The sequence below is a fragment of the Streptomyces sp. NPDC050743 genome (assembly GCF_044456925.1).
Lineage (GTDB): Bacteria > Actinomycetota > Actinomycetes > Streptomycetales > Streptomycetaceae > Streptomyces.
On record NZ_JBITGJ010000002.1, the window covers coordinates 1 to 54,164 of the forward strand.

Sequence of the window (54,164 nt, forward strand, 5' to 3'; positions counted from 1 at the left end):
TGACTTTTGGCACGCTGTTGAGTTCTCAAGGAACGGTCGCTTCCTTTGTACTCACCCTCTCGGGCTTTCCTCCGGGCGCTTCCCTTCGGTGTTTCCGACTCTATCAGATCTTCTCTCGATCCGATTCCCTGTCGGCGGGATGTCTCCGGGGTTTTCGGCTTTCGCCGTCCGCCCTTTCGACATTCACTACGTTAGCTCATTCTCTCGGCGACTCATAATCGAGTCTCCCGAGTTCGAATTCGGACGCGCGGGCGCACCAAAATCGACCCCGGCGAGGGGTTGTAGCTGAGTAGTGGGTTGGCCGCTCCGGCTGCAGGCGATCGCCGTACCCGGTTCAGCGGCTCGGGATACATTACGCACCTTCGCGGGGCGCGTCAACTTCGGCGCCGCCTCGGTACGTGTGCCCGATAGGGGCTCACCGTCGGGTCGCCCGTCACCCAGTAGCGCCAGGGGTGGATGTCGCCATCCCCGCCTTCGCCGGCGACTCCGGTGCGCGGGCCGCTTCGTACCTGGTCAGCGGCTACCGGCGCACCCGTGAGCATCCGCAGCGGGGTCTCGCCGGAGGCGCACGCGTCCGTGCCGTCCAGGGCGCGGTCGACTTCCAGGGCCGTCGCCAGGCGGGCCGGGCCCTTGGCCAGTTCCTTGTCGTTCCGGGCCGAAACCCGCCGTTTGCGGGCCAGTTCCACTCCGTCGACGACCTCGCCGGCGCGGAGCAGGACGGCGCTCGCCCGGCCCTCGGGACCGCAGACGAGGTTCATGCAGTGCCACATGCCGTAGGTGAAGTAGACGTATACGTGTCCGGGGGGACCGAACATCACCGCATTGCGGGAGGTGGGGCCACGGTAGGCGTGTGAGCCGGGGTCGTTCGGGCCGTCGTACGCCTCGACCTCGGTGAGGCGGACCGCGATCGGGCCGTCGGGTGTCGTACGCACCAGGACGCGGCCGAGGAGGTCCGGTGCCACCTCCAGGACCGGGCGGTCGAAGAACTCTCGGGGCAGTGGCGTACGGTCCGGGGGCGCGATCATGCCGTCCGAGGGTAATGCAGACGGGACACCGCGTCGGCGGAACCGGTCGGCGGCGGATCGCGTTTGTAGGGGTCGAGGGTCCTTCGTAAAGGGAGAGTCAATGGCGTTCAAGAAGCTGCTCGCGAGCCTCGGGGCCGGCGGGGCGTCGGTCGAGACGGTGCTGACCGAGGTCAATGTCGTGCCGGGCGGTGTCGTCCAGGGTGAGGTGCGGATCCAGGGCGGGTCCGTGAACCAGGACATCGAGGGGTTGTCGGTCGGTCTCCAGGCCAGGGTCGAGGTGGAGAGCGGCGACGAGGAGTACAAGCAGAACATCGAGTTCACCAAGGTGCGGCTCGGCGGCGCCTTCGAGCTGCAGGCGGGCGCCGTGCACGCGGTGCCGTTCGGTCTGGAGATCCCCTGGGAGACGCCGGTCACGATGATCGACGGTCAGGCGCTGCGCGGGATGCACATCGGGGTGACGACCGAGCTGGCGATCGCGCGGGCCGTGGACTCCGGCGACCTGGACCCGATCAACGTCCACCCGCTGCCGGCGCAGAAGGCCATCCTGGACGCCTTCATCCAGCTGGGCTTCCGCTTCAAGAACGCGGACATGGAGCGCGGCCACATCCGTGGCACGCGGCAGCGGCTGCCCTTCTACCAGGAGATCGAGTTCCACCCGCCGTCGCAGTACCGGGGCCTGAACCAGGTCGAGCTGAGCTTCGTGGCCGACGAGCGCGCGATGGACGTCGTGCTGGAGATGGACAAGAAGCCGGGTCTGTTCAGCGAGGGTTCGGACACCTACCGGTCGTTCCAGGTGGGCCTGAACGACTGGATGGGGACCGACTGGGCGGCTTATCTGAACCAGTGGCTGTCCGAGGTCGGCAGCAAGCGCAACTGGTTCTAGGCTCGGGGACTGCTGGTTCCAGATCATCGATCAGGAGGTACCGAGGTGACCGAGCTCAAGCGGCGGCCGCTCCCCCATGACTTCCATCCGCCCGTGCCGTCGTTCACGGTGACGAGCGCGGACATCGAGGAGGGTGCGACGCTGAAGAGCGCCCAGGTCCACGCGGAGGGCAACACCTCGCCGCACCTGCGGTGGGAGGGCTTCCCGCCGGAGACCAAGAGCTTCGCCGTCACGTGCTACGACCCCGACGCACCGACCGGCAGCGGCTTCTGGCACTGGGTGCTGTTCGACATCCCCGCCTCCGTGACGGAGCTGCCGGCGGGTGCGGGCGGCGGCAAGTTCGAGGGCCTGCCCGAGGGCGCGGTGCATGTGCGCAACGACTACGGGACGAAGGACTTCGGTGGCGCCGCGCCGCCGCCCGGGGACGGGCCGCACCGGTACGTCTTCACGGTGTACGCGGTGGACCAGGAGAAGCTCGGTCCGGACTCCGACGTATCTCCGGCCGTCGTCGGCTTCAATCTGCGGTTCCACACGATCGCGCGCGCCCAGCTCATCGGTGAGTACGAGAACCCCGCGCAGGGCTGAGCGCGGCGCCGTGATTCAGCCGAGCGTTCATTGAACGTTTGCCCGCCTCCGGTCTTGGAAGTGATCGGAGGCGGGCATTTTTTATTGCGTTGTCCATCTCGGCGCGCCCGTCCAGAGTTGATCCAAGCCCGCCGGGGGGTGGGCAGATGCGCACGGGAGGTGGGCTGGATGCGGGACACGCTGGTACTGAACGCGAGCTTCGAGCCGCTGTCGACGGTGACGTTGAATCGAGCCGTCGTTCTGGTGCTCCAGGACAAGGCCGTGGTCGAGCAGGCCCACCCCGAACTGCGCATGCGCGGTGCCGAGGTGGACATACCCGCGCCCCGGGTGATCAGGCTGTGCAGGTATGTACGGGTGCCGTTCCGAAGACAAGCCCCGTGGTCGAGGCGGGGCGTGCTGGTCCGGGACCGGCACCGGTGCGCGTACTGCGGGCGCAGGGCCACGACGGTGGACCATGTGGTGCCGCGGGCGCAGGGTGGGCAGGACACGTGGCTGAACACGGTTGCCGCGTGTGCGGAGGACAACCACCGGAAGGCCAACCGGACTCCCGCGGAGGCGGGTATGGCTTTGCTGAGGGAGCCGTTCGAGCCCACTCCGGCGGACGCGATGCTTTTGGCTTTGGGTGCCGAGGACTTCGAGGCTCTGCCGGACTGGTTGGCTCGGGACGCTGCCTGAGCGGTCGCCGGGTTCCTCCGGGCCCCTGAAGGGCGCGGAGGAACCCGGCGTTTCCCGGTAACCCCTAGTCGATGTTCGGCTTCTCGCGGCGCTCCGTGCCCGGGCCATTGTTCTGTGCGGGGACGTTGGCTCCGCCGTTGCCCTGGCCGCCGCCGCCCAGGGGGCCGAAGTTGCCCATGGCGCCGGAGAGGCCCTTGAGGGCGTCGCCGATTTCGCTGGGCACGATCCAGAGCTTGTTGGCGTCGCCCTCGGCGATCTTCGGGAGCATCTGCAGGTACTGGTAGGACAGGAGCTTCTGGTCCGGGTCGCCGGCATGGATGGCCTCGAAGACCGTACGCACCGCCTGGGCCTCGCCCTCGGCGCGCAGGGCGGCGGCCTTGGCCTCACCCTCGGCGCGCAGGATCTGGGACTGCTTCTCGCCCTCGGCGGTGAGGATGGCGGCCTGTCGCGTACCTTCGGCGGTGAGGATCGCGGCGCGCTTGTCACGGTCGGCGCGCATCTGCTTCTCCATCGAGTCCTGGATGGAGGTGGGCGGTTCGATGGCCTTCAGTTCGACGCGGTTGACGCGGATGCCCCATTTGCCCGTCGCCTCGTCGAGGACGCCGCGCAGTGCGGCGTTGATCTCCTCGCGGGAGGTCAGGGTGCGTTCGAGGTCCATGCCGCCGATGATGTTGCGGAGTGTGGTGACCGTCAGCTGCTCGATGGCCTGGATGTAGCTGGCGACCTCGTAGGTGGCCGCGCGGGCGTCCGTCACCTGGTAGTAGATGACCGTGTCGATGTTGACGACCAGGTTGTCCTGGGTGATCACCGGCTGCGGCGGGAAGGGTACGACCTGTTCGCGCAGGTCGATGCGGTTGCGGATGGTGTCGATGAACGGGACCACGATGTTCAGGCCCGCGTTCAGGGTGCGTGTGTAGCGGCCGAAGCGCTCGACGATGGCGGCGCTGGCCTGCGGGATGACCTGGATGGTCTTGATCAGGGCGATGAAGACCAACACCACCAGAATGACCAGGACGATGATGACCGGTTCCATCGTGTTCCCCGTACCCCTCTCCGCCTCGGCGCCTTCGGCAGATCTCGTGGTTGTAGAAGATCTTGCTGGTCGAGTCTGACAGACCATTGCCCAACTCGTGGGCATGATGCCTCAGATGACGATGGCGGTGGCCCCCTCGATGTCCACGACGTCCACCTCTTGGCCCACTTCGTAGGCGCGGCCGGTGTCGAGGGCGCGGGCCGACCAGACCTCCCCGGCGAGCTTGATGCGTCCGCCGGAGCCGTCGACGCGCTCCAGGACGACCGCTTGTTTGCCCTTCAGGGCGTCGACGCCGGTGGCGAGTCCGGGGAGTTGTCTGCTGTGCCGGGCCGCGATGGGGCGGACGACGGCGATGAGTGCGACGGAGACGACGACGAAGGCGAGGACCTGGATCACGGTGTCGAAGCCGAGTCCGGCGACGACCGCGGCCGCCACGGCTCCCACCGCGAGCATGCCGAACTCCGGCATGGCGGTGACCACGAGCGGGATTCCGAGCGCCGCCGCGCCGACGAGCCACCACACCCATGCGCCGATGTCGTTCACACGGTCATGGTAGGGCCAGGGTCGGGCGGCGGACAGGGCGCAAAAGGAGGCGGGACGGGCCCGGGAAGACCTGACGGAAGGTCACGGGCGAAGGGTCAGGACAGGGGCAGGCCCTGGGCCGTCCAGCGGTCGCCGACCTGCTCGACGACGAGCGGCAGACCGAAGCAGAGGGAGAGGTTGCGGGAGGTCAGTTCCAGCTCGATCGGGCCGGCGGCGAGGACCTTGCCCTGGCGGATCATCAGGACGTGGGTGAAGCCGGGGGCGATCTCCTCGACGTGGTGCGTCACCATGATCATCGAGGGGGCGACGGGGTCGCGGGCGAGCCGGCCGAGGCGGCGGACCAGGTCCTCGCGGCCACCGAGGTCGAGGCCGGCGGCGGGCTCGTCCAGCAGGAGCAGCTCGGGGTCGGTCATCAGGGCGCGGGCGATCAGGGTGCGCTTGCGCTCGCCCTCGGAGAGGGTGCCGAAGCGGCGGTCGAGGTAGTCGCTCATGCCGAGGCGGTCGAGGAAGGCGCGGGCGCGCTGCTCGTCGACCTCGTCGTACTCCTCCTGCCAGTGGGCGGTCATGCCGTAGGCGGCCGTGAGCACCGTCTCCAGGACCGTCTGGCGCTTGGGGAGCTTCTCGGCCATGGCGATGCCGGCCACGCCGATGCGGGGGCGCAGCTCGAAGACGTCGACCTTGCCGAGGGTGTCGCCGAGGATGGTGGCGGTGCCCTTGCTGGGGAAGAGGTAGCTGGAGGCGACGTTCAGGAGGGTGGTCTTGCCGGCGCCGTTGGGTCCGAGGATGACCCAGCGCTCGCCCTCCTTCACCGACCAGGAGACCTGGTCCACCAGAGCCCGGCCCTCGCGGACCACGGATACGTCCTGAAGCTCCAGAACATCGCTCATGAGCGCGTTGTCTCCCCTTGCAGTGTGGCCGGTCGCGGCTGTCGCGTACGCCTGTGGCTCGGTCCGCCGCGCCTGTGGGCGCAGCCCTTATGAAATCTACGCCACGAGTGCCCCGCTCCATTCCATCGGTCCGGTCCTTAGGGTGGGGGCATGCTCACGGAACCGCGTTCAGGACGCCTTGCCGCTTGGGGAAATGCCCTTTTGGCCGGACTTGTCTCTCCGGATGACGCCGCGCTCGCCATTGTGGGCGAAGACACCGTGCACCGGGTGGAGGGGCTGCCCGGGGAGTCCGCGCAGGTCGGGCTCACGCTCGCGCTGGGGCGGCTGCGGACGCTGGGGGCGACCGGGCTGCGGGTCGCGCTGCCGGCGCCGGGGCATCCGCTGGGGCTGAGCGGTCCGCCCGAGTTCAATGCGCGGGCGCTGGAGGCCGAGGAGGCGGTGGTCTGCCACGGCGCCGCGTTCGGGCTGGTCCCGGACGTCTACGAGGCCGGGCCGGAGGGTGATGTGCATGCCGAGGTGGTCTGGCATGTGCTGCCCGTGCGGGAGGCGCCGCCCGCCGACGTGCCGTCGCTGGGCGAGGCCGAGCGGGAGCTGGCGGAGGCGCTGCGGGAGGCGACCGAGGTGCTGTCGAAGCTGGACGTCGCCGGGTCGGGTCCGGTGGCCGAGGCGGCGATCGACGCGTACCGGGCGCGGGCCGAGCGGGGGCGGGAGGTGCTGGCGCCGGGGTATCCGCCGCGTGCGGTACGGGTGCTGGAGCTGGCGCAGCGGGTCGCGCTGCTGGTGTCGCTGGCGTACGGCGACGGACACGGGGGTGCGGTCAGTTCCAGCGAGATGGCGGCGCGCGCTGAGGCGTTGCGGCCGGTGGAGCGGACGGCGCGGCGGGCGCAGGTGGCGGCGTACAACTCGATCGTGGAGGAGCGGGAGCGGGGAGTCCGGTAACCGGATGGTGGGGGCCGATCGCACCGGCTCGGGGCGCGAGGCCGTATCGGTACCGCCCGCGTGGATGCGGTTCCGCTCGCGTGGATGCGCCTCCCGAGTGGACGGCAAACGACATGAGGCCTCCCGGTGGGCACCGGGAGGCCTGTGGTCGGTGTCGGCCGGAGCTCAGTGGTTGAGGCCGAGGTTGCCGAAGGCCGGGTTCAGCACGCCGATGACGCTCACGCTGTTGCCGACCGCGTTCACCGGGACGTGCACCGGGACCTGGACGACGTTGCCCGAACCGACGCCCGGGGAGCCGTGGGCCTCGCCGCCGGCCCAGCTGCCGGTCGTGGCGGAGGCCATGCCCGCACCGGCGGCCACGAGGCCACCGGCCACCATCGTCACGGCGGCTACCTTCTTCAGGTTCTTCACTTTCCAACCCCTCCTAGGCGGTCACCGCGGCGGTTCGCCGCGGCACGCACTGGAGAACGGCGGAGATCGCCGGAGGATGCGCCATCCGGGTGACATTCCCACGACGGTATGAATCTCAGTCCGGAGCGGAGCCCTCCGTATTGCCGGGGCGCCCCGGCGCGCACGGCGCGTTTCAGCCGGTCACTCCGTGCCGTACGGCCCACAGCGCGGCCTGGGTGCGGTCCGCGAGGTCGAGCTTCATCAGGATGTTGGAGACATGCGTCTTGACGGTCTTCTCGGACAGGACGAGGGCGCGGGCGATCTCCCGGTTGGAGCGGCCGTCCGCGATCAGGCCGAGCACCTCGCGCTCCCGGTCCGTGAGAGAACCGCCTCTGCTCTGGCCGGAGTTAGCCTCCTCCTGGGAGAGCAGGGCGACGGCGACCTCCGGCTGGAGCAGGATGTGGCCGGCGTGCACGGAGCGGATGGCGCCGGCCAGGGCGTCGGGGTCCACGTCCTTGTAGACGTAACCGGCGGCGCCCGCACGCAGGGCCGGTACGACCGTGCGCTGCTCGGTGAAGCTGGTGACGATGAGCACGCGCGCGGGGTTGTCGAGTTCGCGCAGCCGGCGCAGGGCCTCGACGCCGTCCATGCCCGGCATCTTGACGTCCATCAGGACGACGTCCGGACGCAGTTCCTCGGCGCGGGCGACTCCCTCGGCGCCGTCGGCGGCCTCGCCGACGACCTCGATGTCGTCCTGCACCTCCAGGAAGGTGCGCAGGCCCCGGCGGACGACCTGGTGGTCGTCGACGAGCAGCACCCTGATCGCGTCAGCCACCGGGGACCTCCATCTCGATCGTGGTGCCCTTGCCGGACACCGACTCCACGGTCAGCGTGCCGCCGACCCCGCTCGCGCGGTCCCGCATCGAGACCAGGCCCAGATGCCGTCCGGCGCGCCGGACCGCCTTCGGGTCGAAGCCGCTGCCGTCGTCGGTGACGCGCAGCACTGCTCCGCAGCCGCGCCGCTGGACGCTGACGTCGACGTGTGCGGCGCCGGAGTGGCGCAGGGCGTTGTGCAGGGCTTCCTGGGCGACCCTGAGCAGGGCTTCCTCCTGGGCGGCGGGCAGGGCGCGGAAGCCGTTGCTGGTGAAGGTCACGCGCGCGGTGTGGGCGCGGTCGAGGACCTGGGTCTGGGTGCGCAGGGTGGCGATCAGGCCGTCCTCGTCCAGGGCGGCGGGGCGCAACTCCACGACGGCGGCGCGCAGTTCGTCGGCGGCCTCGGCGGCGAGCGCGGCGACCTGGTGGAGTTCGCCCTTGGCGCGGGCGGGGTCGCGGTCGACGAGGGCCGCCGCGGCCTGGGCGGTCAGGCGCAGGGAGAAGAGCTTCTGGCTGACCGCGTCGTGCAGTTCGTGGGCGAGGCGGGAGCGTTCCTCGGCGATGGTGAGTTCGCGGCTGCGCTCGTAGAGCCGGGCGTTGGTGAGGGCGATGGCGGCGTGCTGGGCGAGGATGGCGAGCAGTTCCTCGTCCTCCTCGGTGAAGCCGCAGGTCCCGTCCCGCCTGGGACAGTTCTTGTTCGCCAGGAAGAGGGCTCCGATGACCTCGTCGCCGTCGCGGATGGGCAGGCCGAGGAAGTCGGCCAGGTCCGGGTGCGCGGCCGGCCAGCCCTCGAAGCGGGGGTCCTTGCGCACGTCGGCGAGGCGCTCGGCCTTCGCCTCGCGCAGCATCGAGGCGAGGATGCCGTGCTGGCGGGGGAGCGGGCCGATGGCGCGCCACTGCTCGTCGCTGACGCCGTCGACGACGAACTGGGCGAAGCCGCCGTGGTCGTCGGGTACGCCGAGGGCGGCGTACTGGGCGTCGAGAAGCTCGCGGGCGGAGGCGACGATCGTCTTGAGCACGTCGCGCACCTCCAGATGCCTGCTCATGGCCAGCAGCGCGGAACTGACCGCTGTGAGGCCGGACCGGGGGCGGTGACTCATGTCCTCACGGTACCGGCGGGGTGTGACAAGCGGATCGGACCTGGGGCGGCGGGGCCCGGTCCGCTGGTCCTAGGGCGGCCGGTGTAGGTCCCGGGGCCCCGGACGCGCGGTGTACGCCGAAGGGCCCCCGCGGTTTGCGGCCCGCGTCCGACGCGGCCGGGCCGGTGCCGTTCCTAGGTTGTGGGTCACCGCCTGGTGGAGGCGGTGATGACGAGGGGACGGTAGTCATGCCGGTGGCGATCATCACGGGGGCCTCGAAGGGCCTGGGACGGGCGCTCGCAGCGGCGCTGGCCGCGCGGGGCTGGGATCTGGTGCTGGACGCCCGGGGCGCCGAGGTTCTCAAGGAGGCCGCGGAGAGCGTCGCCGGGCACGGCACGCGCGTGGAGGCGCTGGCGGGGGACGTGACGGATGCCGGGCACCGGGCCGCGCTGGTGGCGGCCGCGCGCCGGCTGGGCGGGGTCGACCTGCTGGTCGGCAATGCGAGCGCGCTGGGTGCCGAGCCGCTGGTGCGGCTGGCCGAGCTGCCCTTGGAGGGACTGCGGCGGGCACTGGAGGTGAACGTGGTGGCCGCGCTGGGCCTGGTCCAGGAGGCACTGCCACTGCTGCGCAAGTCGCCGGCCGGGACGGTGGTCGCGGTCAGCTCGGACGCGGCGGCCGAGGCGTACGAGACCTGGGGCGGCTACGGCGCCTCGAAGGCGGCCCTGGACCAGCTGGCGGCGGTGCTGAGTGTGGAGGAACCCGGCCTGCGGGTGTGGGCGGTGGATCCCGGGGACATGGCGACGGACCTGTACGCGGCGGCCGTACCGGGCGACGACGATCCGCGTCCGGCGCCGGACACGGTCGTACCGGCCTTCCTGCGGCTGCTGGACGAGCGGCCGGCCAGCGGGCGGTACGCGGCGCCGGCGCTGCTGGAGCGGCGATGAGCACCGGCATGGGGGTCCCCCCGCTCGAGCGAAGTCGAGAGTGGGAGAGGGTACCGGAGGGGCTGTCCGCGCGCGTGCCCGCCGAGCAGCGCGGTCCGGGGCTGGGCCGGGACGCCGTACGGCTGCTGGTGTCGCGCGGTACCAAGGTGACGCATCACGCCTTCGCGGAGCTGCCGCTGCTGCTGCGGGCGGGGGACCTGCTGGTGGTGAACACCTCGCCGACGCTGGCCGCGGCGGTGGACGGGCGGATCGGGGACGCGCGCGTGGTGGTGCATTTCTCCACGCGCGGGGACGACGGCCGGTGGGCGGTCGAGCTGCGGGAACCGGACGGGCGGGGTACCACGCGCGCGCGTACGGGCACGCGCGCGTATATGGAGGTGATGCTGCCGGGGGCGGGGCGGCTGGTGCTGCAGGAGCCGCTCAGCCCGCGCGGGGAGCGGCTGTGGTGGGCCCGGGCGGACGGGGACGTCCTCGGGCTGCTGGGCACGCACGGGCGGCCCATTCGCTACTCCTATACAGAGCGGGACCAGCCGCTGTCCGCGTACCAGACGGTGTTCGCGCTGCCGTCGCAGGACGGGGCGGGCAGCGCGGAAATGCCGAGTGCGGCGCGCCCCTTCACCGCGGCCCTGGTGGCGGAGCTGGTGAGCCGGGGTGTGCAGTTCGCGCCGATCACGCTGCACACGGGGGTGGCGTCCGCAGAGGCGCACGAGCCGCCGTATCCGGAGCGGTTCGCGGTGGCGGAGGCGTCGGCGCGGTTGATCAACGACGCGAGGACGGGCGGTCGACGGGTGATCGCCGTCGGTACGACCGCCGTGCGGGCCGTGGAGTCGGCGGCCGGGCCGGACGGGGTGGTGCGGGCGGCGGAGGGGTGGACGGACCTGGTCGTGACGCCCGAGCGCGGGGTGCGGGTGGTGGACGGGCTGCTGACCGGGCTGCACGAGCCGGAGGCCTCGCACCTGCGGATGCTGGAGGCGGTCGGGGGGCGGGCCGCGGTCGACCGGGCCTACGAGGAGGCGCTCAGCGGGCTCTACCTGTGGCACGAGTTCGGCGACGTGCATCTCATCCTCCCGGTGGAGCACCCTCACACAATGCGTTGCGACGGCAACTCTTGGTGAAACGGCCACCTCTCCGATGTGAGCCCGCGCATAGGGCCCAGATCACGTACGACCGGGCATAGGAGATAAACCATCCCTACATGAACGGGACAGACGGCGCCGTCTGTCCCGTTTTGGCCTTCCGTGATCCACTAAGGCGCATCGTACGTCACACCTTTGCCTGGGAATTTTGCGCCAGCTAAGAATTGCTTCCGTCGCTCAGCGCCGTGGGTCACCGGCCCGCGGCGTTCGTGTGGGAGGAGCAGATTCCCCCGGCGGACGCAGGAGCGACCTCCGCGCTATCGAAGAGGTCCATCAGCCATGCCCAAGAACATCCTCAACCGTGCTCATAGTGCCCTGACCAAGCAGCACAAGCTCGCCATCGCCGGTGTCGCCGCTCTCGGCACCGCCGCCATCGCCGCCTCGGCCGTCCCGAGCAGCGCCGACACCGTCACCACCGGCGCCCCGGCCACGACCGCCCAGGTCGCCGCGGGCACGACGCTGAAGAACGTCAAGGGCACGGTCACCGACCAGCTCGCCCCCGAGACGGTCAAGCTCGACACGCTCGCCGCGAAGAAGAAGGCCGCCGACGAGGCCGCCGCCGCCAAGCAGCGCGCCGAGGCCGCGAAGAAGGCCGCCGCGCAGAAGGCCGCCGCCGACGCCGCCAAGAAGGCCGCGCAGGCCCGCGCCGAAAAGGAGGCCGCGAGCCGCTCCACCCAGCGGGTCGACCTCCAGCCGGTCGCCGCGAAGACGTACGCCAACAACCTCGACGGCTGGATCCGTCAGGCCCTGGACATCATGAAGCAGCGCGGCATCCCCGGCTCCTACAGCGGTGTGCACCGCAACATCATGCGTGAGTCCTCGGGCAACCCGATGGCCATCAACAACTGGGACATCAACGCCATCAACGGCATCCCGTCCAAGGGTCTGCTCCAGGTCATCGACCCGACCTTCCGCGCGTACCACGTGCCCGGCACGTCGTGGAACATCTACGACCCGGTCGCCAACATCACGGCCGCCTGCAACTACGCGGCCCACCGGTACGGCTCGATGGACAACGTCAACAGCGCGTACTGAGGGCCGGCGCGGACCTCGTACACGTGACGCCGAAGGGCGGCACCCCATCGCGGGGTGCCGCCCTTCGGCGTCGTACGGGCACGGTTACTTGCGCATGACCTCCGGTTCGTGGCGGCGCAGGAAGCGTGCCACGAAGAAGCCGCAGACCACGCCGAGCACGATCAGCGCGACCATGGCCAGCGTCCAGGCCCCGGCCGTGTGGTTCCACAGCGGGTCCGTGCTGGTCGGGTCGTCGGTGTTCGGGGCGATGTTGTTGAAGTCCAGCGTGGCGCCTGCCGCGGCCACCGCCCAGCGCGACGGCATCAGGTACGAGAACTCGTTCACGCCGAGCGTGCCGTGCAGGGTGAAGAGGCAGCCGGTGAAGACGACCTGGATGATCGCGAACATCACGAGCAGCGGCATGGTCTTCTCGGCGGTCTTCACCAGCGAGGAGATCACCAGGCCGACCATCATCGAGGTGAAGCCGAGCGCCATGATCGGCACGCACAGCTCGAACAGCGTGGAGCCGCCGAGCACGACACCCTGGTCCGGGATCTCACGGCTGGAGAAGCCGATCACACCGACCATCAGGCCCTGCAGCACCGTGACGGCGCCGAGGACGACCACCTTCGACATCAGGTACGCCGACCGGGACAGGCCGGTCGCGCGCTCCCGCTCGTAGATCACCCGTTCCTTGATCAGCTCACGGACGGAGTTCGCGGCGCCCGCGAAGCACGCGCCGACGGCGAGGATCAGCAGCACGGTGGTGGCCGTGCCGTTGGGGATGTGCGTGCCGGTCCTCGGGTTGACCGCCGCGTTGACCAGCAGGCCCCGCTTGTGGTCGATCAGCAGGCTGACCGCGCCGAGCACCGCCGGCAGGATCACCGTCAGCGCCAGGAAACCCTTGTCGGACACGATGACCGACGCATAGCGCCGGATCAGGGTCATCAGCTGCGAGCCCCAGCTCTGCGGCTTGGGCGGCTTCATGGCCTGCGGCGGAGGCATGTGTACGGCCTGCGGGGCGACCGAGTCCACGTCCGCGGCGTACATCTGGTAGTGCTGCGAGCCCTTCCAGCGGCCCGCCCAGTCGTAGTCGCGGTAGTTCTCGAAGGCGGAGAAGACGTCGGCCCAGCTGTCGTAGCCGAAGAAGTTCAGCGCCTCCTCCGGCGGGCCGAAGTAGGCGACCGCACCGCCCGGCGCCATCACCAGCAGCTTGTCGCACAGCGCCAGCTCGGCCACCGAGTGGGTCACCACGAGGACCGTACGGCCGTCGTCGGCGAGGCCGCGCAGCAGTTGCATGACGTCGCGGTCCATGCCCGGGTCGAGACCCGAGGTCGGCTCGTCCAGGAAGATCAGCGACGGCTTGGTGAGCAGCTCCAGGGCCACCGAGACACGCTTGCGCTGGCCGCCGGAGAGGGAGGTGACCTTCTTGTCCTTGTGGATGTCGAGCTTGAGCTCGCGCAGCACCTCGTCGATGCGGGCGTCGCGCTCCTGGGCCGTGGTGTCGGCCGGGAAGCGCAGCTTGGCCGCGTACTTCAGGGCCTTCCTGACGCTCAGCTCCTTGTGCAGGATGTCGTCCTGCGGGACCAGGCCGATGCGCTGCCGCAGCTCGGCGAACTGCTTGTACAGGTTGCGGTTGTCGTACAGGACCTCGCCCTGGTTGGCGGGCCGGTAGCCGGTGAGCGCCTTGAGCAGGGTCGACTTGCCGGAGCCGGACGGGCCGATGACCGCGATCAGGGACTTCTCCGGGACGCCGAAGGAGACGTCCTTCAGGATCTGCTTGCCGCCGTCGACCGTGACGGTCAGATGGCGCGCGGAGAAGGAGACCTCACCGGTGTCGACGAACTCCTCGAGCCGGTCGCCGACGATCCGGAAGGTGGAGTGGCCGACGCCGACGATGTCGGCCGGGCCCAGCTGCACCGAGCCGCCCTTGGGGATCGGCTGGCCGTTGACGTAGGTGCCGTTGTGCGAGCCGAGGTCGCGGATCTCCAGCCGGCCGTCGGGCGTGGCGTGGAACTCGGCGTGGTGCCGGGAGACCTGCAGGTCGGAGACGACCAGGTCGTTCTCCAGGGCACGGCCGATGCGCATCACCCGGCCGACGGCGAACTGGTGGAACGTGGTCGGGCTGCGGTCGCCGTAGACCGGCGGCGCCCCCGCGGCACCACCGGGCGTCTTCTGCGCGTACTGCTCCGCGGGCCCCGCCTGCTGCTGCGGGAACGCGGGCGCCTGCTGCGGCCAGCCCTGCTGCGGCTGCTGCGCGGGCGCCTGGTGCGGTACGGCCTGCTGCGGGGCCGGTGCCTGCTGGGCCTGCGGCTGTGCGGCCTGCGGAGAGGCGGGTGCCTGCTGGGCCCAGCCCGGCGCCCCGGCGCCCTGCGCCGCGTACGGCGCCGGCTGCTGCCGGCCGACCGCGGCGCCCGACAGGTTCAGCCGCGGTCCGTCCGTCGCGTTGCCGAGGTGCAGCGACGCGCCCGGCCCGATCTCCATCTGCTGGATCCGCCGGCCCTGCACGAACGTGCCGTTGGTGCTGCCATGGTCCTCGATGACCCAACTGCGGCCGTTGAAGCTGACCGTGGCGTGCCGCCAGGACACCCTGGCGTCGTCGAAGACGATGTCACCCTGCGGATCGCGGCCGAGGGTATAGGGCCTGGACGGGTCCAGCGTCCAGGTCCGTCCGTTTGATTCCAGTACGAGTTCCGGCACTCCATGCCCCACTGAGTTGTCCCCCGAATTACCCCCATCACAGGGAGTCTAGGGATGTCGAACATCGGGGGGAACTATTTCAGGCTCGGCCCGCTGACCGAAACCCGGGCCTTGTCGACGGGCGCCCGCGCACGCTTCAACTCGCCCCGTTGACGGGGTTGAATCCGGGCCGGAGAGTGGTAATCCCGGCGTGGGGGGACAAGCGCGGCTCCAGTGCCGCGCCGCGGATCGGGGGGTCTGCCATGAGGTCTGCCACAAACGCCGAGACCGCGCCGCGCGCCACGACGGTGCCCTGGACGGACGTCCTGCTGTCCGCGATCGCCGCGGTGAGCTGGGCGTTGATCGGGATGGCGGGGACGGCCGCGCTCGGCCTGCACCTTCTGCGAGCGGACACGGCAGGCTCACTTGGCCCCATGACAGCGGCCGTTGTGGCCCTCGGGGCGGGTGGGTCGGTCACGCCGTCGGGCGATGTGTCCGCGTTCGGTCTGAAGGGCGCCGAGGCCCACACCGCCATCGAGATCACGCCACTCGGGGTGAGCCTGGCCGGTGCCCTGCTGCTGTCGTGGTTCTTCCTGCGGTCCTTGCGCACGGCCGGAGTTGTGGTCGCGCCCGCCGAACTCCTCGCCCGCGCGGGCACGGTGGTCGCTCTCTTCGTCGCACTGCTGGGCGGTCTCGCCTGGGCGGGGCACGACGTGGTCACCATCGACGGCGGCTCGCTCGGGCTGGACCGGCTGCCGGGCACGGGCGGCAAGGGAGGCGGCGGGCTGAGCATCCCCGGCCTCGGCGACGTGAGCGGACTGCTGCCGAACCGGATCGGCGACCTCGTCCACGCCAAGGCCGCGGTCGGCTTCACCGTGGACACGTCGGCCACGCTGCTCGGCGGCGCACTCTGGTGTGCCGGCGTCCTGCTGATCGCCCTGCTCGCTTCCCGGCGCGCTCCCCTGCCACCGGGCTGGTCCGTCGTGCACCGGGCGGTACGGCCGGCGGTCTCGGCGCTCGTCACCGTGCTGCTGGTGGCCGTGGCGGCGGGGCTCGCGGCGGCGGCGTACGCGGCGATCGGCGACGACCACCCCGGGCGCATCGCCGGCGCGGCCCTGCTCGGCGCGCCGAACGGGATCTGGCTCGGCCTGCCCCTCGGTCTCCTGGTCCCCTGGGACGGCCACGCCACCGGTGTCCTCGGCAGGTCCCTGCCCCACCCGCTGGACCGGCTGCTGTCCGCGCACACCGAGCAGCCGGTGACGCTGGGCCGACTGGCCGACCTGGACCACCGGGTGTGGCTGCTGGCCCTGGCCGCGGCACTGGCGATGCTGCTGGCCGGCGTCCTGACGGCGGTCCGCACACCGGTGGTGCGGCAGGCCGACAGCGCTCTCGGTTTCGCCGCCCGGTGCGGACTGCGCCTCGCCATCACGACCGCGCTCGCCCTCCCCCTGCTCGCCTGGCTGACGTCCGTGTCGCTGACCGCCTCCCTGTCCGTACTCGGCCTCGACGCCTTCGGCGCGGGCCTCGACCTGCACGGCCACCTCGGCCTCGCCCTGCTGCTCGGCGCGGCGTGGGGCGCGGGCGCCGGGGTGATCGGCTCCCTGACGGCTTGGGCGACCGGGGCGGCGGGGGGACGGGCGGCTCGGGCGGCTTCGGGGGTGCGGGGGAACGGGGGGAGCTCGGGGTACGACGGGGACGGAGGTGCCGGAGGTGCCGGAGGTCTCGGGCCGTACGCGCCGAGCACGCCGTTCCGGCCGCCGAACCCGGACACGAATCCCTATCTGCGGGTGCCGCGGGACCTCCAGGTGCCACAGGACCTGCGCGAGGAGCCGCGGGACGCCGGGCCCGCCGCCGGGGACGACGTGTACGGCGCCCCGACCATCGCCCGGCCGCTCGACGCCGCTCCCCCGCCGCCCCGGCGCCGTCCCCCGGCGCGGCGAGGTGACCGTCCTCAGGGGTCGGACGGCACCGAATGGCCACCGCCGCCCCCTCCGCCGCCGCCCCCGGCACCGCCCGGGAAGCCCAAGCGCCGCGGGTGAGTCGGCGGGGGACTGTGCACCACGCGCGTTCGGTGCGACTCTCCCGCCCATGCCCGTCGGGGCATCTCATGGCACAGTCGTGGTGGGACCGGGGGCCGCCGTGTGCGGGCGGGCGGTGACTCCCGGTGGCAAGATCCCTGACACCGGCGCGACATCCATTGTTCCGTGTCCGTCAGTCGGACCTCGACGGCGGACGGCACTGGGTGCCGGATACGGTGGTGACACCATGAGCGCTTCGCAGACCTCCGCTGAACAGACCCCCGAGGTCCCCACCCTCCTCGTCAAGATCTTCGGCAAGGACCGGCCCGGCATCACGGCGGGCCTCTTCGACACCCTCGCCGCCTACGTCGTCGACGTGGTCGACATCGAGCAGGTCGTCACCCGGGGCCGCCTGGTGCTGTGCGCGCTGGTGACGCAGCCGCCGGCCGGCCTGGAGGGCGACCTCAGGGCCACCGTGCACAGCTGGGCCGAGTCGATGAAGATGCAGGCGGAGATCATCTCCGGGCACGGGGACAACCGGCCGCGCGGCCTCGGACGTTCGCTGGTGACCGTGCTCGGCCATCCGCTGACCGCCGAGTCGACGGCCGCCATCGCCGACCGGATCGCGAAGGCCGGCGGCAACATCGACCGTATCTTCCGGCTCGCCAAGTATCCGGTGACGGCAGTGGAGTTCGCGGTCTCCGGCGTGGAGACCGAGCCGCTGCGCACGGCCCTGGTCACGGACGCGGCGGCACTGGGTGTCGACGTCGCGGTCGTCGCGGCGGGCCTGCACCGGCGTGCTCAGCGCCTGGTGGTCATGGACGTGGACTCCACGCTGATCCAGGACGAGGTCATCGAGCTGTTCGCGGCGCACGCCGGCTGCGAGGACAAGGTCGCCGAGGTCACGGCCGCGGCGATGCGCGGGGAACTGGACTTCGAGCAGTCGCTGCACGCGCGCGTGGCGCTGCTGAAGGGGCTGGACGCCTCCGTGGTGGAGAAGGTCCGCAACGAGGTCCGGCTGACGCCGGGCGCCCGCACCCTGATCCGTACGCTGAAGCGGCTCGGCTACCAGGTCGGGGTCGTCTCTGGTGGCTTCACCCAGGTCACGGACGATCTGAAGGAACGGCTGGGCCTGGACTTCGCGCAGGCCAACACGCTGGAGATCGTCGACGGCAAGCTCACCGGCCGGGTCACCGGCGAGATCGTGGACCGCGCGGGCAAGGCGCGGCTGCTGCGCCGGTTCGCCGCGGAGGCGGGGGTGCCGCTGTCGCAGACGGTGGCGATCGGCGACGGCGCGAACGACCTGGACATGCTGAACGCGGCCGGTCTGGGCGTCGCCTTCAACGCCAAACCGGTGGTCCGCCAGGCGGCGCACACGGCGGTGAACTTCCCCTTCCTCGACACGGTCCTGTATCTGCTGGGCGTCACCCGCGAAGAGGTCGAGGCGGCCGACACGCACGACGAGGGCTGAACCGGCCCGATGCGCAGGGGCCCGGCACCGCGGAGGTACCGGGCCCCTGCGCACGGGTGGGATCACTCGGCGGGCGCCCAGTAGTCCCTGAGGGTGGCCACGCCCGGCTCCAGGCTCTTCCAGGGGCCGTCGAAGGACAGCAGCGCGAAACCGGCGGCCGGGAAACCGCGGCGGTCCATCCGGTCGCGGGCGTCGCCCTCGGCCGTGCCGGACAGGATCTCGGCCAGGCCGTGGACGCCTGGGTTGTGGCCGATCAGGATCAGGTTCCGCACGTCGTCCGGAGTCTCGTTCAGCACGGCGATCAGTTCGCCGGGCGAGGCCTCGTAGACCCGCTCCTCGTAGACGGTCTTCGGCCGGTGCGCCAGCTCGTGGACGGCGAGCTTCCAGGTCTCGCGGGTCCGGTTGGCGGTGGAGCACAGGGCCAGGTCGAAGGTGATACCGGTGTCGGCCAGTTTGCGTCCGGCCACCGCGGCGTCCTTGCGGCCCCGCTCGGCGAGCGGGCGCTCATGATCGGACACCTGGGGCCAGTCGGCTTTCGCATGCCGGAGGAGGACGATACTGCGAGGTTCTGCGGCGCTCATGGGACCCAGCTTCGCATGAAACAGGCCATGCGGCGCAGGGAGTTGACATGCGGATTCACCGCGTACGAAGGCCGCTGGTCAGCGCATGAGGAGTTGGTGGGCGCGCTCGAAGAGGTGAGTGATCGCCGGGTCGCCGCTCGCGGCGTGCGCGTCCGACGGGTTCAGTATCAGCGTCAGCAGCGCGATGAAGGCGAGTGCGGGGAGGGCGAGGGCCCACCAGGGCAGCCGGATGTCGACGCCGCCCGTGGTCGCCGGGTGGGGCCGGGAGTGGGTGCGGGCCGACATGATCGCCTCCGTGGGTCTTCGAGCGGGTCCGTGACCGTGCCGTGCGGTCACATCTCGAAGCTACGGAATCCGGGGCGGCCAACCCATCCGGACTTCCACCCAGTTGACCCTGACCCTTTCCCCCTAGGGGATGGTGGAGCTAGCCCCACCATCCGCCGTGGGACGCGGGCCGGGACGCCGTCGTCACGGGGAGGCGAGGGTCGCGATGACGGCGATGATCAGGAAGATGGCGAAGAACGAGCCGAAGACGATCAGCATCTTCTTCTGGCCGTTCTTCGGGTTCGGGTCGAGCACAGGCTGCATGCGCCCAGTCTCGCACCCTCCGCTCCGCGGGGGTCGATCGGGGGCGGCCAGTGGCCTCGCGGGGACCACCGGGCGCGGGCCATCTCGCACGTACGCCCGCGCCGGGAGCGAGCCGACCGATCGCGCGTTCGCCGGCTCGGACCCGCCACGAGCGGGCACCGCCTCCCTCACCGACCCGCCGGTGCGGGCCGGACCGTCCCACCCCGGTCCACGGACGACCGACGGAGCCATCCACACGGGCACGCCCCGGCCACCCTCCGCGGGGCTCGGCGCGTCGCCCGCCTGGTCTTGGCCGAGGGCGGGCAGCGCGTGGCCTCTCCGGTCATGGCCGGGGCCAGCGCAATCGCCCCACCGATCGCGGCCGGGGGCCAGCGCATCTCCCCACCGATCATGGCCGGGGCCAGCGCATCGCCCCTCCGATCGCGGGGCGCCGGTGCACAGTCGGCGGGCAGTACCTCGCGCCCTCCAGCCCAAGCCGACACGCTCGGCGCGTCACCCGCCCGGTCCTGGCCGGGGGCAGGCAGCGCATCGCCCCTCCGATCATGGCCGGGGCCAGCGCATCGCCCCTCCGATCGCGGGGCGCCGGTGCACAGTCGGCGGGCAATGCCTCGCGCCCTCCAGCCCAAGCCGACACGCTCGGCGCGTCACCCCCCTGGCCTTGGCCGGGGCCAGTGCGACACACCCTCCAGCCCAAGCCGACGCGCTCGGCGCGTCACCCCCGGCGCAGCCCCCGAGCAGCGCCGACCAGCACATCGCCCCCTCCGGCCCAGCGGGAAAGGCAGCGCCGATCGACGCCTCGCGCCCTCCCACGCCAGCGGACAAGCCGGCGCCACGAGCCCCCACCCCAGCGACACGCTCAGCGCATCACGCCCTCCGGCCCCAGACCAGTCCGATCGGTGCATCGCGCTCCAGCCCCAGCGGTCAAGCCGGCGCCACGAGCCCTCCGCCCCCCACCCACCACGCCCAGCACTTCACCCCCGCCGGCCGAGACCGGGCCGCTCAGCGCATCGCGCCCCCGCGTCCCGGTGTCCCGTCCCCCGGGTCAGCGTGCCGTCGCCTCGTCCTCCACCGTGCGGTCGCGGCCCGCCAGGAAGCCCACCGCCATCTGCGGCAGCATCAGGCCCGTCATGAGGGCGATCGGCAGGCCCCAGCCGCCGCTGTGCTGGTAGAGCACGCCGACCAGCAGCGGGCCGGGGATGGAGATCAGATAGCCGGTGCTCTGCGCGAACGCGGACAGCTGGACCACGCCCGGACCGCTCCGGGCCCGCATGCCGACCATCGTCAGGGCCAGCGGGAAGGCGCAGTTGGAGACGCCGAGCAGCAGCGCCCAGGCCCAGGCGCCCGCGGCCGGCGCGAAGTACAGGCCCGCGTATCCGGCGAGCCCGCACACGCCCAGGACCAGCGCGATCGGCCCCTGGTGGGGCAGCCGGGTGGCGACCCGCGGGATGACGAAGGCCAACGGCACGCCCATCACCATGGTGACGGCGAGCAGCACGCCCGCGGTGCCGGCCGGCACGCCGGCGTCGCGGAAGATCTGCGGCATCCAGCCCATCGTGATGTAGGCGGCGGTGGCCTGGAGGCCGAAGAAGACGGCGAGCGCCCAGGCGGTACGGCTGCGGGTGATGCGCAGCGGCGCCTGCTGTGCGGCCGCCGCCCCCACCTGCTGTGCCTCCGCGCGCTCGTGCTGCCCACCCCGCGCGGTCCCGGCGTCGCCGCCGCGGTCCCGGAGGAGCGGCAGCCAGGGCAGCACGGCGGCGCCCGCCAGGGCGGCCCACACGGCGAGGCCGGACTGCCAGCTGCCGCCGAGGGCGTCGGTCAGGGGCACGGTCACCGCGGCGGCGAGGGACGTGCCGAGGGCGAGGGCCATCGAGTAGAGGCCGGTCATGGAGCCGACCCGGTCGGGGAACCAGCGCTTGACGATGACCGGCATGAGCACGTTGCTGAGGGCGATGCCCATCAGGGCGAGGGCGCTCGCGGCCAGGAATCCGGCCGTGCTGCCGAGATACGGCCGGATCAGCAGGCCGGCGGTGATGGCGGCCATGCCGGCGCACACCACGGCGGCCGGACCGAAGCGGCGGGCCAGTCGCGGTGCGGTGATACCGAAGACCGCGAAGCAGAGCGGGGGCACGGAGGTGAGCACGCCAGCCACGCTGCCGCTCATGCCGAGCCCGTCGCGGACCTCTTCCAGGAGCGCGCCGAGGCTCGTGATGGCCGGGCGGAGGTTCAGCGCGGACAGGACGATGCCGACGACGACCAGGCGGGTCGCCCACGCGCGCGTGCGGTCGGCGCCAGGGGTCGTCTCGGGGGTGTTCGTCGTGGCGGCCGTACCGCGTTCGGTCGGTGACATCACCGTACGGGTCTCCACTGTCCGGGTTTCCTCACGTGCCATGAGGCTCATCATAGAATCATGGGATGATTGGTTGTCCATCCCCGCGGCGCTCCCGCCCGGGCCTCGCGTGCGAAGGTGTGCCATGCCCCTGAGCCACCCGCGCCGTTCCGCGCTGTCCGAGCAGGTCATCGCCGAACTGCGCAACCAGATCACCTCCGGCGAGTGGCCGGTCGGCTCGCGCATCCCGACGGAGCCGGAGCTGGTCGAGCAACTCGGCGTCGCCCGCAACACCGTCCGCGAGGCGGTCCGCGCGCTCGCCCACAACGGTCTGCTGGACATCCGGCAGGGCTCGGGCACGTATGTGGTGGCGACGAGCGAGCTGGCCGGTGTGATGCACCGCCGGTTCTCCGACGCCGATCCCCGGCACATCGCCGAACTGCGCGCCGCGCTGGAGTCGGCCGCGGCGAAGCTGGCCGCCGAGCGGCGCACCGAGAAGGACCTCAAGCAGCTGGACGCGCTGCTGGGCCGGCGCGAGGTGGCCTGGGAGACCGGCGAGGCGGAGGCCTTCGTGTCCGCCGACGCCACCTTCCACCTGGCCGTCGTGGCCGCCTCGCACAACGACGTGATCACCGCGATGTACGCCGATCTGGGCGAGGTGCTGCGGGACTGGCTGCGCGCGGACGTGGGCGCGGAGCTGACTCCGGAGACGTACATGGATCACGCGCGCCTGGTGGACGCGATCCGCGCCGGGGACGCGGAGGCGGCGGCCGCCGAGGCCGCGAGCTATCCGTTCCTGTGTCGGCCGGGCCGGTTCGGCGCTCCTGCCGGCGACTGATCCAGCCGTTCAGTGCACGTTCTGGTGGCTTATCCAGACCGTGCGGACTTCCTTCCAGCACCGGCCGGTCAGCCGAACGGTCATCGCGGGTCCGGTGTCCACCGGTGCGCTGTCGGTGTCGATGTCCCACCAGGGGGCGCACTCGATGTGCAGACGCACGCGATCGGTGTCGACATAGGGATTGTGGCAGTAGGCCACCACGTGGGAGCCGTGGACGGTCGTACGGCAGGAGGCCCCGAAGAAGCTCGGCGCGGGAGGCTTTCCGTCGTCCACGCGCGCGTAGGGCATCGCGTCGTACGGCAGTGAGAGCACGAGGGCCACGGCCACGGTCAGCGGGGCCAGGCTTCGGGACAGGCGCACAACGGGACCTCCTCGGCCGGGCTGGGGAGGGACGCGCGAGGTGAACGCTCAATCCAGGGTGAGCCGTCCGGGCCATGGGGCGCCCGGCAGGTGGGCCGAACGGGTGACGCCCCGCTCCCCGCGCGCTGCGGGGAACGGGGCGTCGGGTACGAGGATCAGGCGCCGATGGCGTGCAGACCGCCGTCGACGTGGATGATCTCGCCGGTGGTCTTCGGGAACCAGTCGCTCAGCAGGGCGACGATGCCCTTGCCGGCCGGCTCCGGGTCCTTCAGGTCCCACTCCAGCGGGGCACGGGTGTCCCACACGGAGGCCAGCTCGCTGAAGCCCGGGATGGACTTGGCGGCCATGGAGCCGATCGGGCCCGCGGAGATGAGGTTGCAGCGGATGTTCTGCTTGCCCAGGTCGCGGGCGATGTAGCGGCTGGTGGCCTCCAGCGCGGCCTTGGCCGGGCCCATCCAGTCGTACTGCGGCCAGGCGTACTGCGCGTCGAAGGTCAGGCCGACGACCGAGCCGCCGTTCTGCATCAGCGGCAGGCAGGCCATGGTGAGCGACTTCAGGGAGTACGCCGAGACGTGCATGGCGGTGGCCACGGACTCGAAGGGCGTGTTGAGGAAGTTGCCGCCGAGCGCGTCCTGCGGCGCGAAGCCGATGGAGTGCACGACGCCGTCGAGGCCGCCCAGCTCCTCGCCGACGACGTCGGCCAGCCGGCCCATGTGCTCGTCGTTGGTGACGTCCAGCTCGATGACCTTGGTGGGCTTCGGCAGCTTCTTGGCGATGCGCTCGGTCAGCGTGGGCCGCGGGAACGCCGTCAGGATGATCTCCGCGCCCTGCTCCTGGGCCAGCTTGGCCGCGTGGAAGGCGATGGAGGACTCCATCAGCACGCCGGTGATCAGGACGCGCTTGCCCTCGAGGATTCCGCTCATGGTGATCAGTGACCCATTCCCAGTCCGCCGTCAACGGGGATGACGGCTCCAGTGATGTACGAGGCGTCGTCCGAGGCGAGGAACCGCACCGTCGCGGCGATCTCCTCCGGCTGCGCGTAACGGCCGAGCGGCACCTGCGACACGATGTTCTGGCGCTGCTCGTCGGTGAGCACCTTGGTCATGTCGGTGTCGACGAAACCGGGCGCGACGACGTTGAAGGTGATGTTGCGCGAGCCCAGCTCACGGGCGAGGGAGCGCGCGAAGCCGACCAGGGCGGCCTTGGAGGCGGCGTAGTTCGCCTGGCCCGCGGAGCCGAGCAGGCCGACCACGGACGAGATCAGGATGACGCGGCCCTTCTTGGCGCGCAGCATGCCGCGGTTCGCGCGCTTGACGACGCGGAAGGTGCCGGTGAGGTTGGTGTCGATGACCGAGGTGAAGTCCTCCTCGGACATGCGCATCAGGAGCTGGTCCTTGGTCACGCCGGCGTTGGCGATCAGTATCTCGACGGGACCGTGCTGGTCCTCGATCTCCTTGTAGGCCTGCTCCACCTGCTCCTGGTCGGTGATGTCGCACTTGACGGCCAGGCAGCCCAAGTCCGTCAGGGCGGCCGGCGGCTCACCCGAGCGGTATGTGATCGCGACCTTGTCGCCGGCGTCGGCGAACGCGCGGGCGATGGCGAGGCCGATGCCCCGGTTTCCTCCGGTGACGAGAACCGAGCGGCTCAACGGATCACCCTTTCGATAGCGGTCTGCAGATGTCGGACAACCCGCCCGGACACCTGGTGACAGGCGGCTTCATCGGAAACCTATCGGTACGGCCGGGTCCGCGGGCAATCGGGCACCGACAGTGGCGGGCGGGAGTCACTGTCGGATCCCTACAGAACCGCCGCCGTCCAGGCGCGAAACGTGTGGTCCGCCGGGCCGCTCCCACGACATGATCGGATCCGACAGGCCACGACAGCAGGGAGACCTCCGTGCCTCATTCCATCGACGAAGCCTTCACGGCGCTTCCGCTAAGGTCCCTCGCCGACGCCGCTCTGGCTCGCGCGCGTGCGCTCGGGGCCGAGCACGCGGACTTCCGGTTCGAGCGGGTGCGCAGCGCGTCCTGGCGGCTGCGGGACGCCAAACCCGCCGGATCGTCGGACACCACCGACCTCGGGTACGCGGTGCGGGTCGTGCACGGCGGTACATGGGGCTTCGCCTCCGGCGTGGACCTGACCATGGACGCGGCCGCCAAGGTCGCCTCCCAGGCGGTGGCCATGGCCAAGCTGTCCGCGCAGGTCATCAAGGCAGCCGGGTCGGACGAGCGGGTGGAGCTGGCCGGCGAGCCGGTGTACGCGGACCGCACGTGGGTGTCGTCGTACGAGATCGACCCGTTCTCCGTGCCGGACGAGGAGAAGGCCGCGCTGCTCGCGGACTGGAGCACACGGCTGCTGGGCGCGAACGGCGTCAACCACGTGGACGCCTCGCTGCTCACCGTGCACGAGAACAAGTTCTACGCCGACACCGCCGGGACCGTGACGACCCAGCAGCGGGTACGGCTGCATCCGCAGCTGACGGCCGTGTCGGTCGACGAGTCCAGCGGTGAGTTCGACTCGATGCGGACCCTCGCGCCGCCGGTCGGGCGGGGCTGGGAGTACCTCACCGGCACCGGCTGGGACTGGGACGAGGAGCTGGAGCGGATCCCGGAGCTGCTCGCCGAGAAGATGCGGGCGCCGAGCGTGGAGCCGGGCCTGTACGACCTGGTGGTCGACCCGTCCAACCTGTGGCTGACCATCCACGAGTCCATCGGGCACGCGACGGAGCTGGACCGGGCCCTCGGCTACGAGGCCGCCTACGCCGGCACCTCCTTCGCCACCTTCGACCAGCTGGGCAAGCTGCGGTACGGCTCGGAGCTGATGAACGTCACCGGCGACCGCACCGCCGAGCACGGCCTCGCGACCGTCGGATACGACGACGAGGGCGTCGAGGCGCAGTCCTGGGACCTGGTGAGGGACGGCACGCTGGTCGGCTACCAGCTGGACCGGCGGATCGCCCGGCTCACCGGGTTCGACCGTTCCAACGGGTGCGCGTTCGCCGACTCCCCCGCGCATGTGCCGGTTCAGCGCATGGCCAACGTCTCGCTGCAGCCGGACCCGGCGGGGCTGTCCACCGAGGGCCTGATCGGGAGTGTCGACCGGGGCATCTACGTGGTCGGCGACCGGTCCTGGTCGATCGACATGCAGCGGTACAACTTCCAGTTCACCGGGCAGCGCTTCTTCAAGATCGAGAACGGCCGGATCACCGGGCAGCTGAAGGATGTGGCGTACCAGGCGAACACGACGGACTTCTGGGGTTCGATGGCCGCCGTGGGCGGTCCGCAGACCTACGTCCTCGGCGGCGCCTTCAACTGCGGCAAGGCCCAGCCGGGGCAGGTGGCCGCCGTGTCGCACGGGTGCCCGTCCGCCCTCTTCAAGGGCGTCAACATTCTGAACACCACGCAGGAGGCCGGTCGATGAGCGCCCGTACGAACAAGCCGCACGAGATCGTCGAGCAGGCGCTCGCGCTGTGCCGGGCCGACGGCTGTGTCGTCATCGCCGACGAGCACTCCACCGCCAACCTGCGCTGGGCGGGCAACGCGCTGACCACGAACGGCGTGACGCGCGGCCGTACGCTCACCGTGATCGCGACCGTGGACGGCAAGGAGGGCACCGCCTCGGGTGTCGTGTCGCGCTCGGCGGTCACCGCTCAGGAGCTGGAGCCGCTGGTGCGGGCCGCCGAGACCGCCGCGCGCGGTGCGGGACCCGCCGAGGACGCGCAGCCGCTGGTCGGCGGGGTACCGCAGTCTCCGGACTTCACGGACGCGCCCGCCGAGACCTCCTCCGCGGTGTTCGCCGACTTCGCCCCGGCGCTCGGCGAGGCCTTCGCACGCGCGCGTGCGGGCGGCCGTGAGCTGTACGGCTTCGCCAACCACGAGCTGGTGTCGACGTACCTGGGCACGTCCACCGGGCTGCGCCTCAGGCACGACCAGCCCACCGGGACGCTGGAGCTGAACGCCAAGTCGCCCGACCGGACGCGCTCGGCCTGGGCCGGCCACTCCACGCGGGACTTCAAGGACATCGACCCCGGCGCGCTGGACGCAGAGCTGGCCGTGCGGCTCGGCTGGGCCGAGCGGCGCGTGGAGCTGCCCGCCGGCCGCTACGAGACGCTGCTGCCGCCCACGGCCGTCGCGGACCTGCTGATCTACCAGCTGTGGTCGGCGTCGGGCCGGGACGCGGCCGAGGGCCGGACGGTCTTCTCCAGGCCGGGCGGCGGCACGCGCGTGGGCGAGAGGCTCGCCGAGCTGCCGCTGACCCTGCGCAGCGACCCGAACGAGCCGGGCCTGGAGTGCCCACCCTTCGTGGTCGCCCACTCCTCCGGCGGGGACCAGTCCGTGTTCGACAACGGGCTGCCGACCCACACGACGGAGTGGATCGGCGAGGGTGTGCTCAAGCACCTGACGACCACCCGGCACAGCGCGGGCCTGACCGGGCTGCCAGTCGCCCCGGTGCTCGGGAACCTGATCCTGGACGGCGGGAACGACCGCTCGCTCCAGGACATGGTCGCGGGCACCGAGCGCGGGCTGCTGCTGACCTGCCTGTGGTACATCCGCGAGGTCGACCCGGCCACGCTGCTGCTCACCGGTCTGACCCGGGACGGCGTCTACCTCGTGGAGAACGGCGAGGTGACGGGGCAGGTGAACAACTTCCGGTTCAACGAGTCGCCGGTGGACCTGCTGCGGCGGGCCACGGAGGCGGGCCGTACGGAGAAGACGCTGCCGCGCGAGTGGAGCGACTGGTTCACCCGGGCCGCGATGCCCGCGCTGCGGATCCCGGATTTCAACATGAGCTCTGTCAGTCAGGGCGTATAACCTCGTAGGCGTTCGTGGTCGGGTGTCACCCGACTGCCCGAAGATCATCGAGGAGACACGAGAACCGTGACGGACATCGTCGACGAGCTGAAGTGGCGTGGGCTGTTCGCCCTGTCCACCGACGAGGACGCTTTGCGCAAGGCGCTCGCGGACGGTCCCGTCACGTTCTATTGCGGTTTCGACCCGACCGCGCCGTCACTGCACGTCGGGCACCTGGTGCAGGTGCTCACCGTGCGCCGGCTCCAGCAGGCCGGGCACCGGCCGCTGGCGCTGGTCGGCGGCGCGACCGGGCTGATCGGCGACCCGCGCCCGACGGCGGAGCGCACGCTGAACGACCCGGAGACGGTGGCCGGCTGGGTCGGCAAGCTGCGCGCCCAGATCGAGCCGTTCCTGGACTTCGAGGGCGAGAACGCGGCGGTCATGGTGAACAACCTCGACTGGACCGCGGGCCTCTCCGCGATCGAGTTCCTGCGGGACATCGGCAAGCACTTCCGCGTCAACAAGATGCTGACGAAGGACTCCGTGGCCCGCCGCCTGGAGTCCGACCAGGGCATCAGCTACACCGAGTTCAGCTACCAGATCCTGCAGGGCATGGACTTCCTGCAGCTCTACCGGCGGTACGGCTGCACCCTCCAGCAGGGCGGCAGCGACCAGTGGGGCAACCTCACGGCCGGCCTGGACCTGATCCACCGGCTGGAGCCCGGCGCCGAGGTGCACGCGCTGGCGACCCCGCTGATGACCAAGGCCGACGGCACCAAGTTCGGCAAGACCGAGGGCGGCGCGGTCTGGCTCGACCCCGAGATGACGACGCCGTACGCGTTCTACCAGTTCTGGCTGAACGTGGACGACCGGGACATCTCCACGTACATGCGCATCCTGTCCTTCAAGTCCCGCGAGGAGCTGGAGGAGCTGGAGCAGCAGACGCAGGAGCGGCCGCAGGCCCGGGCCGCGCAGCGGGCGCTCGCCGAGGAGCTGACCACGCTGGTGCACGGCGCCGACCAGACCGCCGCGGTGATCGCCGCGTCGCGCGCCCTGTTCGGGCAGGGTGAGCTGTCGGAGCTGGACGGTCGGACGCTGGCGGCGGCGCTGTCCGAGGTGCCGCACATCAAGGTCGCCGAGCTCGGTCCGGTGGTCGACCTGTTCGCCGAGGTCGGACTCGTCGCCAGCAAGTCCGCCGCGCGGCGGACGGTGAAGGAGGGCGGGGCCTACGTGAACAACGTGAAGGTCGCCGCCGAGGACGAGGTGCCCTCGTCCGAGGACCTGCTGGACGGGCGGTGGCTGGTGCTGCGGCGCGGGAAGAAGAACCTTGCCGCGGTGGAGGTCGTGGGCACCTGAGCGCCGTGGGGGTGCGGGTGGACTGGCGACCGCGGCTTTCGTCGTGGTTTCTCGCACAGTTCCCCGCGCCCCTTTCGGGGCGCCCTCGCTCAGCGGGTCCTCAAGCCCGGACCCTCTCCTGCTTCCGCTTGCCCAGCGTCGCCATGTAGAGGGCGTCCACGGCTGCGACGATGATGATCGCGGCCACCAGCTGGAAGACGTGCCGGGTCCAGTCGATGCCGCGGGTGGCGGCGACGCCGACGGCGCGGGCGACCGCGTTGCCCACGATGGCGCCGAGCATGCCGCCGATGGTGGTCAGCCAAAGGGGGCTGTGCTGCTTGCCCGGGATGATCGCCTTGGCTATCAGGCCCAGCACGAATCCCACGATGATCGCCCACAACCAGCCCATGGCTGCCTCCTTGTACGGCTCGACGTGAGCATTAGGGCCAGTGTGGGTCGGTGGGCCGTACGGCGCATGTCGGGTTCACCCGTGCGCGGCAGAGCCGGTGGCGTTTCCGCAGGCAGTGGGCGACCCGGTCTCGTGGGCGGCGCAGCCGCGGCGTAACGTGAAGGGTCGGGAGCCGATACGGGCGGATGGGGAATGTGATGCGGAAACAGCACGGCGGCAACGTCCAGGTGTTCCGGATCACCGGAGCCCGGACGGGACTCGCCGAGGACGTACGGGGCCGGCAGCGCAGGTACGTCATCTCGATGACGATCCGCACGGTGTCGGTGATCCTCGCGGTCTCCCTGTGGAACGTGGAGCGGTACGTCGCCGTCGTGGCGCTCGTCGCCGGAGCGCTGCTCCCCTATATCGCCGTGGTGATCGCGAACGCCGGCCGGGAGCGGCCGCCGTCCCTTCCCTCGACGTTCATCACCGCGCCGGTGCGGCCGATGATCACGCCGCCGCGCGCGGAGGAGGCGCAGGCGGAGTCCGCCCCGGAGGATGCGGCGGCTCATCCGACGGGGGCGCCTGGTGAGCGGCCCGGACCCGCGTGACCGAGGGACCGGGCGGGAAGCGGAATAACGCCGCCCGTCAAGCTCAAGAAAAGCTCAGATCAATCGTGCTGTTCCAGTGCCGGGCGACGGGGTAGCCGTGACATACTGCGTACGCGCTCCGCATCCCCCGTCGGAGCGACAGACCGACGCCGGGCAGCTCCCCCCGTGGCTGCTCGGCGTCGCCTCGTTCGGGCCCTTTCTGTACGACGAACCCGAGACGAACCTGTGAGTGACGAGACCCCGATCTGCTCCGCCAAGGGCTGCCATGCCGCTGCCGTATGGGTGCTGGCGTGGAACAACCCGAAGATCCACACGCCGGAGCGGCGCAAGACCTGGCTCGCGTGCGAGGAGCATCGCGAGCATCTGTCGCAGTTCCTCGGTGTGCGGGGCTTCTTGAAGGACGTCGTGAAGTTCGCCGACTGGCGGGATCCCGAGGGGAGCTAACCGCCGATCGCCGACATCGGTCGGTCCGGCTGCACGAACGACGGGTCGTCCAGTCCCGCTCCGGCCTTCTTCCCCCACATCGCCAGCTTCCAGATGCGGGCGATCTCCTCGTCGGGGGCGTCGCTGCGGAGCGCCGCGCGCAGGTCCGTCTCCTCCGTCGCGAAGAGACAGGTGCGTATCTGGCCGTCGGCCGTCAGGCGGGTGCGGTCGCAGGCCGCGCAGAAGGGCCGGGTGACCGAGGCGATGACGCCGACCCGGTGCGGGCCGCCGTTCACCAGCCAGCGCTCCGCCGGGGCCGAGCCGCGCGCGTCGGCGCCCTCGGGGGTGAGGTCGAAGCGGGTACGCAGGGAGGCCAGGATGTCCCCGGCGGTGACCATGCCCTCGCGCTTCCAGCCGTGCTGGGCGTCGAGCGGCATCTGCTCGATGAACCGCAGTTCGTAGTCGTGCTCCACGGCCCAGGCCAGCAGGTCGGGGGCCTCGTCGTCGTTCAGCCCCGGCATCAGGACCGAGTTGACCTTGACGGGGGTCAGGCCGGCCTCGCGGGCGGCCTCAAGACCTTCGAGGACGTCCTTGTGGCGGTCGCGGCGGGTGAGGGTCTTGAACACGTCGGGGCGGAGGGTGTCCAGGGAGACGTTGACCCGGTCCAGGCCGGCGGCCTTCAGCGCGGTCGCGGTGCGCTTGAGGCCGATGCCGTTGGTGGTGAGGGAGGTCTGCGGGCGGGGGGTGAGGGCCGCGACGCGCTCGACGATGCCGACCAGGCCGGGGCGCAGCAGGGGCTCGCCGCCGGTGAAGCGGACCTCCTCGACGCCGAGCATGCGCACGGCGATGTCGACGAGCCGGACGATCTCGTCGTCGGTGAGCAGATCGGGCTTGGCCAGCCACTGCAGGCCCTCCTCGGGCATGCAGTACGTGCAGCGCAGATTGCAGCGGTCGGTCAGCGAGACCCTCAGGTCGGTGGCCACCCGGCCGTAGGTGTCGATGAGCACGTGGGCCCCCTCCCTCGATCCCGGATCACTCATTTCCCGTCACCTGTGAGCGTACGTGACACCACTGACAACGACAGCGGCCCGATCCGACGAGGTACGACACGGCCGCGTCGTAGGACCCTACAGTCCCGTCACGACGCGGCCGCCGTACGAACGTCAGTGCGCTCCGGTACCGGTCAGGGACCGCACCTCCAGTTCGGCGTACTTGCCGGCGTCCGGGACCTCCTTGGACAGCAGGGTGCCCACGACGCCGAGCAGGAACCCGACCGGGATGGAGATGATGCCGGGGTTCTCCAGCGGGAACCAGTGGAAGTCGACGCCGGGGAACATCGAGGCCGGGCTGCCGGAGACCACCGGGGAGAAGAGCACCAGGCCGACCGCGGTGACCAGGCCGCCGTAGATCGACCACAGGGCGCCCGAGGTGGTGAACCGCTTCCAGAACAGGCTGTAGAGGATGGTCGGCAGGTTGGCGGAGGCCGCGACCGCGAAGGCGAGGGCGACCAGGCCGGCCACGTTCAGGTCCCGGGCCAGGGCGCCGAGGACGATCGAGACCGCGCCGATGCCGACGGTCGCCCAGCGGGCCGCGCCGACCTCCTGCTTCTCGGTGGCCTGCCCCTTCTTGATGACGTTGGCGTAGATGTCGTGGGCGAAGGAGGACGACGAGGCCAGGGTGAGGCCCGCGACGACCGCCAGGATCGTCGCGAAGGCGACGGCCGAGATGGTGGCGAGCAGGATCGCGCCCCAGTTCGAGTCGACACCGCCCAGATGCAGCGCCAGGAGGGGTGCCGCGGTGTTGCCGGCCTTGTTGGAGGCGATGATCTCGTCCGGCTTGATCAGCGCGGCGGCGCCGAAGCCGAGGGCGAGGGTCATCAGGTAGAAGGCGCCGATCAGGCCGATCGCCCAGATGACCGACTTACGGGCGGCCTTTGCGGTCGGAACCGTGTAGAAGCGGATCAGGATGTGCGGCAGGCCCGCGGTGCCGAGGACCAGGGCGAGGCCGAGCGAGATGAAGTCCAGCTTGGTGGTGCCGGTGGCGCCGTACTTCAGGCCGGGCTCCAGGAACGCCGAGCCCTTGCCGCTGTTGTCGGCGGCCTTGCCGAGCAGGTCGGAGATGTTGAAGTGGAACTTCAGCAGGACCAGGAAGGTCAGCAGCACGGCTCCGGCGATCAGCAGCACCGCCTTGACCATCTGGACCCAGGTGGTGCCCTTCATGCCGCCGATGGTGACGTAGACGATCATCAGGAGGCCGACCAGGGCGACGATGCCGATCTTGCCGCCGTCGCTGGTGATGCCGAGCAGGAGCGAGACGAGGACGCCGGCGCCCGCCATCTGTGCCAGCAGGTAGAAGATCGAGACGACGATGGTGGAGGTGCCGGCGGCCGTGCGGACCGGGCGCTGGCGCATGCGGTAGGCCAGGACGTCGCCCATGGTGTACCGGCCGGAGTTGCGCAGGGGTTCGGCGACCAGGAGCAGGGCGACCAGCCAGGCGACGAGGAAGCCGATGGAGTACAGGAAGCCGTCGTAGCCGAACAGGGCGATGGCGCCGGCGATGCCGAGGAAGGACGCGGCGGACATGTAGTCGCCGGAGACGGCGAGGCCGTTCTGGAAGCCGGTGAACTGGCGTCCGCCGGCGTAGAAGTCGGCGGCGCTCCTGGTCTGGCGGCCCGCCCAGACGGTGATGACGAGGGTTGCGGCGACGAACACCGCGAACAGGGTGATGATCAGCGTACGGTGCTGGCTCGCCTCTCCGGCGGCCAGTGTGATCGCGGGGCTCATGCGCCGCCCTCCATCCGGGACTTGATGGCCTCCGCCTTGGGGTCGAGCTTGGCGGCGGCGTGCCGTGCGTACCACCAGGCGATGAGGAAGGTGGTGAGGAACTGGGCGAGGCCCAGGACGAGGGCCACGTTGACGTTGCCGGCCACCTTGGTGCCCATGAAGCCGTCCGCGTAGTTGGAGAGCAGCACGTACAGCAGGTACCAGGCGGTGAAGGCGACGGCCAGCGGGAAGGCGAACGAGCGGTGGGCGCGGCGCAGTTCGCCGAACTCCGCGCTCTGCTGCACCTCGGCGAACTCCTCGGTGGAGGGAAGTGGGGCCCCCGGTGTGGCGGGGGGCGGTGTCTCGGTGGCCACGGGGTCTCCTCGCGTTGCGGAAGCAATGACGAACGGGGAGCTTGATCGTGCTGGCGCCCCCTGCCAAGGTCCACGGCGGCACGCGAGAACCGGTTCAAGTCCTATGAGTTGTTTCGCAAGCGGTCTTGTTGAGCCATTGCCAACTCATTGCTGATCGGTGAGCCATGGAGATAGCTTCTGCCTGCACCACCCGCCATGTACCTGCCCGAGCACCACCTGTGTCTCGGGCGGTTTCGTACCCGGATGATGTGGAGATCCCATGGTTCATCTGCGTTCCAGACGCCGGCTCGCGCTCGCCGTGCCCGTCGTGCTGTCGCTGACCGCCTCGCTCGGTTTTCTGCCGACGGCGGCCTCCGCGGCGCCCGACGCGGCCAGGGCGGCGCAGGTGGCGGACGACGGACCGAACCTCGCGTATGTGGTCAACACCCGCGCGGATCACCGCACGATCGAGTCCGTGCAGCGGGAGATCCTGCGCAACGGCGGCTCGGTCGTGGCCAGTTACGACAAGATCGGCGTGATTGTCGCCCACTCCTCGAACCCGGACTTCGCCGCGCGGATGCGCGCGGTGCGCGGGGTGGACTCGGCGGGCGCCACGCGTACCGCGCCGCTGAGCGCGGCGGGGACGACCGACGAGGGCGCGGTACAGGTCCTGTCGAAGGCGGAGGCCGCGAAGCTCACCCAGGCCGCGGCCCCGGGCGAGGAACCGCTCGAGGCGGACCAGTGGGACCTGCGGGCGATCGGCGCCGACCGGGCCGCGCGGATCAACCCGGGCAGCAGCGGCGTGACCGTCGGTGTCATCGACACGGGCGTGGACGACACCCACCCGGACATCGCCCCGAACTTCTCCGCCGCCCAGTCGGCGAACTGCGTGAGCGGCAAGGCGGACACGACGTACGGCGCGTGGCGCCCGGCGGACGCCGACCACTACCACGGCACCCATGTGGCCGGTGAGATAGCCGCGGCCCGCAACGGCATAGGTGTGGCCGGTGTGGCGCCGGGCGTGAAGGTCGCGAGCATCACGGTGGCCCAGCCGGACTCGACGCAGCTGTTCTACCCGGAGAGCGTGGTCTGCGCCTTCGTGTTCGCCGCCGACCACGGCATCCAGGTCACCAACAACAGCTACTACGTTGATCCGTGGCTGTACAACTGCGTGGACGATCCGGATCAACGTGCCATCGTCGACGCGGTCAACAGGGCCCAGCTGTACGCACAGGGCAAGGGCACGCTCAACGTGGCCTCCGCGGGCAACTCCAACGACGATCTCGACTCGCACGCGCTCGTGGACGACTCCAGCCCCGACGACTCGACGGCCACGACCCGCACGGTCGACCCGCACGAGTGCTTCGACGTGCCGACCCAGCTGCCCGGTGTGGTGACGGTGAGCGCGGTGGGCGTGAAGGGCGCCAAGTCGTACTACTCCAGCTACGGCCAGGGTGTGATCGACGTGGCGGGGCCGGGCGGCGACAAGTACCAGATCCCGGACACGCCGTCGAAGAACGGCCGCATCCTGTCCACCCTGCCGAACGACCAGTACGGCTTCCTCCAGGGCACCTCGATGGCCTCCCCGCACGTGGCCGCGGTGGCCGCGCTGCTGAAGTCGGCCCATCCGGACGCCACTCCGGCCCAGCTGCAGGCCCTGCTGAAGGCCGAGGCGGACAACCCGGGCTGCCCGAGCGAGCCCTACGACGGCAACGGTGACGGTGTCGTGGACGCGACCTGCGTCGGCGGCGAGCGCGTCAACGGCTTCTACGGCTTCGGCGTCGTCGACGCGCTGCGCGCAGTCGAGTAGCCGCTCAAGTCGCCGCTGCCCGCGCGGACTTCCCGCACGGCAGGCTCGTACCGCGAACGAACTGGAGAGAACTGACTCATGACAGCGCCCAAGCCGCGCTTGCGCCGCGCCCTCGCGATCCCGGCCGGGATGGCCCTGGCCACGGCCCTGGCGTTCCTGCCGAACGTCACCGCGTCCGCGGCGGACAACACCCCGGCGGCCACCGCCGACGGGCCCATGCTCAGCTATGTCGTCAACGTCCGCCCCGGGAACGGTGTCTCGGCGCACGTGCAGCAGGCGATCACCCGGGCCGGCGGCTCGGTGGTGATCGCGTACGACCAGATCGGTGTGATCGTCGTCCACTCCGCCAACCCGGACTTCGCGAAAGAGATCCGCACGGTGCGCGGGGTGGACTCGGCCGGTGCCACGCGCAACGCGCCGCTACCCGCCCAGTCCACCACCGACGTCGGCACACCGAAGGTGCTCGGCGCCCAGCAGGTCGCCGAGGCCGGCGCCGAGGCGGCGGCGGGCCAGGACCCGCTGGAGCCGCTGCAGTGGGACCTGCCGGCCATCAAGGCGGACAAGGCGCACGAGAAGACGCTGGGCAGCCCGGACGTCACGGTCGCGGTCATCGACACCGGCGTGGACGACACCCACCCGGACATCGCGCCCAACTTCGACCGGGCGGCCTCCGCCAACTGCGTGTCCGGCAAGCCCGACACGACCGACGGCGCCTGGCGGCCGAGCGCGTCGGAGAGCCCGCACGGCACGCACGTGGCCGGTGAGATCGCGGGTGCGAAGAACGGCGTCGGCATCACGGGCGTGGCGCCGGGCGTCAAGGTGGCCGGCATCAAGGTCGCCAACCCGAACGGGTACTTCTACACCGAGGCCGTGGTCTGCGGCTTCGTGTGGGCGGCCGAGCACCACGTCGACGTGACCAACAACAGCTATTACACCGACCCGTGGTACTTCAACTGCACCACCGACCCGGACCAGAAGGCGCTGGTCGACGCGATCACGCGGGCCTCGCGGTACGCGGAGAAGAAGGGCACGGTCAACGTCGCCGCGGCCGGAAACGAGAACTACGACCTCGCATCCGACTCGATCACCGACCCGGTCTCCCCGAACGACGGCACCCCGTCGGACCGCGTGATCGACCCGCACACCTGCTACGACATACCGACCCAGCTGCCGGGTGTGGTGACGGTCGCGGCGACGGGCGCGAAGGGCCTGAAGTCGTCCTTCTCCAACTACGGCCTCGGTGTGATCGACATCGCCGCACCCGGCGGCGACTCGACCGCCTACCAGAAGCCGGAGCCCCCGGCGACCAGCGGTCTCATCCTGGGCCCGCTGCCGGGTGGCAAGTGGGGCTACATGGCCGGTACGTCGATGGCGACACCGCATGTCGTGGGTGTCGCCGCATTGATCAAGTCAACCCATCCGCACGCCCCGGCCTCCCTGGTCAAGGCGCTGCTGTACGCGGAGGCCGACGCCACACCGTGCACGGACCCGTACGACATCAACGGTGACGGCAAGGTCGACGCGGTGTGCGAGGGGGCGAGGAACTACAACGGCTTCTACGGCTTCGGCACGGCGGACGCGTTGGCGGCAGTGACCGAGTAGAGCTGGTCAGCCCATATATTGATTCAGTCAATACTGCATAGTGCAGTCATGACTGGTATCAAGTCCGCATGGTCCGCGCTGGGTGGCGATCCCGCCCACCTCGCGCGGCTCACCACCGTGGTACGGGAGGGCGCGCTCGAGGCGCGCCTTCCCGTACGGGAGCTCGCCCGTGCCTGTGTCGGCTCCTGTGCGCTGGCCGCCGCCGAACTGGCGGCCCGACGCGCCGGGCTCGCCGAGGCGCCCGCCGTCCGGGTCGACGACGGCGCCGTGGCGGCCGCCTTCCACAGTGAACGGCACCTGCTGGTAGACGGGCGGGCACCGGTCGCCTTCGCGCCGCTGTCGCGGTTCTGGCGGACGGCCGACGGCTGGGTGCGCACCCACGCCAACTACCCGCACCACCGGGCCCGGTTGCTCGGCGTGCTCGGCCTGCCGGCAAACGCCTCGCCGCAGGCGGTGGAAGGCCGGCTCGCCGAGCGGTCCGCGGTGGAGGTCGAGGAGGCGGTGTACGGCGCCGGCGGCCTGGCCGTGGCCCTGCGCACCCCGAAGGAGTGGGCGGCCACCGAGCAGGCCGCCGAGGTGGCCGCACGCCCGCTGGTCGAGCGCGAGCGCCTCGGCTCCACGCACGCGCGCGTGCTCACCCCGCTCGATCCCGGCGCCGCTCCCCTGCTGCCCGCCGCCGGGCTGCGCGTGCTGGACCTGACCCGGGTCCTCGCCGGCCCGGTCGCCACCCGCACCCTCGCCCTGCTCGGCGCGGACGTACTCCGCGTGGACGCCCCCTGGCTGCCCGAACTCCCCGACCAGCACGCCGACACCGGCTTCGGGAAGCGGTCGGCAGTGCTCGACCTCACTGCCGGCCGCGGCACCTTCGAGGAGCTGCTGGCCGCGGCCGACGTCGTCGTCACCGGCTACCGGCCGGGCGCCCTCGACCGGTTCGGGCTCTCGCCGCAGGCGCTGGTCGCGCGCCGGCCCGGACTGGTCGTGGCGCAGATCTCGGCGTGGGGCGCGTACGGCCCCTGGGGCGGGCGGCGCGGCTTCGACAGCCTGGTGCAGGTCGCGACCGGCATCGCCGTGACCGAGGGCTCGGCCGAGCAGCCCGGCGCGCTGCCCGCGCAGGCACTGGACCACGGCAGCGGCTATCTCCTGGCGGCAGCCGTCCTGCGGGCGCTGACCGAGCAGTCGTACGACGGGGGCGGCCGCCTCGTGCGCCTGGCGCTGGCCCAAACCGCGCGCTGGCTGACCGACGAGATCCGGCCGACCGCGGCCCCGGGCGCGCCGTACGAGGGCCCGGACGCCTGGCTGGCCGAGACGGACGGCCCGCTCGGCCGGCTGCGGCACGCGCTGCCGCCGGTGTCCTTCGCGGGAGGCCCCGCCAACTGGGCGCGGCCTCCGGTGCCGTGGGGGTCGGACAGCGCCCGCTGGCGGTGAGTGCGCGGGCGGCCGGAAACGTATCTATGCGCGGAATTCCGTACTGCCAGTTGTTTTCCGGGACTTGCCCGGTTCTGCAGCGGCTGGCGAAGATCGCGGGGTGAGCTTGATACGACCGACCGCCGAGGCGACCGGCGAGGAGGGCTCCAGGCGGCGGTCCGGCACCGGCCGGGCCGCCGCCCTCCTGGGCCTGGTGGCGCTGGGCGCCCTGATTCCGCTGCTCGGGCCCCCGGCGGCGCTGCACGGCACCGGGGAGGCCGCCGCGCCGGGGGCCGGTGGCATCGGGCTGCTGCGCGCGGTGCTGTTCGCCGCGCTGAGCGTGCCCCTCGGCGAGCTGTTCGTGCACCGGCTCGCCCGCCGTCTGCCCGGTGTCCCGTCCGAACGGCCGTGCAGCTGGGCGCCGTTCGCGACCAGCGCCGGGTTCGTCGCCGCGCTGGCGCTCGCCGCGGTGGTGTCCGCCGGCAATCTGATCCCGCACCGCCTCGGCCAGATCGACGTCGGCGGCCTGTACGGCTCCCGAGACGGCCGGCTGGCCCTGCTGGAGGTCAACGCCTTTCTGGCGGCGGCCCTGTGTGCCTTGCTCAGGCGCCCGGCGGCCCAGGTGTGGCCGCCGGCCGCGGTGGTGGTCGCCGAGGCGCTGCGCGCCCACCCCACGACCGAGCACAGCCCGCTGGTCGGCTCGGCCCTGACGCTGGCGCACCTGACGTGCGCGGCGCTGTGGGCCGGCGGTCTGCTGCACGCCCTGCGGCTGATCCGGCTGTGGCGCGGCGATCCGGCCGGGGCCGCGCTGCTCGGCCGCTACGCGCGCGTGGCGGCCGTCCTGCTCGCCGTCGTCACCGCGACCGGCGTGTGCAGTGCGCTGCGCCGCATGCCGCCGGCTACGATCCTGGACCAGCTGACGACGACGGCGTACGGCCGCACCCTGCTGGCCAAGGTGGTCCTGGTCGCCGCCGTCGCGCTGCTCGCCCTGTGGGCGCGGATCCGGCTGCGCCGCGCCGCCGACCCGCTGACCGCGTACCCGCCCGCGCGGGCCGAGGTGATCGCCCTGGGCGCGGTCGTCGCGGTCTCGGGGCTGCTCACGGCGCTGCCGCTGCCGATCCGCTGGACCTAGCGGGTACTCAGGCGTTGGTGACGAGGACCTTGAGGGCCGTGCGCTCGTCCATCGCCTTGTAGCCGTCCGGCACGCCCTCGATGCCGACGGTCATGTCGAACACCGGCGAGGGGTCGATCGTGCCGTCCAGGACGTCGGGGAGCAGGTCCGGGATGTAGGCGCGGACCGGGGCGACGCCGCCGCGCAGGGCGATGTTCCGGTCGAACATGACGCCGAGGTCGAGGCCGGTGCCGCTGCCGTGCGGCACGCCCACGAAGCCGATCGCGCCGCCGTCGCGGGTGATGTCGACCGCCGTGCGCATGGACTGTTCCGTGCCGACGGCCTCGACCACGGCGTGCGCGCCCTGGCCGCGGGTGAGTTCGCGGACGGCCTCGACGGCCGCTTCCCCGCGCTCGGCGACGACGTCCGTGGCCCCGAAGCGGCGCGCGATGTCGGTGCGGACCTCGTGCCGGCCGAGCGCGATGATCCGCTCGGCGCCCAGGCGCTTGGCGGCCAGCACCGCGCACAGGCCGACCGCGCCGTCACCGACCACGGCGACCGTGGCGCCGGGGCGGGCGCCCGCGCCGAGGGCTGCGTGGTGACCGGTGCCGAGGACGTCGGAGAGGGTCAGCAGGGCGGACAGCAGATGGTCGTCGGAGGCCGCGTCCTTCGGCAGCTGGACGAGGGTGCCGTCGGCGAACGGCACGCGCACGGCCTCGCCCTGGCCGCCGTCGTAGCCGACGGAGCCCCAGAAGCCGCCGTGCTCGCAGGACGTCGTCAGGCCCTCGCGGCAGTAGTCGCAGACGCCGTCGGACCACATGAACGGCGCGACCACCAGGTCACCGCGCCGGACGGTGCTCACCTCGGAACCGGTCTCCTCGACGATCCCGAGGAACTCGTGCCCGATGCGCTGCCCCGGCTGCCGGGCCGCCTCGCCCCGGTAGGCCCACAGGTCGCTGCCGCAGATGCAGGCGCGCAGCACCCGTACCACGGCGTCGGTGGGCAGCTGCACCACGGGCTCGGGGACGTCCTCCACGCGCATGTCGTACGGGGCGTGGATGGTGGTGGCGCGCATGGCGAGGGTCCTTCTCGTGCGGGTCGGTGCGGGCGCTCAGGGGGTGGTCGAGCGCAGCTCACGGTACGCCGTCGCCGCCCCGGCCTGCGATCCCGGGGTCCCCGGCCCGCGTGTCAGACCCCGGCCGCGCTCAGCAGGCTGCCCGCCGCGTAGGTGACCCCCATCGCCAGGGCCCCGCCCACCACGTTGCGCAGCACCGCCCGTCCGGGGTCGGCCGCGCCGAGCCGGGCGCTGGCCCAGCCGGTGAGGACGAGCGCGGCCAGGACGGAGACCACGGTCACGCCCAGCCGCCAGCCGGGCGGGGGCAGGACGATGGCCAGCAGCGGCAGCAGCGCGCCCACCGTGAAGGCCAGGAAGCTCGCCCAGGCCGCGTGCCAGGGGTTGGTCAGGTCCTCCGGATCGATTCCGAGCTCCACGCGCGCGTGGGCCCTGAGCGGGTCCCGCGCGGTGAGCTGTTCGGCGGCCTCCCGGGCCACCTCGTGGGACAGTCCGCGTTCCTCCAGCAGCGTGGTCAGCTCCTGCAGCTCGGCCTCCGGCTGCTCCCGCAGTTCCCGTTTCTCCACCGCGAGCGCGGCCATCTCCGAGTCGCGCTGGGTGGAGACGGAGACGTACTCGCCGGCGGCCATGGACATCGACCCGGCGAGCAGGCCGGCCAGCCCGGCGGTGAGCAGGGCGGACCGGCTCTGGGTGGCGCCGGCCACGCCGACGACGATGCCCGCGGTGGAGACGATGCCGTCGTTCGCGCCGAGCACGGCGGCCCGCAGCCAGTTCAGCCGCGAGCCGAGCGCGCCTCCGTGGGCCTCTTCGTGGGTGGGTTCCGTCACAGCAGGGAGGATCGCACTCCCGGGGGCGCCACCTCCACATCACCACACCCGCGGTGAGGCCCCCGAGCGAACACCGGGCCGGTCGAACGCTTTCCTGACGGCCCGTCACCCGCACCTCGGTTGCAGCGGATCAGGTGAGGTAAAGACACGCATGCGACGGGGAGTTGGGGGGCATGGCGGCACACATGCGTGCGACGGCCGCGCGACTGAGCGGCAGACCGGCGAGGCCCCGGGCACCTGTGGGATCACGGTGTCGGTCGTGGCCCGTATCCTCAATGACCATGCTCGAAGACCGTGCGACCGCAGTGTCCTCCCCCACCCAGTGGCCGGCCGCGTATCCGAAGGGATACGCGGTCGTTGACGTGGAGACCACCGGCCTGGCCCGGGACGACCGGATCATCTCGGCGGCCGTCTACCGGCTGGACGAGCGCGGCGAGGTCGAGGACCACTGGTACACGCTGGTCAACCCGGAGCGCGATCCGGGACCGGTGTGGATACACGGTCTGACGAGCGAGGTGCTCGAAGGGGCGCCGCTCTTCTCGGACATCGCCGAGGAGTTCGCGGCCCGGCTGGACGGCCGGGTGCTGGTCGCGCACAACGCCGTCTTCGACTGGCAGATGATCGCGCGGGAGTACGCGCGCGCGAAGCGCGAGGCTCCGGTGCGTCAGCGGCTGTGCACCATCGCGCTGTCGAAAGAGCTGGGCCTGCCGCTGCCCAACTTCAAGCTGGAGTCGCTGGCGGCGCACTACGGCGTCGTACAGCAGCGGGCGCACCACGCGCTGGACGACGCGCGCGTGCTGGCGGAGGCGTTCCGGCCGAGCCTGCGGGCCGCGGCGGCGGGCGGCGTCCGGCTTCCGCTGCTGGAGTGCCGGCCGCTGACGGAGTGGTCGGACCGTCCGGTGCCCCGGCAGTCGTCCGGCGGATACGGGGGCTACGGCGGCTACCGGCCGAGCAGTTGGCGCTCCTCCCGCAAAAGGCCCGCATGCCCCTATCCCAACCCGGGTCGCTACGAAGACGGCAAACGCCTCAAACAGGGCATGCGGGTGGCGTTCTCCGGGGACACCTCCGTCGACCGCGAGCTGCTGGAGGACCGGGCCACCGAGGCCGGTCTGCACGTGGCCTCCAGCATCTCCCGGCTGACCAGCCTGCTGGTCACCAACGACCCCGACTCAGTCACGTCCAAGGTGGTCAAGGCGCGGCAGTTCGGTACGCCGATCGTCGACGAGGCCGCGTTCGGGCAGTTGCTGCGGGACGTCGAGCCGGCCGACGGATAGCGGCACACGCAAGGCCGCGCCGAACCGGCAGGAAATCGTACGAACGGGTGGTTGCCGGACGACTCACCCGGCGGCCGCTCGCCCGCGCGGACGGTGACGGCTCACCCTGTGGCGCATGGCGAAATGCGAAGTTTGCGGCAATGACTACGGAATGACCTTCGAGGTCCACGCCCAGGGCGCGGTGCACGTCTTCGACTGCTTCTCCTGCGCGATCCACCGGATGGCCCCCATCTGCGAACACTGCCGGGTGCAGATCATCGGCCAGGGCGTGGAGGCCGACGGCAAGTTCTACTGCGGGGCGCACTGCGCCCGCGCCGAGGGAAAGGTGGGAATCGTCGACCGGGTGTGACCCGGTACCCGCCTGAATGCACCCCACGGCCCGGATGTACCGTCGTGGGGTGCACCGCTACCGCTTCCTGTTGTCCCGCCAGTGGGTGATCCTCACCATCGTCGCGATCGCGCTGATCCCGACGATGATCAGGCTGGGCTTCTGGCAGCAGCACCGGTACGAGGAGCGCACCGCCCGGAACAACCTGGTCTCCTCGGCCCTGCACGCCAAGCCGGTCCCGGTCGAGCGGCTGACCTCCCCCGGGCACACCGTGACCCGCACCGAGAAGTACCGCACGGTCACCGCGACCGGCACCTTCGACACCGCCAGGGAGGTCGTGGTCCGGCGCCGGACCAACTCCGACGGCGAGGTCGGCTTCCACGTGCTCACCCCGCTCGTCCTCACGGACGGCAGGGTCCTCCTCGTCAACCGCGGCTGGATCCCCGCGAACGGCGCCCAGACCGCGTTCCCGAAGATCCCCGCCCCGCCGTCGGGACGGACCACCGTCACCGGGCGGCTGATGGCCGACGAGACGACCGCGGCGAGCGGCATCAAGAACGTCAAGGGCCTCCCCGACCGGCAGATCATGCTGATCAACAGCGCGGAGGAGGCGCACCGGCTCGGCGCGCGGGTGCTCGGCGGCTATGTCGAGCAGACGGCGCCCACGCCCAAGGGCGGTCCGGAGCAGATCTCCGACCCGGGCAGCGAGGACGCCCCGCTGAACTACGCCTACATGATCCAGTGGTGGCTGTTCGCCGCGGGCGTCCCGGTCGGCTGGTGGTTCCTGGTCCGCCGGGAGATCCGCGACCGCGAGGAGGCCGCGGCGCAGACCGAGCCGGAGGAGAGCACACCGGCAACGGTGTGACCCGGACCGGCGGGCACCCGCCACGCCACCGGCGCCCCAGGACCACGTCACTCCCCCGGCGCACCACCTGATTGGCCCTCCGGCCCGCCGGGAAACCGGATCCCGTGAACGCGCGCATCGAGGACTACGCACTCATCGGTGACGAGCAGACCGCCGCGCTGGTCGGGAAGAACGGCTCCATCGACTGGCTGTGCCTGCCCCGCTTCGACTCCGGGGCCTGCTTCGCGCGGCTGCTGGGCGACGAGGACCACGGTTACTGGCGGATCGCCCCCGAGGACGCGGACACCTGCACGCGCCGCGCCTACCGGCCCGACACCCTCGTCCTCGACACCGAGTGGGAGACCCCGGACGGCACGGTCCGCGTCACCGACCTGATGCCGCAGCGCGACCGCGCCCCCGACGTCGTACGCATCGTCGAAGGCGTCAGCGGCCGGGTCACCGTCCGCAGCACCCTCCGGCTGCGCTTCGACTACGGCTCGATCATGCCGTGGGTGCGCCGCGCGGACGGGCACCGGGTGGCCGTCGCGGGCCCGGACTCGGTCTGGCTGCGTTCCGAACCCCCCGTGCGCACCTGGGGCGCCGACTTCGGCACCCACTCCGAGTTCACCGTCGCCGAGGGCGAGCGGGTCGCGTTCGTGCTCACCTGGCACCCCTCGCACGAGCGGCGCCCGCCGCTCAACGACCCCTTCGAGGGCCTGGAATGCAGCGTCACCGACTGGCAGGGCTGGGCCCGGCAGTGCTGTTACGAGGGCCCCTACCGGGACGCGGTCGTCCGCTCCCTGATCACCCTCAAGGCCCTCACCTACATCCCGACCGGCGGGATCGTCGCCGCGGCGACCACCTCGCTGCCGGAGCAGCCGGGCGGCGTGCGCAACTGGGACTACCGGTACTGCTGGCTGCGCGATTCCACCCTCACCCTCGGCGCGCTGCTCAACGCCGGTTACCAGCAGGAGGCCTCGGCGTGGCGCGACTGGCTGCTGCGCGCGGTCGCCGGCGACCCGGCCGACCTGCAGATCATGTACGGCGTCGCGGGCGAGCGGCGGCTGCCGGAGATGGAGCTGTCCTGGCTGCCCGGCTTCGCCGACTCCGCCCCCGTACGCATCGGAAACGGCGCCGTCGAGCAGCTCCAGCTCGACGTGTACGGCGAGGTGATGGACTCGCTCGCCCTGGCCCGTAGCTCGGGGCTGTCCCCGCGGCCGCACATGTGGGCGATGCAGCGCGCCCTGATGCGGTTCCTGGAGTCGGCGTGGCGGCAGCCGGACGAGGGCCTGTGGGAGGTGCGCGGCGGGCGGCAGCAGTTCGTGCACTCCAAGGTGATGGTGTGGGTGGCCGCCGACCGGGCCGTGAAGACGCTGGAGCGGCATGAGGACCTCGACGGCGACCTGGAGGGCTGGCGCAGACTCCGCGACGAGGTGCACCAGGAGGTGTGCGAGAAGGGCTACGACCCCGAGCGGAACACCTTCACCCAGTACTACGGCTCCCGCGAACTGGACGCGGCGCTGCTGCTCCTGCCGCGCGTCGGTTTCCTGCCGCCGGACGACCCGCGGGTGGTCGGCACGGTCGACGCGATCCGCGACGACCTCGGGCACGGCGGCTTCCTGCGCCGGTACGACACGGAGGACTCGGTGGTCGACGGGCTGCCGAGCGGCGAGGGCGCCTTCCTGGCCTGCTCGTTCTGGCTGGCCGACGCCCTGCATCTGACCGGCCGGAAGGACGAGGCGCGGGAGCTGTTCGACCGGCTGATGGGCCTGGTGAACGACGTGGGGCTGCTGGCCGAGGAGTACGACCCCGTCAACGGCTGCCAGCTGGGCAACTTCCCGCAGGCCTTCAGTCACATCGCGCTGGTGAACACCGCCCTCACGCTGTTCGGGGACGACCAGGCAGGATAGGGGCCATGGATCTTGGACTGAAGGACCGGGTGTACGTCGTCACCGGGGCGACCCGCGGACTGGGCAACGCCGCCGCGCGGGAACTCGTCGCCGACGGGGCGAAGGTCGTGATCAGCGGCCGGGACGGGAAGCGGGTGGCCGACGCCGCCGCCGAACTGGGCCCGAACGCCGTGGGCGTGGGCATGGACAACGCCGACCCCGAGGCGCCGGAGCGGCTGATCGCGGCCGCGCGTGAGCACTTCGGCGGCTTCCACGGCGTGCTGGTGAGCGTGGGCGGGCCGGCGCCGGGGTTCGTCGCGGACAACACCGACGAGCAGTGGCGCACCGCGTTCGAGTCGGTGTTCCTCGGTGCGGTGCGGCTCGCCCGCGCGGCGGCGGCCGAGCTGGAGCCGGGCGGGGTGATCGGGTTCGTGCTGTCCGCGTCGGTGCACGAGCCGATTCCGGGGCTGACCATCTCCAACGGGCTGCGGCCCGGCCTCGCCGGGTTCGCCAAGTCCCTCGCGGACGAGCTGGGGCCGCGCGGGATCCGGGTGCTGGGGCTGCTGCCGTCGCGCATCGACACCGACCGGGTGCGCGAGCTGGACGCGTTGTCGGCCGACCCCGAGGCCACCCGGGCCGCGAACGAGGCCCGGATTCCGTTGCGGAGGTACGGGACTCCGGCGGAGTTCGGGAAGGTCGCGGCGTTCCTGCTCTCTCCGGCCGCGTCCTATCTCAGTGGGGTCATGCTGCCTGTGGACGGGGGGATGCGGCACGGGTTCTAGGGCGTGGCCCCGGGCCGTCAAGTGACCCTTTCCGCGCGGTGTCTGACCGTCCGCAGGCGTACCTCTGCGGGCAGCGAGGGCAAGCGAGCCGACCGGCGGGCGCGGGTCAGGGCCTCGGCCGTGAACCCGTTCAGGGCCGTCGCCGGGTCCACGTGCGGCTCCAGTTGGAGCCACACCCTCGCCGTGGGCTTCGTACGGCGGCCCCGCAGGAGGATCTCCGCGTGGGCCACGCCCTCCTGCTGTACGGCGTCCTCGGCCAGGGCCGATTCCAGGGCCCTGGCGCGCAGGAGGGCGGACTCGTCGTCGCCGGTGTCGATCAGGACCTCGGCCAGCCGGCGGCGGCGCAGCACCGACGTGAGCCACCACAGGGCGAGCAGCACGACGGCGGCGAGGGCGGCGATGACCGCCGGCCACCACCAGCTCCTGCCGCGCCAGTGGGTGCGTTCGGCCCTGGTCAGCAGGACGTCGTGCGGGCCGGTGTGGATCCACCAGGAGGGTGACGGCGCACCCAGGCCGACGGCGAGCACCGCGCCGCCGAGCGCGAGCAGGAGCAGGCCGACGAGGGCCAGCAGGACGCGGTTGAGGCCGCCGGTGCGCATCGTCCTCACCCCTTCCGTCCGGGCCGGGACACACGCAGCGACAGCGTGGGCGGGCGGGTCAGGCCGAGGCCCCGGATCGCGTCCGTGAGCACGGTGTCCAGGTCGGCGCGTACCTCGTCCAGGTCACGGAAGTGGGAGACGGCACGGACGTCGGCCTTCTTGTGCCGCATCCGCACCCGGACCGACCGGACCCCGGCCACGTCGACGGCCCGGTCGCGGAGCAGGAGCGCCGCGGCCTCGCGCCGGAGCGCGGCGCGGACATCGGGGTGCGGGCGCCGCATGGACAGCAGTCCGCGCAGGCCGGGCGTGACCGCGAGGACGATCAGCCACAGGCCGAGCGCGACGGCGACGGCCGCGCCGGTCAGCACCCAGACGTCGTCCAGGGGCCGTTCGGCCAGTTGCCGGGCGAGTGCGCGGCGCCAGTGCATCGCGGGGTGGTGAGCGCGTACGGCGGCGATGTCGTACAGCAGCAGGCCCGCGCCCGCCAGCAGCAGGAGCGCGACGACGGCGGCCGGGACGCGGCGCGGCGACCAGAAGCGGCCGCTGCCCCCGGCGGGGGCGGGCGGGGTGGTGCCGGGCTCCTTGTCGAGGGTGGGGGTGGTCGACTGGGGTTCGCTCATCACGCCCTCCCGTGCGGTGCCGGGTGCAGCCGTTCGACCTGGACGGCGACCTCGGGCACCTCCATGTCCACCAACGCGCCTACCCGCTCGGCGACATGGCGACGCACGGCGGCGCAGTGGGCGCCGATGTCGCAGGGGTAGCCGAGTTCGAGGTGGACGCGGACGCGGGCCGCCCGCCGGCTGACGACGACCGTGGCGTGCGGGGCGGCCGCGTCGGCGGGCAGCGACGGCAGCGCCTCCCGGGCGGCCTGCGCGGCGATCTTCGCCACGACCCGGTCGGCGATCCGGGTGGCGCCGCGCTCGCCCGGCGGCACGAGGGCCGACGGGAGGGGCGCCGCGCCGGTCTCGGCACTCACCTCCGGTCACCGCCGCCGGTCGCGCCGGTCGCCGCGGGTGCGGAAGAAGTCACCGAGTTCGAGGTCGCCCTCCGCGAACCGGCCGGCGACGAACCCGATCGCGCCCAGCGCCGCCACCAGCAGAAAGGCCGCGAAGCCGCCGAAGTACCCGGCGAAGCCCAGCGCCATTCCGGCGATCATGCCGACCACGGCCATGCTCATGGAGCGCTCCTCAGCTCATCGGGTGTGCGGGGTCCGGGACCGGGTCTCACTGGATCCGGGGCTCCGGTTCCTCTTCCTCTTCCTCGGGCAGCTTGACGTCGCTCACCGCGATGTTGACCTCGACCACCTCGAGTCCGGTCATGCGTTCCACGGCGGCGATCACGTTCTCCCGCACGTCGCGGGCGACATCGCCGATCGAGACGCCGTAGTCCACGACGATCTCCAGGTCGAGCGCGGTCTGCACCTCGCCGACCTCGGCCTTCACGCCCCGGGTGACCGACTTGGAGCCGCCGGGCACCCGGTCGCGTACAGCGCCGAGGGTGCGGGCCAGACCGCTGCCCAGGGCGTGGACGCCGACCACGTCCCGGGCCGCGAGAGCGGCGATCTTCTCCACGACGCCGTCGGCGATGGTCGTCCGTCCGCGGGCCGCGGGATCGCCGCCGCCGCGCCGGATCGCCTTACGGGTCGAAACCTGGGGCTCCTGGTCGCCCTCGGGGGTCGTCGTCATGTCGGTCATCGCCGTCCATCCCTTTCGGTCGTCCCCTTCGATCGTCCACTGACCACCGTAAGCAAGGTTCCCCGACCGCGCGCCGCTGATACGGCAGGCTGGAGGAATGACGGCGGAGCGGTGGACACAGGTGGTGCGGAGCCAGATCGGGCTGGGCAGGCTGCTGCCGCTCGGCGGGCCGGGCGACGGCGCCTGGATCGCGGAGAGCGCGGCCGCGGCGGTACTGGAGCGCGCGGCGGCCGAGGGGATGCCCGGAGTGCGGCTCGGCGCGGTGCGGCTCGCGCTCGCCGACCCGGAGGAGGCCCAGGAGCCCGTCGTACCGGCTCCGCCGAGCGCGCTGCCGCCGGGCCCGCTGCGGCTGACGGCGGACTTCGGCGCGACGGCCGGCGAGCCGCTGCCGACGGTGGCGTCGGGGCTACGGCGGACACTGGCGACGGCCGCGAGGGAGCGGCTCGGGCTCGTGGTGACGGAGGTGGACCTGCGGGTCACCGACCTGCTGGACACGCCGGAGCCGGCCGCGCAGGCGCGCGCACCGCAGCCGATGTCCGCGCGGGAGCCCACGGACCCGGACGAGGCCCGGGCGGCCGCGGCCGCCCTGTCCGTCCCCGGGGTGACCGGGCTGACGGGTTCCCTCGGCGGTCTGCGCCGGGCGGTTCACCTGGAGGAGCGCACGACTGGTACCGCGCTGCCGTACCGGCACGCGCGCGTGGAGCTGGCGGCCAGCCCGGACCGCCGGGCCGTCGACGTGGCCCGGCAGGTCCGCACGGCCGTACGGGACGCGCTGGAGGACCGCCCGACGGTGGCGGTGTTGATCACCGCGGTCGGTGAAGCGGCCCCTTAGGGGCGCGCACCGTCCGCACGGCCGCCGCTGCTGCGGTCACTCGCCGAGGCCGGCCAGATCCCGAAGCCGGCGTGCCTGAGCGGCACGCTCGGCCGCACGCTGAGCCTCGTAGTCACGGCCCGCCGCGCCGCGCAGCAACGCCTTGGTCTCGGCGACGGCGTCCCGCGGCGCGGCCAGCAGCGCGGCCGCCAAGTCCCGCACGGCATCGTCCAGTTGGTCGCCGGGCACGGCGACGTTGGCCAGCCCGGACGCCACCGACTCCGCCGCGCCGACGAACCGTCCGGTCACGCAGATCTCGAGGGCGCGGGCGTACCCTACGAGGCCGACCAGCGGGTGTGTGCCGGTCAGGTCGGGGACGAGACCGAGGCTGGTCTCGCGCATGGCGAACTGCACGTCGTCCGCGACGACCCGCAGATCGCACGCGAGCGCGAGCTGGAAGCCGGCCCCGATGGCGTGCCCTTGGACGGCGGCGACGGACACGATGTCGTTGCGCCGCCACCAGGTGAACGCCTCCTGGAACTCGGCGATGCTCGCGTCGAGCCCGGCGTCGTCACGGCGCGCGAGTTCGATGAAGTTCGGCTCGCCCGGGATCCCCTCCGGTGTGAACATCTGCCGGTCCAGCCCGGCGGAGAAGGACTTGCCCTCGCCGCGCAGCACGACGACACGGACGGAGCCCGGCAGCAGCCGGCCGGCCTCGGTGAGCGCCCGCCACAGGGCGGGGCTCTGCGCGTTGCGCTTGGCCGGGTTGGTCAGCGTCACCGTGGCGAGCGCGTCGTCGACGGTGAGCCGTACGCCGTCCTTGTCGAGTGCGGGAGCGAGGTCCTGGTCGGGCGAAGCCATGGGGCGCCTCCGATGGGTGCGGTCATCCGGGCATGCCTGCGGCATGCCTAAGTGACTGCACAGTAACCACCCGGCTGATCTGGGGTCCCCCCAGGGCCCCTCAAGGGCCCAGGGGGGAGGCCGACCGGGTGACCACCATCGAAGCCGATGGACCGCCCGGCGTCAGGACGATGCGGCCTTCTTGCCCCGGGTCGCTCCGCCACGCCCACGAAGCGTGACGCCCGACTCACTGAGCATCCGGTGTACGAAGCCATACGAGCGGCCGGTCTCCTCGGCCAGCGCCCGGATGCTCGCACCGGAGTCGTACTTCTTCTTCAGGTCTGCCGCGAGCTTGTCGCGCGCGGCGCCGGTCACCCGGCTGCCCTTCTTCAGAGTCTCGGCCACCCGTGCCTCCTCATGGGAAGTGCGCTCTGGTCTCCTCATGATCACCCCTCTTGGGCCTGATGGCCACCCATTCGGCAAGGTCCGTGAGACATCGTTGTGACGACAGGAGTGGACCCCCACAAGCGGAATCAAGGGTTCCATGGGGTGGTGTCGAGGGGGCCGAACGGATGGATTCGCGAAGTGCCAGGTCAGGGACGCGCGACGGCCGTTCCCTTGGCACGCAAGGGAACGGCCGGGAAATCCGTGTACGACACACCTCGATACGAGGAGATCTCACACAGATGATGGATCACGGATGAGCCGAATGATCCATACGCAATGGATCACGCCAGGGCGACGAGGTCCGCGTAGTCGGAACCCCACAGATCCTCGACGCCGTCCGGCAGCAGGATGATCCGCTCCGGCTGGAGCGCCTCGACGGCGCCCTCGTCGTGCGTGACGAGGACGACCGCGCCCTTGTAGGTGCGCAGGGCGCCGAGGATCTCCTCGCGGCTGGCGGGGTCGAGGTTGTTGGTCGGCTCGTCGAGCAGGAGCACGTTCGCCGAGGAGACGACCAGGGTCGCCAGGGCGAGACGGGTCTTCTCACCGCCGGAGAGGACTCCGGCCGGCTTGTCGACGTCGTCGCCGGAGAAGAGGAACGAGCCCAGCACCTTGCGGACCTCGACCAGGTCCATGTCGGGGGCAGCCGAGCGCATGTTCTCAAGCACCGTGCGGTCCGGGTCGAGGGTCTCGTGCTCCTGGGCGTAGTAGCCGAGCTTGAGGCCGTGACCGGGGACGACCTGGCCGGTGTCGGGCTTCTCGACCCCGCCGAGCAGGCGCAGCAGGGTCGTCTTGCCGGCGCCGTTGAGGCCGAGGATGACGACTCGGGAGCCCTTGTCGATGGCCAGGTCGACGTCGGTGAAGATCTCCAGGGAGCCGTACGACTTCGACAGGCCCTCCGCCATCAGCGGGGTCTTGCCGCAGGGCGCGGGCTCCGGGAAGCGGAGCTTGGCGACCTTGTCGGACATGCGGACCTCTTCGAGGCCGGAGAGCAGCTTCTCGGCCCGGCGGGCCATGTTCTGCGCGGCGACCGTCTTGGTGGCCTTGGCGCGCATCTTGTCGGCCTGCGCGTTGAGGGCGGCGGCCTTCTTCTCGGCGTTGACCCGCTCCCGCTTGCGGCGCTTCTCGTCGGCCTCGCGCTGCTGCTGGTAGAGCTTCCAGCCCATGTTGTAGATGTCGATCGTGGACCGGTTGGCGTCCAGGTAGAACACCTTGTTGACCACGGTGTCGACCAGGTCGACGTCGTGGGAGATCACGATGAAGCCGCCGCGGTAGGTCTTCAGGTAGTCCCGCAGCCAGATGATCGAGTCCGCGTCGAGGTGGTTGGTCGGCTCGTCCAGGAGCAGGGTGTCCGCGTCCGAGAACAGGATCCGGGCCAGTTCGATACGGCGGCGCTGACCACCGGAGAGGGTGTGCAGCGGCTGGCCGAGGACGCGGTCGGGCAGGTTCAGCGCGGCGGCGATGGTGGCGGCCTCGGCCTCGGCGGCGTACCCGCCCTTGGTGAGGAACTCGGTCTCCTGGCGCTCGTACTGCTTGAGGGCCTTCTCGCGGGTGGCGCCCTTGCCGGTGGCGATGCGCTCCTCGTTCTCGCGCATCTTGCGGATCAGTACGTCGAGGCCGCGCGCGGAGAGGATGCGGTCGCGGGCGAGGACGTCCAGGTCGCCGGTACGGGGGTCCTGCGGGAGGTAGCCGACCTCGCCGGAGCGGGTGATCTGGCCGGAGGCCGGGATGCCCTCGCCGGCCAGGCACTTCGTGAGGGTGGTCTTGCCGGCGCCGTTGCGGCCGACGAGGCCGATGCGGTCGCCCTTGGCGACCCGGAAGGTGGCGTTCTCGATGAGGACGCGCGCACCGGCGCGCAGCTCGATACCGGAGGCGGAGATCAAGGACAGACTCCAGGGCGTACAGGGGTTGGCGGGTGGGCGGCTGAGGACGTTCCCGCCGTCTAATGCGCGAGGAGAATGGCCATGGGAAGAAGTCTAACGGGGCCGTGCAAGCTGTTTTTCTACGTCCGCGTGTTCGGTCCGTGCGGCGCGCACGGCGCGGAAGATCGTTGCCGAGGGGCGTGCGGTCCGGGACGATCCGTCCGAGGTCGTCCAGGGCCACGAGGTGCCCGGTCCGGGCGCCCTGGGCGCACGGCCGGGCGATCAGCAGGGCCGTGCCGCGCCGTACGGCGCCCTCGGGCCGGAACGCACAGCTCCGGCCGGCGGGCAGCACCCAGCGCAGGTCGCCGTCGGCGACGCGGTACGCGGTGACGCGGTACGCGGTGACGACCCCGAGGATGCCGTGGCCGAGGAGTCGCAGCACGCCGGGGCCGCCCTGCGCGGGGAGCCACTCGGCCCAGTCGGGCAGGGCCCGGTGCCAGCACACCGAGCGCCCGTCGGTGTCGGTCAGCAGCCCGTCCTCCCACAGCGCGATGACCTCCGCGCGCGTGGCCAGCACGGCAAGAAGGCGATGCCCCACGCGCGCGTACCGCCAGCGCAGCGCGCCGGTACGGGAGTCGTAGGCGGCCATGCCGGCGCCCCGCGCGCGGAGGGTCCACGTTCCTGCGCCCGGCTGCGGTCGCCCCGACGCCGGGCGGACGAGACGGTCCTCGTAGGGGGCGGGGCGCAGGTGGTGGGCGACACCGAGAAGACAGAGCGCGAGCAGGAGGGCGACCGCTCGGCGGACGCGTGCGGGAGCGGGCACGCGTGCGGGAGCGGTCAGCGGGGGCGTACCGGATCGGGGCGCCCGGTCACGGGGACCGCCGCAACGACTGCCGGGGCCGAGGCCGGTGCCGCCGTTGTCCAGGCCGGACGCCGCCGAAGGCGCAGGCACGGCGGGTGTCGGCACGAGGAGCCCGCGGCCGGCACGGGGTGGTCGTGTCCCGTGCGGTGCAACGGCCACCTTCCCCCTTCGCTGTCCTCGGCCCTGGATCGGAGGGCGAGCGTAGTGAGGTCGGGCGGCGGGGGCCGGGCGGACCGTGGCCGGGAAGCCGCCCGTTCGGGGTCCGTCAGGGGATGGGCCCGGCGGGGCGGCCAGAGGGCATGAAGCAGCGCGACGCGTTCTGCCGAGGCTTGTCAGTGGCGGCTGCGAGACTGAACGAGGCGCCACAGAACCGACGCACGAAGGAGTGATCGGCATGGCAGGCACGGGCGGCGGACGGCCGAGCCTCTACCCCACGCTGCTGTACGCGGACGCGAAGGCGGCGATCAGGCAGCTCACGGAGGCCCTCGGCTTCACCGAGCTGTCGGTGTACGAGACGGAGGACGGCAAGGTGATGCATGCCGAGCTGGTCCAGGGCAACGGCGCGGTGATGATCGGCTCC

Annotated in this window: 55 protein-coding genes (1 of these 55 running past the window's edge); 26 read left to right on the forward strand and 29 right to left on the reverse strand. The window is 71.8% G+C overall.

Annotated features, from left to right (window positions below; translation table 11 throughout):
- Nucleotides 1-374: 374 nt before the first annotated feature.
- Nucleotides 375-1,025, reverse strand: coding sequence for a DNA-3-methyladenine glycosylase (locus ACIBJF_RS02400; protein WP_399171792.1), 651 nt, complete (start codon nt 1,023-1,025; stop codon nt 375-377).
- Between the two features lie 100 nt (nt 1,026-1,125).
- On the opposite strand from ACIBJF_RS02400, the gene ACIBJF_RS02405 reads away from it, so the two are divergent.
- The 3 genes from ACIBJF_RS02405 to ACIBJF_RS02415 all read left to right on the forward strand — a co-directional run bounded on the left by ACIBJF_RS02405 (nt 1,126) and on the right by ACIBJF_RS02415 (nt 3,168).
- Nucleotides 1,126-1,908, forward strand: a complete 783-nt coding sequence (locus tag ACIBJF_RS02405; protein WP_399171793.1) for a sporulation protein — start codon at nt 1,126-1,128, stop codon at nt 1,906-1,908.
- Nucleotides 1,909-1,953: 45 nt separating this feature from the next.
- Entirely contained in the window at nt 1,954-2,493 is a 540-nt protein-coding gene (locus tag ACIBJF_RS02410) for a YbhB/YbcL family Raf kinase inhibitor-like protein (RefSeq protein ID WP_351801097.1), read from the forward strand.
- A gap of 168 nt (nt 2,494-2,661) precedes the next feature.
- Nucleotides 2,662-3,168 (forward strand): HNH endonuclease, encoded by a 507-nt coding sequence (locus ACIBJF_RS02415; RefSeq protein ID WP_399171794.1) that lies wholly within the window; start codon nt 2,662-2,664, stop codon nt 3,166-3,168.
- Nucleotides 3,169-3,232: 64 nt separating this feature from the next.
- Here the strand turns inward: ACIBJF_RS02415 and ACIBJF_RS02420 are convergent, their stop codons facing one another.
- From ACIBJF_RS02420 to ACIBJF_RS02430, 3 genes are all read right to left on the reverse strand, one after another.
- Nucleotides 3,233-4,201: an SPFH domain-containing protein gene (locus tag ACIBJF_RS02420; RefSeq protein ID WP_356310420.1), complete on the reverse strand. Its 969-nt coding sequence runs from the start codon at nt 4,199-4,201 to the stop codon at nt 3,233-3,235.
- A gap of 111 nt (nt 4,202-4,312) precedes the next feature.
- Nucleotides 4,313-4,744, reverse strand: coding sequence for an NfeD family protein (locus ACIBJF_RS02425; RefSeq protein WP_399171795.1), 432 nt, complete (start codon nt 4,742-4,744; stop codon nt 4,313-4,315).
- 95 nt (nt 4,745-4,839) lie between these two features.
- On the reverse strand, nt 4,840-5,631 hold the full coding sequence (locus ACIBJF_RS02430) for an ABC transporter ATP-binding protein (protein ID WP_365721970.1): 792 nt from the start codon (nt 5,629-5,631) through the stop codon (nt 4,840-4,842).
- A 150-nt stretch (nt 5,632-5,781) separates the two neighbouring features.
- Between ACIBJF_RS02430 and ACIBJF_RS02435 the strand changes: the two genes are divergently transcribed.
- Nucleotides 5,782-6,570 carry a hypothetical protein gene (locus tag ACIBJF_RS02435; RefSeq protein WP_399171796.1) on the forward strand — a complete coding sequence of 263 codons (789 nt, stop codon included), beginning with the start codon at nt 5,782-5,784 and terminating at the stop codon, nt 6,568-6,570.
- A 165-nt stretch (nt 6,571-6,735) separates the two neighbouring features.
- Here ACIBJF_RS02435 and ACIBJF_RS02440 read toward each other — a convergent pair whose 3' ends face one another.
- From ACIBJF_RS02440 to ACIBJF_RS02450, 3 genes are all read right to left on the reverse strand, one after another.
- Nucleotides 6,736-6,981, reverse strand: a complete 246-nt coding sequence (locus ACIBJF_RS02440; protein ID WP_356310424.1) for a chaplin — start codon at nt 6,979-6,981, stop codon at nt 6,736-6,738.
- A 172-nt stretch (nt 6,982-7,153) separates the two neighbouring features.
- Complete coding sequence (locus ACIBJF_RS02445; protein ID WP_399171797.1) at nt 7,154-7,795, reverse strand: response regulator; 642 nt, start codon at nt 7,793-7,795, stop codon at nt 7,154-7,156.
- Complete coding sequence (locus ACIBJF_RS02450; protein ID WP_399171798.1) at nt 7,788-8,933, reverse strand: GAF domain-containing sensor histidine kinase; 1,146 nt, start codon at nt 8,931-8,933, stop codon at nt 7,788-7,790. Before ACIBJF_RS02450 ends, ACIBJF_RS02445 begins: the two co-directional genes overlap by 8 nt.
- A gap of 227 nt (nt 8,934-9,160) precedes the next feature.
- Here ACIBJF_RS02450 and ACIBJF_RS02455 point away from each other — a divergent pair, with 227 nt between their 5' ends.
- From ACIBJF_RS02455 to ACIBJF_RS02465, 3 genes are all read left to right on the forward strand, one after another.
- A complete protein-coding gene (locus ACIBJF_RS02455; RefSeq protein WP_399171799.1) occupies nt 9,161-9,856 on the forward strand; it encodes an SDR family NAD(P)-dependent oxidoreductase in 696 nt (231 codons plus the stop codon).
- Complete coding sequence (locus ACIBJF_RS02460) at nt 9,853-10,971, forward strand: S-adenosylmethionine:tRNA ribosyltransferase-isomerase (protein ID WP_399171800.1); 1,119 nt, start codon at nt 9,853-9,855, stop codon at nt 10,969-10,971. The genes ACIBJF_RS02455 and ACIBJF_RS02460 overlap by 4 nt, the downstream gene beginning before the upstream one ends.
- Nucleotides 10,972-11,271: 300 nt before the next feature.
- Complete coding sequence (locus tag ACIBJF_RS02465; protein WP_399171801.1) at nt 11,272-12,027, forward strand: transglycosylase SLT domain-containing protein; 756 nt, start codon at nt 11,272-11,274, stop codon at nt 12,025-12,027.
- An 84-nt stretch (nt 12,028-12,111) separates the two neighbouring features.
- Here ACIBJF_RS02465 and ACIBJF_RS02470 read toward each other — a convergent pair whose 3' ends face one another.
- Nucleotides 12,112-14,706 carry an FHA domain-containing protein gene (locus ACIBJF_RS02470; RefSeq protein WP_399171802.1) on the reverse strand — a complete coding sequence of 865 codons (2,595 nt, stop codon included), beginning with the start codon at nt 14,704-14,706 and terminating at the stop codon, nt 12,112-12,114.
- 242 nt (nt 14,707-14,948) lie between these two features.
- Here ACIBJF_RS02470 and ACIBJF_RS02475 point away from each other — a divergent pair, with 242 nt between their 5' ends.
- Both ACIBJF_RS02475 and serB read left to right on the forward strand, forming a co-directional pair.
- Nucleotides 14,949-16,724, forward strand: a complete 1,776-nt coding sequence (locus ACIBJF_RS02475; RefSeq protein ID WP_399171803.1) for a streptophobe family protein — start codon at nt 14,949-14,951, stop codon at nt 16,722-16,724.
- A gap of 226 nt (nt 16,725-16,950) precedes the next feature.
- Complete coding sequence (serB, locus tag ACIBJF_RS02480) at nt 16,951-18,174, forward strand: phosphoserine phosphatase SerB (RefSeq protein ID WP_351801070.1); 1,224 nt, start codon at nt 16,951-16,953, stop codon at nt 18,172-18,174.
- 62 nt (nt 18,175-18,236) lie between these two features.
- Here the strand turns inward: serB and ACIBJF_RS02485 are convergent, their stop codons facing one another.
- The 4 genes from ACIBJF_RS02485 to ACIBJF_RS02500 form a co-directional block, all read right to left on the reverse strand.
- Entirely contained in the window at nt 18,237-18,755 is a 519-nt protein-coding gene (locus ACIBJF_RS02485; protein WP_399171804.1) for a SixA phosphatase family protein, read from the reverse strand.
- A gap of 78 nt (nt 18,756-18,833) precedes the next feature.
- On the reverse strand, nt 18,834-19,040 hold the full coding sequence (locus tag ACIBJF_RS02490; protein WP_351801066.1) for a hypothetical protein: 207 nt from the start codon (nt 19,038-19,040) through the stop codon (nt 18,834-18,836).
- A gap of 183 nt (nt 19,041-19,223) precedes the next feature.
- A complete protein-coding gene (locus ACIBJF_RS02495) occupies nt 19,224-19,343 on the reverse strand; it encodes an SGM_5486 family transporter-associated protein (RefSeq protein WP_399171805.1) in 120 nt (39 codons plus the stop codon).
- A gap of 1,042 nt (nt 19,344-20,385) precedes the next feature.
- Entirely contained in the window at nt 20,386-21,732 is a 1,347-nt protein-coding gene (locus ACIBJF_RS02500; RefSeq protein WP_399171806.1) for a CynX/NimT family MFS transporter, read from the reverse strand.
- 82 nt (nt 21,733-21,814) lie between these two features.
- Between ACIBJF_RS02500 and ACIBJF_RS02505 the strand changes: the two genes are divergently transcribed.
- Nucleotides 21,815-22,507 (forward strand): FadR/GntR family transcriptional regulator, encoded by a 693-nt coding sequence (locus ACIBJF_RS02505; RefSeq protein WP_399171807.1) that lies wholly within the window; start codon nt 21,815-21,817, stop codon nt 22,505-22,507.
- A 9-nt stretch (nt 22,508-22,516) separates the two neighbouring features.
- Here the strand turns inward: ACIBJF_RS02505 and ACIBJF_RS02510 are convergent, their stop codons facing one another.
- The 3 genes from ACIBJF_RS02510 to fabG all read right to left on the reverse strand — a co-directional run bounded on the left by ACIBJF_RS02510 (nt 22,517) and on the right by fabG (nt 24,515).
- Complete coding sequence (locus tag ACIBJF_RS02510) at nt 22,517-22,867, reverse strand: hypothetical protein (RefSeq protein WP_399171809.1); 351 nt, start codon at nt 22,865-22,867, stop codon at nt 22,517-22,519.
- A 155-nt stretch (nt 22,868-23,022) separates the two neighbouring features.
- On the reverse strand, nt 23,023-23,790 hold the full coding sequence (gene fabI, locus ACIBJF_RS02515; RefSeq protein WP_351801056.1) for an enoyl-ACP reductase FabI: 768 nt from the start codon (nt 23,788-23,790) through the stop codon (nt 23,023-23,025).
- 5 nt (nt 23,791-23,795) lie between these two features.
- Nucleotides 23,796-24,515, reverse strand: coding sequence for a 3-oxoacyl-[acyl-carrier-protein] reductase (fabG, locus tag ACIBJF_RS02520; RefSeq protein WP_399171810.1), 720 nt, complete (start codon nt 24,513-24,515; stop codon nt 23,796-23,798).
- 248 nt (nt 24,516-24,763) lie between these two features.
- Between fabG and ACIBJF_RS02525 the strand changes: the two genes are divergently transcribed.
- From ACIBJF_RS02525 to tyrS, 3 genes are all read left to right on the forward strand, one after another.
- Nucleotides 24,764-26,287 carry a TldD/PmbA family protein gene (locus ACIBJF_RS02525; protein ID WP_399171812.1) on the forward strand — a complete coding sequence of 508 codons (1,524 nt, stop codon included), beginning with the start codon at nt 24,764-24,766 and terminating at the stop codon, nt 26,285-26,287.
- On the forward strand, nt 26,284-27,678 hold the full coding sequence (locus ACIBJF_RS02530; protein ID WP_399171813.1) for a metallopeptidase TldD-related protein: 1,395 nt from the start codon (nt 26,284-26,286) through the stop codon (nt 27,676-27,678). Before ACIBJF_RS02525 ends, ACIBJF_RS02530 begins: the two co-directional genes overlap by 4 nt.
- Before the next feature lie 66 nt (nt 27,679-27,744).
- Nucleotides 27,745-29,013, forward strand: a complete 1,269-nt coding sequence (tyrS, locus tag ACIBJF_RS02535; RefSeq protein WP_399171814.1) for a tyrosine--tRNA ligase — start codon at nt 27,745-27,747, stop codon at nt 29,011-29,013.
- Nucleotides 29,014-29,113: 100 nt separating this feature from the next.
- On the opposite strand, the gene ACIBJF_RS02540 is transcribed toward tyrS, so the two are convergent.
- Complete coding sequence (locus tag ACIBJF_RS02540) at nt 29,114-29,401, reverse strand: GlsB/YeaQ/YmgE family stress response membrane protein (protein ID WP_399171815.1); 288 nt, start codon at nt 29,399-29,401, stop codon at nt 29,114-29,116.
- A gap of 197 nt (nt 29,402-29,598) precedes the next feature.
- On the opposite strand from ACIBJF_RS02540, the gene ACIBJF_RS02545 reads away from it, so the two are divergent.
- Nucleotides 29,599-29,991 carry a DUF3099 domain-containing protein gene (locus tag ACIBJF_RS02545; protein ID WP_351801044.1) on the forward strand — a complete coding sequence of 131 codons (393 nt, stop codon included), beginning with the start codon at nt 29,599-29,601 and terminating at the stop codon, nt 29,989-29,991.
- Nucleotides 29,992-30,216: 225 nt separating this feature from the next.
- On the forward strand, nt 30,217-30,435 hold the full coding sequence (locus ACIBJF_RS02550; protein ID WP_351801042.1) for a hypothetical protein: 219 nt from the start codon (nt 30,217-30,219) through the stop codon (nt 30,433-30,435).
- Here the strand turns inward: ACIBJF_RS02550 and moaA are convergent.
- The 3 genes from moaA to ACIBJF_RS02565 all read right to left on the reverse strand — a co-directional run bounded on the left by moaA (nt 30,432) and on the right by ACIBJF_RS02565 (nt 33,550).
- Nucleotides 30,432-31,421 (reverse strand): GTP 3',8-cyclase MoaA, encoded by a 990-nt coding sequence (gene moaA, locus ACIBJF_RS02555; RefSeq protein ID WP_399171816.1) that lies wholly within the window; start codon nt 31,419-31,421, stop codon nt 30,432-30,434. The genes ACIBJF_RS02550 and moaA overlap by 4 nt on opposite strands.
- A gap of 156 nt (nt 31,422-31,577) precedes the next feature.
- Nucleotides 31,578-33,197, reverse strand: coding sequence for a cation acetate symporter (locus tag ACIBJF_RS02560; protein ID WP_399171817.1), 1,620 nt, complete (start codon nt 33,195-33,197; stop codon nt 31,578-31,580).
- Complete coding sequence (locus ACIBJF_RS02565; RefSeq protein ID WP_351801036.1) at nt 33,194-33,550, reverse strand: DUF485 domain-containing protein; 357 nt, start codon at nt 33,548-33,550, stop codon at nt 33,194-33,196. The genes ACIBJF_RS02560 and ACIBJF_RS02565 overlap by 4 nt, the downstream gene beginning before the upstream one ends.
- A 259-nt stretch (nt 33,551-33,809) precedes the next feature.
- Here ACIBJF_RS02565 and ACIBJF_RS02570 point away from each other — a divergent pair, with 259 nt between their 5' ends.
- The 4 genes from ACIBJF_RS02570 to ACIBJF_RS02585 all read left to right on the forward strand — a co-directional run bounded on the left by ACIBJF_RS02570 (nt 33,810) and on the right by ACIBJF_RS02585 (nt 39,477).
- Complete coding sequence (locus tag ACIBJF_RS02570) at nt 33,810-35,339, forward strand: S8 family peptidase (protein WP_399171819.1); 1,530 nt, start codon at nt 33,810-33,812, stop codon at nt 35,337-35,339.
- Nucleotides 35,340-35,417: 78 nt separating this feature from the next.
- Nucleotides 35,418-36,941: a S8 family peptidase gene (locus ACIBJF_RS02575; RefSeq protein WP_399171820.1), complete on the forward strand. Its 1,524-nt coding sequence runs from the start codon at nt 35,418-35,420 to the stop codon at nt 36,939-36,941.
- A gap of 48 nt (nt 36,942-36,989) precedes the next feature.
- Nucleotides 36,990-38,366 carry a CoA transferase gene (locus ACIBJF_RS02580; protein ID WP_399171821.1) on the forward strand — a complete coding sequence of 459 codons (1,377 nt, stop codon included), beginning with the start codon at nt 36,990-36,992 and terminating at the stop codon, nt 38,364-38,366.
- 100 nt (nt 38,367-38,466) lie between these two features.
- Nucleotides 38,467-39,477, forward strand: coding sequence for a CopD family protein (locus ACIBJF_RS02585; RefSeq protein WP_399171822.1), 1,011 nt, complete (start codon nt 38,467-38,469; stop codon nt 39,475-39,477).
- Between the two features lie 7 nt (nt 39,478-39,484).
- Here the strand turns inward: ACIBJF_RS02585 and ACIBJF_RS02590 are convergent, their stop codons facing one another.
- On the reverse strand, nt 39,485-40,531 hold the full coding sequence (locus ACIBJF_RS02590; protein WP_399171823.1) for a zinc-dependent alcohol dehydrogenase family protein: 1,047 nt from the start codon (nt 40,529-40,531) through the stop codon (nt 39,485-39,487).
- Between the two features lie 113 nt (nt 40,532-40,644).
- On the reverse strand, nt 40,645-41,355 hold the full coding sequence (locus tag ACIBJF_RS02595; protein ID WP_399171824.1) for a VIT family protein: 711 nt from the start codon (nt 41,353-41,355) through the stop codon (nt 40,645-40,647).
- Nucleotides 41,356-41,636: 281 nt separating this feature from the next.
- Here ACIBJF_RS02595 and ACIBJF_RS02600 point away from each other — a divergent pair, with 281 nt between their 5' ends.
- The 5 genes from ACIBJF_RS02600 to ACIBJF_RS02620 all read left to right on the forward strand — a co-directional run bounded on the left by ACIBJF_RS02600 (nt 41,637) and on the right by ACIBJF_RS02620 (nt 46,472).
- The gene (locus ACIBJF_RS02600; RefSeq protein ID WP_399171826.1) at nt 41,637-42,629 is read left to right on the forward strand and encodes a DEDDh family exonuclease; all 993 of its coding nucleotides are present in this window, start codon (nt 41,637-41,639) and stop codon (nt 42,627-42,629) included.
- 115 nt (nt 42,630-42,744) lie between these two features.
- Nucleotides 42,745-42,978, forward strand: coding sequence for a hypothetical protein (locus tag ACIBJF_RS02605; RefSeq protein WP_061928587.1), 234 nt, complete (start codon nt 42,745-42,747; stop codon nt 42,976-42,978).
- 34 nt (nt 42,979-43,012) lie between these two features.
- Complete coding sequence (locus tag ACIBJF_RS02610) at nt 43,013-43,822, forward strand: SURF1 family protein (RefSeq protein ID WP_399171827.1); 810 nt, start codon at nt 43,013-43,015, stop codon at nt 43,820-43,822.
- Nucleotides 43,823-43,926: 104 nt separating this feature from the next.
- On the forward strand, nt 43,927-45,711 hold the full coding sequence (locus ACIBJF_RS02615; RefSeq protein ID WP_399171828.1) for a glycoside hydrolase family 15 protein: 1,785 nt from the start codon (nt 43,927-43,929) through the stop codon (nt 45,709-45,711).
- Nucleotides 45,712-45,716: 5 nt separating this feature from the next.
- The gene (locus ACIBJF_RS02620; RefSeq protein ID WP_399171829.1) at nt 45,717-46,472 is read left to right on the forward strand and encodes an SDR family oxidoreductase; all 756 of its coding nucleotides are present in this window, start codon (nt 45,717-45,719) and stop codon (nt 46,470-46,472) included.
- Between the two features lie 17 nt (nt 46,473-46,489).
- Here ACIBJF_RS02620 and amaP read toward each other — a convergent pair whose 3' ends face one another.
- Genes amaP through ACIBJF_RS02645 form a run of 5 tightly spaced genes read right to left on the reverse strand, consistent with a single transcriptional unit; the run spans nt 46,490 to nt 48,765 of the window.
- On the reverse strand, nt 46,490-47,071 hold the full coding sequence (amaP, locus tag ACIBJF_RS02625) for an alkaline shock response membrane anchor protein AmaP (RefSeq protein WP_399171830.1): 582 nt from the start codon (nt 47,069-47,071) through the stop codon (nt 46,490-46,492).
- Between the two features lie 5 nt (nt 47,072-47,076).
- A complete protein-coding gene (locus ACIBJF_RS02630) occupies nt 47,077-47,691 on the reverse strand; it encodes a DUF6286 domain-containing protein (protein ID WP_399171831.1) in 615 nt (204 codons plus the stop codon).
- Nucleotides 47,691-48,047: a hypothetical protein gene (locus ACIBJF_RS02635; RefSeq protein ID WP_399171832.1), complete on the reverse strand. Its 357-nt coding sequence runs from the start codon at nt 48,045-48,047 to the stop codon at nt 47,691-47,693. The genes ACIBJF_RS02630 and ACIBJF_RS02635 overlap by 1 nt, the downstream gene beginning before the upstream one ends.
- A gap of 6 nt (nt 48,048-48,053) precedes the next feature.
- A complete protein-coding gene (locus tag ACIBJF_RS02640; protein ID WP_399171833.1) occupies nt 48,054-48,248 on the reverse strand; it encodes a hypothetical protein in 195 nt (64 codons plus the stop codon).
- Nucleotides 48,249-48,294: 46 nt separating this feature from the next.
- Nucleotides 48,295-48,765, reverse strand: a complete 471-nt coding sequence (locus ACIBJF_RS02645) for an Asp23/Gls24 family envelope stress response protein (RefSeq protein WP_399171834.1) — start codon at nt 48,763-48,765, stop codon at nt 48,295-48,297.
- A gap of 97 nt (nt 48,766-48,862) precedes the next feature.
- On the opposite strand from ACIBJF_RS02645, the gene ACIBJF_RS02650 reads away from it, so the two are divergent.
- On the forward strand, nt 48,863-49,597 hold the full coding sequence (locus ACIBJF_RS02650) for a nucleopolyhedrovirus P10 family protein (RefSeq protein ID WP_399171835.1): 735 nt from the start codon (nt 48,863-48,865) through the stop codon (nt 49,595-49,597).
- 36 nt (nt 49,598-49,633) lie between these two features.
- Here ACIBJF_RS02650 and ACIBJF_RS02655 read toward each other — a convergent pair whose 3' ends face one another.
- The 3 genes from ACIBJF_RS02655 to ACIBJF_RS02665 form a co-directional block, all read right to left on the reverse strand.
- Nucleotides 49,634-50,437, reverse strand: a complete 804-nt coding sequence (locus tag ACIBJF_RS02655) for an enoyl-CoA hydratase/isomerase family protein (RefSeq protein WP_356310481.1) — start codon at nt 50,435-50,437, stop codon at nt 49,634-49,636.
- A 162-nt stretch (nt 50,438-50,599) separates the two neighbouring features.
- On the reverse strand, nt 50,600-50,821 hold the full coding sequence (locus tag ACIBJF_RS02660; protein WP_004002281.1) for a helix-turn-helix domain-containing protein: 222 nt from the start codon (nt 50,819-50,821) through the stop codon (nt 50,600-50,602).
- 323 nt (nt 50,822-51,144) lie between these two features.
- Entirely contained in the window at nt 51,145-52,743 is a 1,599-nt protein-coding gene (locus ACIBJF_RS02665; protein WP_399171836.1) for an ABC-F family ATP-binding cassette domain-containing protein, read from the reverse strand.
- A 1,235-nt stretch (nt 52,744-53,978) separates the two neighbouring features.
- On the opposite strand from ACIBJF_RS02665, the gene ACIBJF_RS02670 reads away from it, so the two are divergent.
- On the forward strand, nt 53,979-54,164 hold the 5' portion of the coding sequence (locus ACIBJF_RS02670) for a VOC family protein (protein WP_399171837.1). The gene runs 228 nt beyond the window's last position; the window shows 186 of its 414 coding nt (coding positions 1-186); its start codon is at nt 53,979-53,981; its stop codon lies beyond the right edge, outside the window.

What these genes read in the sequence shown, in the direction of transcription:
- ACIBJF_RS02400 (WP_399171792.1), bottom strand. Translation starts at nt 1,025, where the DNA reads ATGATCGCGCCCCCGGACCGTACGCCACTGCCCCGAGAGTTCTTCGAC.
- ACIBJF_RS02405 (WP_399171793.1), top strand. Translation starts at nt 1,126, where the DNA reads ATGGCGTTCAAGAAGCTGCTCGCGAGCCTCGGGGCCGGCGGGGCGTCG.
- ACIBJF_RS02415 (WP_399171794.1), top strand. Translation starts at nt 2,662, where the DNA reads ATGCGGGACACGCTGGTACTGAACGCGAGCTTCGAGCCGCTGTCGACG.
- ACIBJF_RS02420 (WP_356310420.1), bottom strand. Translation starts at nt 4,201, where the DNA reads ATGGAACCGGTCATCATCGTCCTGGTCATTCTGGTGGTGTTGGTCTTC.
- ACIBJF_RS02430 (WP_365721970.1), bottom strand. Translation starts at nt 5,631, where the DNA reads ATGAGCGATGTTCTGGAGCTTCAGGACGTATCCGTGGTCCGCGAGGGC.
- ACIBJF_RS02435 (WP_399171796.1), top strand. Translation starts at nt 5,782, where the DNA reads ATGCTCACGGAACCGCGTTCAGGACGCCTTGCCGCTTGGGGAAATGCC.
- ACIBJF_RS02450 (WP_399171798.1), bottom strand. Translation starts at nt 8,933, where the DNA reads ATGAGTCACCGCCCCCGGTCCGGCCTCACAGCGGTCAGTTCCGCGCTG.
- ACIBJF_RS02455 (WP_399171799.1), top strand. Translation starts at nt 9,161, where the DNA reads ATGCCGGTGGCGATCATCACGGGGGCCTCGAAGGGCCTGGGACGGGCG.
- ACIBJF_RS02460 (WP_399171800.1), top strand. Translation starts at nt 9,853, where the DNA reads ATGAGCACCGGCATGGGGGTCCCCCCGCTCGAGCGAAGTCGAGAGTGG.
- ACIBJF_RS02465 (WP_399171801.1), top strand. Translation starts at nt 11,272, where the DNA reads ATGCCCAAGAACATCCTCAACCGTGCTCATAGTGCCCTGACCAAGCAG.
- ACIBJF_RS02475 (WP_399171803.1), top strand. Translation starts at nt 14,949, where the DNA reads ATGAGGTCTGCCACAAACGCCGAGACCGCGCCGCGCGCCACGACGGTG.
- serB (WP_351801070.1), top strand. Translation starts at nt 16,951, where the DNA reads ATGAGCGCTTCGCAGACCTCCGCTGAACAGACCCCCGAGGTCCCCACC.
- ACIBJF_RS02485 (WP_399171804.1), bottom strand. Translation starts at nt 18,755, where the DNA reads ATGAGCGCCGCAGAACCTCGCAGTATCGTCCTCCTCCGGCATGCGAAA.
- ACIBJF_RS02490 (WP_351801066.1), bottom strand. Translation starts at nt 19,040, where the DNA reads ATGTCGGCCCGCACCCACTCCCGGCCCCACCCGGCGACCACGGGCGGC.
- ACIBJF_RS02495 (WP_399171805.1), bottom strand. Translation starts at nt 19,343, where the DNA reads ATGCAGCCTGTGCTCGACCCGAACCCGAAGAACGGCCAGAAGAAGATG.
- ACIBJF_RS02500 (WP_399171806.1), bottom strand. Translation starts at nt 21,732, where the DNA reads ATGGCACGTGAGGAAACCCGGACAGTGGAGACCCGTACGGTGATGTCA.
- ACIBJF_RS02505 (WP_399171807.1), top strand. Translation starts at nt 21,815, where the DNA reads ATGCCCCTGAGCCACCCGCGCCGTTCCGCGCTGTCCGAGCAGGTCATC.
- fabI (WP_351801056.1), bottom strand. Translation starts at nt 23,790, where the DNA reads ATGAGCGGAATCCTCGAGGGCAAGCGCGTCCTGATCACCGGCGTGCTG.
- ACIBJF_RS02530 (WP_399171813.1), top strand. Translation starts at nt 26,284, where the DNA reads ATGAGCGCCCGTACGAACAAGCCGCACGAGATCGTCGAGCAGGCGCTC.
- ACIBJF_RS02540 (WP_399171815.1), bottom strand. Translation starts at nt 29,401, where the DNA reads ATGGGCTGGTTGTGGGCGATCATCGTGGGATTCGTGCTGGGCCTGATA.
- ACIBJF_RS02545 (WP_351801044.1), top strand. Translation starts at nt 29,599, where the DNA reads ATGCGGAAACAGCACGGCGGCAACGTCCAGGTGTTCCGGATCACCGGA.
- ACIBJF_RS02560 (WP_399171817.1), bottom strand. Translation starts at nt 33,197, where the DNA reads ATGAGCCCCGCGATCACACTGGCCGCCGGAGAGGCGAGCCAGCACCGT.
- ACIBJF_RS02570 (WP_399171819.1), top strand. Translation starts at nt 33,810, where the DNA reads ATGGTTCATCTGCGTTCCAGACGCCGGCTCGCGCTCGCCGTGCCCGTC.
- ACIBJF_RS02575 (WP_399171820.1), top strand. Translation starts at nt 35,418, where the DNA reads ATGACAGCGCCCAAGCCGCGCTTGCGCCGCGCCCTCGCGATCCCGGCC.
- ACIBJF_RS02580 (WP_399171821.1), top strand. Translation starts at nt 36,990, where the DNA reads ATGACTGGTATCAAGTCCGCATGGTCCGCGCTGGGTGGCGATCCCGCC.
- ACIBJF_RS02590 (WP_399171823.1), bottom strand. Translation starts at nt 40,531, where the DNA reads ATGCGCGCCACCACCATCCACGCCCCGTACGACATGCGCGTGGAGGAC.
- ACIBJF_RS02600 (WP_399171826.1), top strand. Translation starts at nt 41,637, where the DNA reads ATGCTCGAAGACCGTGCGACCGCAGTGTCCTCCCCCACCCAGTGGCCG.
- ACIBJF_RS02605 (WP_061928587.1), top strand. Translation starts at nt 42,745, where the DNA reads ATGGCGAAATGCGAAGTTTGCGGCAATGACTACGGAATGACCTTCGAG.
- ACIBJF_RS02610 (WP_399171827.1), top strand. Translation starts at nt 43,013, where the DNA reads ATGTACCGTCGTGGGGTGCACCGCTACCGCTTCCTGTTGTCCCGCCAG.
- ACIBJF_RS02620 (WP_399171829.1), top strand. Translation starts at nt 45,717, where the DNA reads ATGGATCTTGGACTGAAGGACCGGGTGTACGTCGTCACCGGGGCGACC.
- amaP (WP_399171830.1), bottom strand. Translation starts at nt 47,071, where the DNA reads ATGCGCACCGGCGGCCTCAACCGCGTCCTGCTGGCCCTCGTCGGCCTG.
- ACIBJF_RS02630 (WP_399171831.1), bottom strand. Translation starts at nt 47,691, where the DNA reads ATGAGCGAACCCCAGTCGACCACCCCCACCCTCGACAAGGAGCCCGGC.
- ACIBJF_RS02640 (WP_399171833.1), bottom strand. Translation starts at nt 48,248, where the DNA reads ATGAGCATGGCCGTGGTCGGCATGATCGCCGGAATGGCGCTGGGCTTC.
- ACIBJF_RS02645 (WP_399171834.1), bottom strand. Translation starts at nt 48,765, where the DNA reads ATGACCGACATGACGACGACCCCCGAGGGCGACCAGGAGCCCCAGGTT.
- ACIBJF_RS02650 (WP_399171835.1), top strand. Translation starts at nt 48,863, where the DNA reads ATGACGGCGGAGCGGTGGACACAGGTGGTGCGGAGCCAGATCGGGCTG.
- ACIBJF_RS02655 (WP_356310481.1), bottom strand. Translation starts at nt 50,437, where the DNA reads ATGGCTTCGCCCGACCAGGACCTCGCTCCCGCACTCGACAAGGACGGC.